58 protein-coding genes, 6 tRNA genes and 1 pseudogene (2 of these 65 cut by a window edge) are annotated in these 54,880 nt (G+C 59.6%); 39 read left to right on the forward strand and 26 right to left on the reverse strand.

Annotation, left to right across the window (positions count from 1 at the left end; translation table 11 throughout):
- The 5 genes from GQF02_RS02065 to fdnG form a co-directional block, all read right to left on the reverse strand.
- On the reverse strand, positions 1–323 hold the 5' portion of the coding sequence (locus tag GQF02_RS02065) for a tetratricopeptide repeat protein (protein WP_160794465.1). 1,114 nt of this gene lie to the left of the window's left edge; only the first 323 of its 1,437 coding nucleotides appear in the window; the start codon lies at positions 321–323; its stop codon lies beyond the left edge, outside the window.
- A gap of 140 nt (positions 324–463) precedes the next feature.
- Positions 464–1,378 carry a formate dehydrogenase accessory protein FdhE gene (gene fdhE / locus GQF02_RS02070; RefSeq protein WP_160794467.1) on the reverse strand — a complete coding sequence of 305 codons (915 nt, stop codon included), beginning with the start codon at positions 1,376–1,378 and terminating at the stop codon, positions 464–466.
- Between the two features lie 2 nt (positions 1,379–1,380).
- Positions 1,381–2,016 carry a formate dehydrogenase subunit gamma gene (locus tag GQF02_RS02075; RefSeq protein ID WP_124734234.1) on the reverse strand — a complete coding sequence of 212 codons (636 nt, stop codon included), beginning with the start codon at positions 2,014–2,016 and terminating at the stop codon, positions 1,381–1,383.
- The gene (gene fdxH, locus GQF02_RS02080) at positions 2,013–2,927 is read right to left on the reverse strand and encodes a formate dehydrogenase subunit beta (RefSeq protein WP_160794469.1); all 915 of its coding nucleotides are present in this window, start codon (positions 2,925–2,927) and stop codon (positions 2,013–2,015) included. The genes GQF02_RS02075 and fdxH overlap by 4 nt, the downstream gene beginning before the upstream one ends.
- Positions 2,928–2,939: 12 nt before the next feature.
- Positions 2,940–5,996, reverse strand: coding sequence for a formate dehydrogenase-N subunit alpha (fdnG, locus tag GQF02_RS02085; protein ID WP_160794471.1), 3,057 nt, complete (start codon positions 5,994–5,996; stop codon positions 2,940–2,942).
- Positions 5,997–6,086: 90 nt separating this feature from the next.
- Here fdnG and fdhD point away from each other — a divergent pair, with 90 nt between their 5' ends.
- From fdhD to GQF02_RS02115, 6 genes are all read left to right on the forward strand, one after another.
- Entirely contained in the window at positions 6,087–6,923 is an 837-nt protein-coding gene (fdhD, locus tag GQF02_RS02090; protein ID WP_160794473.1) for a formate dehydrogenase accessory sulfurtransferase FdhD, read from the forward strand.
- A gap of 121 nt (positions 6,924–7,044) precedes the next feature.
- On the forward strand, positions 7,045–8,277 hold the full coding sequence (locus GQF02_RS02095; protein ID WP_124734238.1) for an aspartate kinase: 1,233 nt from the start codon (positions 7,045–7,047) through the stop codon (positions 8,275–8,277).
- Between the two features lie 50 nt (positions 8,278–8,327).
- Positions 8,328–8,420, forward strand: a tRNA-Ser gene (locus GQF02_RS02100).
- A 6-nt stretch (positions 8,421–8,426) separates the two neighbouring features.
- A tRNA-Arg gene (locus GQF02_RS02105) sits at positions 8,427–8,503 on the forward strand.
- Between the two features lie 2 nt (positions 8,504–8,505).
- Positions 8,506–8,580, forward strand: a tRNA-Glu gene (locus GQF02_RS02110).
- A 283-nt stretch (positions 8,581–8,863) separates the two neighbouring features.
- Positions 8,864–9,799: a patatin-like phospholipase family protein gene (locus tag GQF02_RS02115; RefSeq protein WP_160794475.1), complete on the forward strand. Its 936-nt coding sequence runs from the start codon at positions 8,864–8,866 to the stop codon at positions 9,797–9,799.
- Here the strand turns inward: GQF02_RS02115 and GQF02_RS02120 are convergent.
- From GQF02_RS02120 to gpmI, 8 genes and pseudogenes are all read right to left on the reverse strand, one after another.
- Positions 9,796–10,284, reverse strand: a complete 489-nt coding sequence (locus GQF02_RS02120) for a DUF456 domain-containing protein (RefSeq protein WP_235930015.1) — start codon at positions 10,282–10,284, stop codon at positions 9,796–9,798. The two genes, GQF02_RS02115 and GQF02_RS02120, sit on opposite strands and share 4 nt — an antisense overlap.
- A gap of 17 nt (positions 10,285–10,301) precedes the next feature.
- Positions 10,302–12,368: pseudogene (gene ppk1, locus GQF02_RS02125) on the reverse strand (polyphosphate kinase 1); the annotation flags it as partial.
- A gap of 101 nt (positions 12,369–12,469) precedes the next feature.
- A complete protein-coding gene (locus GQF02_RS02130) occupies positions 12,470–12,739 on the reverse strand; it encodes an oxidative damage protection protein (protein ID WP_124734242.1) in 270 nt (89 codons plus the stop codon).
- A gap of 87 nt (positions 12,740–12,826) precedes the next feature.
- Positions 12,827–14,134 carry an amino-acid N-acetyltransferase gene (gene argA / locus GQF02_RS02135; protein WP_160794479.1) on the reverse strand — a complete coding sequence of 436 codons (1,308 nt, stop codon included), beginning with the start codon at positions 14,132–14,134 and terminating at the stop codon, positions 12,827–12,829.
- Between the two features lie 68 nt (positions 14,135–14,202).
- Positions 14,203–14,589, reverse strand: a complete 387-nt coding sequence (locus GQF02_RS02140) for a hypothetical protein (protein ID WP_124734244.1) — start codon at positions 14,587–14,589, stop codon at positions 14,203–14,205.
- A 31-nt stretch (positions 14,590–14,620) separates the two neighbouring features.
- On the reverse strand, positions 14,621–16,036 hold the full coding sequence (locus tag GQF02_RS02145; protein ID WP_124734245.1) for a S41 family peptidase: 1,416 nt from the start codon (positions 16,034–16,036) through the stop codon (positions 14,621–14,623).
- Positions 16,037–16,052: 16 nt separating this feature from the next.
- Entirely contained in the window at positions 16,053–17,354 is a 1,302-nt protein-coding gene (locus GQF02_RS02150; protein WP_160794481.1) for a peptidoglycan DD-metalloendopeptidase family protein, read from the reverse strand.
- Positions 17,351–18,871, reverse strand: coding sequence for a 2,3-bisphosphoglycerate-independent phosphoglycerate mutase (gene gpmI, locus GQF02_RS02155; protein WP_160794483.1), 1,521 nt, complete (start codon positions 18,869–18,871; stop codon positions 17,351–17,353). Before gpmI ends, GQF02_RS02150 begins: the two co-directional genes overlap by 4 nt.
- 113 nt (positions 18,872–18,984) lie before the next feature.
- Between gpmI and GQF02_RS02160 the strand changes: the two genes are divergently transcribed.
- The gene (locus GQF02_RS02160) at positions 18,985–19,281 is read left to right on the forward strand and encodes an ArsR/SmtB family transcription factor (protein ID WP_124734248.1); all 297 of its coding nucleotides are present in this window, start codon (positions 18,985–18,987) and stop codon (positions 19,279–19,281) included.
- A 112-nt stretch (positions 19,282–19,393) separates the two neighbouring features.
- On the opposite strand, the gene xseA is transcribed toward GQF02_RS02160, so the two are convergent.
- Positions 19,394–20,749, reverse strand: a complete 1,356-nt coding sequence (gene xseA / locus GQF02_RS02165; protein ID WP_160794485.1) for an exodeoxyribonuclease VII large subunit — start codon at positions 20,747–20,749, stop codon at positions 19,394–19,396.
- A gap of 353 nt (positions 20,750–21,102) precedes the next feature.
- Between xseA and GQF02_RS02170 the strand changes: the two genes are divergently transcribed.
- From GQF02_RS02170 to GQF02_RS02205, 8 genes are all read left to right on the forward strand, one after another.
- Entirely contained in the window at positions 21,103–21,726 is a 624-nt protein-coding gene (locus GQF02_RS02170) for a MotA/TolQ/ExbB proton channel family protein (protein ID WP_220789277.1), read from the forward strand.
- Positions 21,727–21,729: 3 nt separating this feature from the next.
- Entirely contained in the window at positions 21,730–22,149 is a 420-nt protein-coding gene (locus GQF02_RS02175; protein WP_160794489.1) for an ExbD/TolR family protein, read from the forward strand.
- Between the two features lie 9 nt (positions 22,150–22,158).
- Positions 22,159–23,160 carry a tetraacyldisaccharide 4'-kinase gene (gene lpxK / locus GQF02_RS02180; RefSeq protein WP_160794491.1) on the forward strand — a complete coding sequence of 334 codons (1,002 nt, stop codon included), beginning with the start codon at positions 22,159–22,161 and terminating at the stop codon, positions 23,158–23,160.
- Positions 23,160–23,342 (forward strand): Trm112 family protein, encoded by a 183-nt coding sequence (locus tag GQF02_RS02185; protein WP_160794493.1) that lies wholly within the window; start codon positions 23,160–23,162, stop codon positions 23,340–23,342. The genes lpxK and GQF02_RS02185 overlap by 1 nt, the downstream gene beginning before the upstream one ends.
- Entirely contained in the window at positions 23,339–24,115 is a 777-nt protein-coding gene (gene kdsB / locus GQF02_RS02190) for a 3-deoxy-manno-octulosonate cytidylyltransferase (RefSeq protein WP_160794495.1), read from the forward strand. Before GQF02_RS02185 ends, kdsB begins: the two co-directional genes overlap by 4 nt.
- Before the next feature lie 17 nt (positions 24,116–24,132).
- Positions 24,133–24,786: an adenylate kinase gene (gene adk / locus GQF02_RS02195; RefSeq protein WP_124734255.1), complete on the forward strand. Its 654-nt coding sequence runs from the start codon at positions 24,133–24,135 to the stop codon at positions 24,784–24,786.
- Between the two features lie 103 nt (positions 24,787–24,889).
- The gene (trhA, locus tag GQF02_RS02200; protein ID WP_124734256.1) at positions 24,890–25,507 is read left to right on the forward strand and encodes a PAQR family membrane homeostasis protein TrhA; all 618 of its coding nucleotides are present in this window, start codon (positions 24,890–24,892) and stop codon (positions 25,505–25,507) included.
- A 98-nt stretch (positions 25,508–25,605) separates the two neighbouring features.
- Positions 25,606–26,079 (forward strand): NUDIX domain-containing protein, encoded by a 474-nt coding sequence (locus tag GQF02_RS02205; protein ID WP_124734257.1) that lies wholly within the window; start codon positions 25,606–25,608, stop codon positions 26,077–26,079.
- Between the two features lie 121 nt (positions 26,080–26,200).
- Here GQF02_RS02205 and GQF02_RS02210 read toward each other — a convergent pair whose 3' ends face one another.
- The 3 genes from GQF02_RS02210 to folD all read right to left on the reverse strand — a co-directional run bounded on the left by GQF02_RS02210 (position 26,201) and on the right by folD (position 28,585).
- On the reverse strand, positions 26,201–26,794 hold the full coding sequence (locus GQF02_RS02210) for a hypothetical protein (RefSeq protein ID WP_160794497.1): 594 nt from the start codon (positions 26,792–26,794) through the stop codon (positions 26,201–26,203).
- Between the two features lies 1 nt (position 26,795).
- Positions 26,796–27,659, reverse strand: coding sequence for a formyltetrahydrofolate deformylase (purU, locus tag GQF02_RS02215; protein WP_124736304.1), 864 nt, complete (start codon positions 27,657–27,659; stop codon positions 26,796–26,798).
- A gap of 74 nt (positions 27,660–27,733) precedes the next feature.
- On the reverse strand, positions 27,734–28,585 hold the full coding sequence (folD, locus tag GQF02_RS02220; RefSeq protein ID WP_160794499.1) for a bifunctional methylenetetrahydrofolate dehydrogenase/methenyltetrahydrofolate cyclohydrolase FolD: 852 nt from the start codon (positions 28,583–28,585) through the stop codon (positions 27,734–27,736).
- A 119-nt stretch (positions 28,586–28,704) separates the two neighbouring features.
- Here folD and GQF02_RS02225 point away from each other — a divergent pair.
- From GQF02_RS02225 to GQF02_RS02240, 4 genes are all read left to right on the forward strand, one after another.
- Positions 28,705–28,781, forward strand: a tRNA-Pro gene (locus tag GQF02_RS02225).
- 31 nt (positions 28,782–28,812) lie between these two features.
- Positions 28,813–28,889 (forward strand) — tRNA-Arg (locus tag GQF02_RS02230).
- 13 nt (positions 28,890–28,902) lie between these two features.
- Positions 28,903–28,978: transfer RNA gene (locus GQF02_RS02235), tRNA-His, on the forward strand.
- A gap of 388 nt (positions 28,979–29,366) precedes the next feature.
- Positions 29,367–29,528, forward strand: a complete 162-nt coding sequence (locus GQF02_RS02240) for a hypothetical protein (protein WP_160794501.1) — start codon at positions 29,367–29,369, stop codon at positions 29,526–29,528.
- Between the two features lie 76 nt (positions 29,529–29,604).
- On the opposite strand, the gene GQF02_RS02245 is transcribed toward GQF02_RS02240, so the two are convergent.
- Both GQF02_RS02245 and GQF02_RS02250 read right to left on the reverse strand, forming a co-directional pair.
- Positions 29,605–30,738, reverse strand: coding sequence for an alpha-hydroxy acid oxidase (locus GQF02_RS02245; protein ID WP_160794503.1), 1,134 nt, complete (start codon positions 30,736–30,738; stop codon positions 29,605–29,607).
- Positions 30,739–30,776: 38 nt separating this feature from the next.
- Complete coding sequence (locus GQF02_RS02250) at positions 30,777–32,246, reverse strand: ferritin family protein (RefSeq protein WP_160794505.1); 1,470 nt, start codon at positions 32,244–32,246, stop codon at positions 30,777–30,779.
- A gap of 240 nt (positions 32,247–32,486) precedes the next feature.
- On the opposite strand from GQF02_RS02250, the gene GQF02_RS02255 reads away from it, so the two are divergent.
- Positions 32,487–33,320: a flagellin N-terminal helical domain-containing protein gene (locus GQF02_RS02255; RefSeq protein ID WP_160794507.1), complete on the forward strand. Its 834-nt coding sequence runs from the start codon at positions 32,487–32,489 to the stop codon at positions 33,318–33,320.
- 75 nt (positions 33,321–33,395) lie between these two features.
- Complete coding sequence (locus GQF02_RS02260) at positions 33,396–34,358, forward strand: hypothetical protein (protein WP_160794509.1); 963 nt, start codon at positions 33,396–33,398, stop codon at positions 34,356–34,358.
- Here the strand turns inward: GQF02_RS02260 and GQF02_RS02265 are convergent.
- The 7 genes from GQF02_RS02265 to GQF02_RS02295 are packed head-to-tail and all read right to left on the reverse strand — an operon-like array spanning position 34,333 to position 40,580.
- Positions 34,333–36,423 carry a flagellar biosynthesis protein FlhA gene (locus GQF02_RS02265; RefSeq protein WP_160794511.1) on the reverse strand — a complete coding sequence of 697 codons (2,091 nt, stop codon included), beginning with the start codon at positions 36,421–36,423 and terminating at the stop codon, positions 34,333–34,335. The genes GQF02_RS02260 and GQF02_RS02265 overlap by 26 nt on opposite strands.
- Positions 36,420–37,562, reverse strand: a complete 1,143-nt coding sequence (gene flhB, locus GQF02_RS02270) for a flagellar type III secretion system protein FlhB (protein ID WP_124736312.1) — start codon at positions 37,560–37,562, stop codon at positions 36,420–36,422. Before flhB ends, GQF02_RS02265 begins: the two co-directional genes overlap by 4 nt.
- The gene (fliR, locus tag GQF02_RS02275; protein ID WP_160794513.1) at positions 37,555–38,337 is read right to left on the reverse strand and encodes a flagellar biosynthetic protein FliR; all 783 of its coding nucleotides are present in this window, start codon (positions 38,335–38,337) and stop codon (positions 37,555–37,557) included. The genes flhB and fliR overlap by 8 nt, the downstream gene beginning before the upstream one ends.
- Positions 38,338–38,610, reverse strand: a complete 273-nt coding sequence (gene fliQ, locus GQF02_RS02280; protein WP_124736314.1) for a flagellar biosynthesis protein FliQ — start codon at positions 38,608–38,610, stop codon at positions 38,338–38,340.
- Positions 38,610–39,359 (reverse strand): flagellar type III secretion system pore protein FliP, encoded by a 750-nt coding sequence (fliP, locus tag GQF02_RS02285; RefSeq protein ID WP_160794515.1) that lies wholly within the window; start codon positions 39,357–39,359, stop codon positions 38,610–38,612. The genes fliQ and fliP overlap by 1 nt, the downstream gene beginning before the upstream one ends.
- A complete protein-coding gene (gene fliN, locus GQF02_RS02290; protein WP_160794517.1) occupies positions 39,356–39,703 on the reverse strand; it encodes a flagellar motor switch protein FliN in 348 nt (115 codons plus the stop codon). Before fliN ends, fliP begins: the two co-directional genes overlap by 4 nt.
- A gap of 10 nt (positions 39,704–39,713) precedes the next feature.
- On the reverse strand, positions 39,714–40,580 hold the full coding sequence (locus tag GQF02_RS02295) for a FliM/FliN family flagellar motor C-terminal domain-containing protein (RefSeq protein WP_160794519.1): 867 nt from the start codon (positions 40,578–40,580) through the stop codon (positions 39,714–39,716).
- 230 nt (positions 40,581–40,810) lie between these two features.
- Between GQF02_RS02295 and GQF02_RS02300 the strand changes: the two genes are divergently transcribed.
- The 18 genes from GQF02_RS02300 to flgJ form a co-directional block, all read left to right on the forward strand.
- A complete protein-coding gene (locus tag GQF02_RS02300; RefSeq protein ID WP_160794521.1) occupies positions 40,811–41,146 on the forward strand; it encodes a flagellar hook-basal body complex protein FliE in 336 nt (111 codons plus the stop codon).
- Positions 41,147–41,164: 18 nt separating this feature from the next.
- The gene (gene fliF, locus GQF02_RS02305) at positions 41,165–42,823 is read left to right on the forward strand and encodes a flagellar basal-body MS-ring/collar protein FliF (protein WP_160794523.1); all 1,659 of its coding nucleotides are present in this window, start codon (positions 41,165–41,167) and stop codon (positions 42,821–42,823) included.
- Complete coding sequence (locus GQF02_RS02310) at positions 42,804–43,865, forward strand: flagellar motor switch protein FliG (protein WP_328698585.1); 1,062 nt, start codon at positions 42,804–42,806, stop codon at positions 43,863–43,865. Before fliF ends, GQF02_RS02310 begins: the two co-directional genes overlap by 20 nt.
- Positions 43,862–44,731 (forward strand): flagellar assembly protein FliH, encoded by an 870-nt coding sequence (gene fliH / locus GQF02_RS02315; protein ID WP_160794525.1) that lies wholly within the window; start codon positions 43,862–43,864, stop codon positions 44,729–44,731. Before GQF02_RS02310 ends, fliH begins: the two co-directional genes overlap by 4 nt.
- Complete coding sequence (gene fliI, locus GQF02_RS02320; RefSeq protein ID WP_160794527.1) at positions 44,721–46,031, forward strand: flagellar protein export ATPase FliI; 1,311 nt, start codon at positions 44,721–44,723, stop codon at positions 46,029–46,031. Before fliH ends, fliI begins: the two co-directional genes overlap by 11 nt.
- Positions 46,028–46,471 (forward strand): flagellar export protein FliJ, encoded by a 444-nt coding sequence (locus tag GQF02_RS02325; protein ID WP_160794529.1) that lies wholly within the window; start codon positions 46,028–46,030, stop codon positions 46,469–46,471. Before fliI ends, GQF02_RS02325 begins: the two co-directional genes overlap by 4 nt.
- A gap of 128 nt (positions 46,472–46,599) precedes the next feature.
- Complete coding sequence (gene fliD, locus GQF02_RS02330) at positions 46,600–47,946, forward strand: flagellar filament capping protein FliD (protein WP_160794531.1); 1,347 nt, start codon at positions 46,600–46,602, stop codon at positions 47,944–47,946.
- A gap of 25 nt (positions 47,947–47,971) precedes the next feature.
- The gene (gene fliS, locus GQF02_RS02335) at positions 47,972–48,370 is read left to right on the forward strand and encodes a flagellar export chaperone FliS (RefSeq protein ID WP_124736322.1); all 399 of its coding nucleotides are present in this window, start codon (positions 47,972–47,974) and stop codon (positions 48,368–48,370) included.
- On the forward strand, positions 48,351–48,632 hold the full coding sequence (locus tag GQF02_RS02340; RefSeq protein WP_124736323.1) for a hypothetical protein: 282 nt from the start codon (positions 48,351–48,353) through the stop codon (positions 48,630–48,632). The genes fliS and GQF02_RS02340 overlap by 20 nt, the downstream gene beginning before the upstream one ends.
- Positions 48,629–49,723 (forward strand): flagellar hook-length control protein FliK, encoded by a 1,095-nt coding sequence (locus GQF02_RS02345; protein WP_160794533.1) that lies wholly within the window; start codon positions 48,629–48,631, stop codon positions 49,721–49,723. Before GQF02_RS02340 ends, GQF02_RS02345 begins: the two co-directional genes overlap by 4 nt.
- Before the next feature lie 8 nt (positions 49,724–49,731).
- On the forward strand, positions 49,732–50,178 hold the full coding sequence (locus tag GQF02_RS02350; RefSeq protein WP_124736324.1) for a flagellar basal body-associated FliL family protein: 447 nt from the start codon (positions 49,732–49,734) through the stop codon (positions 50,176–50,178).
- Between the two features lie 5 nt (positions 50,179–50,183).
- Positions 50,184–50,867, forward strand: coding sequence for an RNA polymerase sigma factor FliA (gene fliA, locus GQF02_RS02355; protein WP_160794535.1), 684 nt, complete (start codon positions 50,184–50,186; stop codon positions 50,865–50,867).
- A gap of 17 nt (positions 50,868–50,884) precedes the next feature.
- On the forward strand, positions 50,885–51,751 hold the full coding sequence (motA, locus tag GQF02_RS02360) for a flagellar motor stator protein MotA (RefSeq protein WP_124736326.1): 867 nt from the start codon (positions 50,885–50,887) through the stop codon (positions 51,749–51,751).
- Positions 51,752–51,761: 10 nt separating this feature from the next.
- Positions 51,762–52,742 carry a flagellar motor protein MotB gene (locus GQF02_RS02365; RefSeq protein WP_160794537.1) on the forward strand — a complete coding sequence of 327 codons (981 nt, stop codon included), beginning with the start codon at positions 51,762–51,764 and terminating at the stop codon, positions 52,740–52,742.
- A 217-nt stretch (positions 52,743–52,959) separates the two neighbouring features.
- A complete protein-coding gene (locus tag GQF02_RS02370; RefSeq protein ID WP_328698586.1) occupies positions 52,960–53,649 on the forward strand; it encodes a Crp/Fnr family transcriptional regulator in 690 nt (229 codons plus the stop codon).
- 62 nt (positions 53,650–53,711) lie between these two features.
- Positions 53,712–53,981 carry a flagellar biosynthesis anti-sigma factor FlgM gene (gene flgM, locus GQF02_RS02375; RefSeq protein WP_160794539.1) on the forward strand — a complete coding sequence of 90 codons (270 nt, stop codon included), beginning with the start codon at positions 53,712–53,714 and terminating at the stop codon, positions 53,979–53,981.
- Positions 53,978–54,403: a flagellar protein FlgN gene (locus GQF02_RS02380; protein ID WP_160794541.1), complete on the forward strand. Its 426-nt coding sequence runs from the start codon at positions 53,978–53,980 to the stop codon at positions 54,401–54,403. The genes flgM and GQF02_RS02380 overlap by 4 nt, the downstream gene beginning before the upstream one ends.
- A protein-coding gene (gene flgJ, locus GQF02_RS02385; protein ID WP_235930016.1) for a flagellar assembly peptidoglycan hydrolase FlgJ crosses the window boundary here: on the forward strand, positions 54,390–54,880 show its 5' portion. It continues 253 nt past the right edge of the window; the window shows 491 of its 744 coding nt (coding positions 1–491); it begins with the start codon at positions 54,390–54,392; its stop codon lies off the right edge, out of view. The genes GQF02_RS02380 and flgJ overlap by 14 nt, the downstream gene beginning before the upstream one ends.

Raw genomic sequence — 54,880 nt, forward strand, 5'->3', positions numbered from 1 at the left:
GAAAAACCACCGATAAAGCCACCTGCAGTGAGGAGTAAGGTCACCAAAATACTCGCAATACCAATGATCACTGAAAAGCGGTCAATTCCCTGCCCAATATCGGTGACCCGATTGTTCTGCTCGTCGATCCTTTTTTCCAGTGCATCGATTCTTGCCTTGACCGCTTCAGCATCTTTCTGCGCAAGTTCGCGCTGACTGTCGAGCTTAAGCTGCAGCAGTTCCTTGTTCGCAGCGAAGTCGTCCCGGCTGACGGCTTCGGCTGTGGCGGGGAGAGCGATGCTCAGCAGCAGGCTGAGCCAAAGTAGACGTAGCAGGCGGGTCATGGAGGAGCAGACGTAAAAGCGACAAGGTCGGATTATGCCATTGGCGCAGTGGGAGGTGGCGGTGCTATAGCAAATTGCTGTTGGTTTGTATGTTGGGGAGGGGAGTAACACCGGCCACCCTCGGGCAGCCGGCGTCTTGTTTAGCTGCCGGGAAACAAAAACGGGTTGATGCCGCTGCGGACAAAGCCTTCTTCTTCGATGGCGGCGTCCAGCGTCAGTGTCGCCAGATCGTCGGCCACGGCTTCCAGTGCCATGTCCTTGCCCAGTGCCATGACCTTGAGGTAGCTGCCGCAGTCGCCACAGCTTTCGGCACGCACGGCGACGGCCTTGTCGTCCGGCGACCAGTAGCCGATATCGCGCGTCGATTCGCAGTTGCTGCACTTGACGCGCACCATATGCCACTCGCTCTCGCACAGCGTGCAGTGCAGATAGCGCAGGCCGTCCTTGTCACCGATCTTCACCACGCTCGCGACCGGCCCCTGGCTGCATACAGGGCACAGGTGGCGGCTTTCGTCCGGTTCGGCGATGGCGTGTATCTTCAGCTGGCTGGCGAGCTGGCTGAAGTAGACCGACAGTGCGGCCCAGACAAACAGCGCGTCGGCGCTGGAAACCGCGTCGTAGCGTCCGGCCAGCAGCGCGCTGGCCAGCGTTTCGCGATCTTCGCGCGCTTGCGTTTGCAGCGCCATGATGGTGTCGGCGATGACGCCGGTGGTGCCGGGCAGCAATTTGCCCAGTAGCGCATCCAGCAGGTCCTGCCACACTTGGTCGCGTGGCCAGGCACTGCTGCCCAGCGGCGGCAGGCCATGGCGTGCGCATTCGGCAAAGTAGGCATCGCGCGCCGGCAGCGCCAGCGGGTGTTCGGCGACCAGTGCGTGCTGCGCGCGCGCGATGCGGGCACAGAAGCGCAGATAGTCAGCCATGTCGTGGCCGTCAGCGAGTGTTTCCAGCCGCTGGGCACGGGTGAGGTACAGCGTTTTCGGGTCGGGCAACAAAAGCGGCGGGATATCTCCCGCCGCTTGCGTCAGCTCGCCCTCGGGGACGATGCGGATGCTCATGGTTAGCTCTTTTTCTCCTCGGCGCGTTTGGCCATCACTTCACGATACCAGCGCGGGTGGTGCTTCTTGGCCCAGGCTTCGGTGACGACACCTTCGACCATGGCGCGCACTGTGCCGCGTACCCAGATTGCCGCGTAGACGTGGATGATGATGCCGGCGATCAGTGCCAGAGCTGCCCAGGCGTGCACGAACAGCGCGATGCGGATCAGCTCGATCGGGAAGTACTGGGCGAAGTAGGGCCGCCAGATGACGATGCCGGTGGAAATCAGCCCCAGCATGCACAGGGTCATCATCCAGAACATGCCTTTCTGGCCGCCGTTGTACTTGCCGGTGTCGCCGACTTCATGGCCGGACAGCACTTCCTTTACCGACTTCATCCACTTCACGTCCTCGCGGTCGATGAAGTTGTGATGCCAGTAGCGCAAAAACTGCACGAAGAAACCGACGAACATGATCACCCCGACAAAGGGGTGAACAATGCGTGCCAGTTGCGGCGTACCGAATACGCCGGTCAGCCAGAAGAACGCCGGGTAGAAGAAGGCCAGCCCCGAGATCGCCAGTACGATAAAGCATACGGCGACGATCCAGTGGTTGACGCGCTCGGCCGCGTTATAGCGGCGGATCAGCTTTTCCTTCATGCCTTGTCCTCCTTGCTGTCCGGCTTATCCTTGCCTGCGCTCTGTGGCTTGGCTTCGTCTTCTTCTTCGTCGGCCTTGTTCGGGCCCACGCCGATGTAGTGGAAGAAGCCGAACAGCACTGATACCGCCAAGCCTATGGTCGACAGCGGCTTGAGGATGCCTTTCCACAGGCCGACCGTGGTGCTGATCGCCGGGTCTTTCTTCAGGCCAGCGTACAGTTCGGGACGATCGGCGTGATGCAGGACATACATCACATGCGTGCCGCCCACGCCTTGCGGGTCATACAGACCCGCCTGCTCGAAGCCGCGCGTTTTCAGCTCGGCTACGCGCTCTTCGGCGTGGTGCTTCATGTCTTCCTTGCTGCCGAAGCTGATCGCGCCGGTCGGGCAGGTCTTGACACAGGCCGGCTCCTGGCCGACCGCAACGCGGTCGGAACACAGGGTGCACTTGTACGCCTTGTTGTCCTTGGCGTTGATGCGCGGCACGTTGAACGGGCAGCCGGCGATGCAGTAGCCACAGCCGATGCAGTGCTCGGACTGGAAGTCGACGATACCGTTGGCGTACTGGATGATGGCGCCGGGCGACGGGCAGGCCTTGAGGCAGCCCGGCTCGGCACAATGCATGCAGCCATCCTTGCGGATCAGCCATTCGAGCTTGTTGTTTTCCTCATGCTCGGTAAAGCGCATCACCGTCCAGCTTTGCGCCGACAGATCGGCCGGGTTGTCGTATACCCCGACACAGTCTCCGACCTCGTCGCGCAGGTCGTTCCACTCGGAACATGCCACCTGACAGGCCTTGCAGCCGATACAGGTGGTGACGTCGATCAGCTTGGCGACCTCGGTCTGGTGGGCGCGGGCGATCGGCGGCTGGGTCGGGCTCGCGGAGCGGCGCAGAATGTCTTGCGATTGCATAGGCGTCTCTCCTTAGGCTTTTTCGACGTTGACGAGGAAGGACTTGAATTCCGGCGTCTGCGTATTGGCGTCACCGACAAACGGTGTCAGCGTATTGGCAAGGAAGCCTTTCTTCGCCACCCCCTCGTAACCCCAGTGAATCGGGATGCCGACGTGGTGCACGTCCTGACCGTTGACCTTGAGCGTACGGATACGCTTGGTCACCACCGCCTTGGCCTTGATATAGCCGCGCTTGCTCGACACCTTGACCGTATCGCCGTGGGCGATGCCCTTCTCTTTGGCCAGACCTTCGCCGATTTCGACGAATTGTTCCGGCTGCGCAATGGCGTTGAGCAGCACGTTCTTGGTCCAGTAGTGGAAGTGCTCGGTCAGGCGGTAGGTCGTCGCCGCATACGGGAAGTCGGCCTTGGTTCCCAGTTGCTCCGCGTCGCCCTTGAAGATGCGCGCGGCCGGGTTGTTGACCACTTTCGGGTGCAGCGGGTTGGTGCCGATCGGGCTCTCGAATGGCTCGTAGTGCTCGGGGAACGGGCCTTCGGCCATCTTGTCCAGCGCGAACAGGCGGCCCAGACCCTCAGCCTGCATGATGAACGGACTCATCTTGCTGCCTGGCGGCTCGTCGGCCTTGAAGTCGGGGATGTCGATGCCGGCCCACTTCTCGCCATTCCACTTGATCAGCGTACGCTTGGCATCCCATGGCGTGCCGTCCGGCTTGTTGGACGCACGGTTGTACAGGATGCGGCGGTTTGCCGGCCATGCCCAGGCCCAGCCCAGGGTGTTGCCCAAGCCGGACGGGTCGGAATTGTCGCGCCGTCCCATCTGGTTGCCCGCCTGCGTCCAGCTGCCGGCGAAGATCCAGCAGGCGCTGGCAGTGCTGCCATCGGCTTGCAAGGCGGCAAAGCCCGGCAACTGCTCGCCCTTCTTGGCGAGGAATTCGCCCGGCTTTTTCGGGTCGGGAATGTCGGCCAGTGCCTTGCCGTTCAGCTCCTTGGCCAGTTCTTCGGCTTTCGGGTCGTGCGCGTCACGGTAGGCCCACGACAGCTTCTGGATAGGTTCGGCGTAGGCACCGCCTTCCTTGGCGTACAGCACGCGTACATGGGTGAAGATACCGGCGATGATCTCGACATCGGTCAGCGCTTCGCCTGGCGCATCGGCGCCTTTCCAGTGCCACTGCAGCCAGCGGCCGGAGTTGACGATAGCGCCTTCCTCTTCGGCAAAGCAGGTGGTCGGCAGGCGGAACACCTCGGTCTTGATGCTGGCGCTGTCCACGTCGTTTTGCTCGCCGTGGTTTTTCCAGAAGGTCGAGGTGTCGGTTACCAGCGGGTCCATGATCACCAGGAACTTGAGCTTGGAGAGCGACGCGACCACCTTGTTCTTGTTCGGGAACGAGGCGACCGGGTTGAAGCCCTGGCAGAAGTAACCGTTGACCTTGCCCTGGTTCATCATGTCGAAGTAGCGCAGGACGTCGTAGCCCTGATCCCACTTCGGCAGCCAGTCAAAGCCCCAGCTGTTTTCCGCGGTGGCGTTATCGCCCCAGAACGACTTCATCAGCGACACATGGAACTTCGGCGTGTTCTGCCAGTAGTTCATCTGGCCATCGGCCAGCGCCTTGGGGGTGGTGGCTTCGAGGAAGGTCTCGAGCGTGGTTTCCTTCTCCGACGGCAGGCGCAAATAGCCCGGCAGGCTCTGCGACAACAGGCCTACATCGGTCAGACCCTGGATGTTGGAGTGGCCGCGCAGCGCGTTCACCCCGCCGCCGGCCATGCCCATATTGCCCAGCAACAGCTGGATCATGGCCATGGTGCGGATGTTCTGCGAGCCGATCGAGTGCTGGGTCCAGCCCAGTGCATACAGGAAGGAAGTCGTCTTGTCGTGCGCACCGGTGCTGGCGATGTATTCGCACACCTTGAGGAAGGCGTCCTTGGGCGTGCCGCAGATGTTTTCCACCACGTCTGGCGTGTAGCGTGCCACATGCTCGCGCATCAGGTTGAGCACGCAGCGCGGATCCGCCAGCGTGTCGTCGCGCTTGGCAAAACCCTGCTCGTCCAGCTGGTAGCTCCAGCTGGCCTTGTCGTATTTCTTGGTCTCCGCGTCCCAGCCGGAGAACAGGCCTTCGTCAAAGGCGAAGTCCGGATTCACCAATAGTGCCGCGTTGGTGTAGGCGAGGGTGTATTCCTTGTTGTACGCGCCTTTTTCCAGCAGGTAACGGATCACGCCGGACAAAAAGGCGATATCGGTACCGGTACGGATAGGGGCGTAGTAATCCGCCACCGACGCCGTGCGCGTAAAGCGCGGGTCAATGACAAGGATTTTTGCCTTGTTGCGGGTTTTGGCTTCCAGCGCCCAGCGGAAACCCACCGGGTGTGCTTCGGCAGCATTGCCGCCCATCACCACGATAAGATCAGCGTTCTTGATGTCGACCCAATGATTGGTCATCGCACCACGGCCAAATGAAGGGGCAAGACTTGCCACCGTCGGACCGTGTCAAACGCGCGCCTGGTTGTCGACTGCCAGCATGCCCAGCGAGCGCACGAACTTCTGTGTCAGCCAGCCGGTTTCATTGCTCGAGGCCGAGGCGGCCAGAAAGCCCGTGCTCAGCCAGCGGTTGACCGTAACGCCATCGGCGTTTTTCTCGACGAAGTTGGCATCGCGATCGGTCTTGATATGGCGCGCGATGCGGCTGTAAGCCTCGTCCCACGAGATGCGCTTGAATTCGGTGCTGCCCGCTTCGCGTACTTCCGGGTACTTGAGGCGGTTCGGGCTGTGTACGAAATCGAGCAGGCCGGCGCCCTTGGGGCACAGTGCGCCGCGGTTGACCGGATGGTCGGCATCCCCTTCGATATGGATGATGTCGGATTTTGCATTCTTGGCGCCGTCGCCAAGGCTATACATCAGGATGCCGCATCCTACTGAGCAGTAAGGGCAGGTGTTCCGCGTTTCGCTGGCGCGCAGAAGCTTGTAGCTTCTGACGTCGGCCATGGCTACACCCGGCGTAAAGCCGAGAGCCGCGATCGTGGTGCCTGCCATGCTGCCGCCGCACAGTTTGAAAAACTGTCGTCTGCTGACTTGCATGGGTTGACTCCAGGGTAGAGGATTTGAAACTTGTTGGTTTTTTTATTGGATAATTGTGATCTTTATAGACACTATACGTGTGCGGTTATTATGACAGTCATTGGACTTCCGCTCAAACCCCTTGAAGATGGGATTTTTCCGCTGGCCCAGACGTCGAGTACCGTCTGTTTGCAGGCTTTGCCCGGTCTGGATGTGCGCGAAGACCAGCTAGCGTGTGAAGTGCCGGTGGCGCTGGTGTACAACGGCATCTCGCATGCGGTGATGATGGCGACCCCTGAGTATCTGGAAGATTTTGCGCTGGGCTTCAGTCTGGCCGAAGGCATCGCGACGACGCCGGCCGAGCTTTACGATATCGAGGTGAAGGCGGGGTGTCGCGGCTATGAAGTCCATATCGAGCTGGCCGGTGCCCGTTTTGCCGCACTCAAAGCCCGGCGCCGCCAGATGGCGGGGCGTACCGGTTGCGGCTTGTGCGGGGTGGACGAGCTGGATGCCGTCTTTATCAAGCAAGCCGTATTGCCGTTCAGCCAGACGCTGACAGTGTCGGCGCTGGATGCTGCTGTCTGCGCCTTGCGCGCCGAGCAAAAACTGGGGCAGCTGACCGGTGCCACCCACGCCGCTGCCTGGCTGGATACGGACGGCGCTTTGCAGGCGGTGCGCGAGGATGTCGGCCGGCATGTGGCGCTGGATAAGCTGCTGGGCTGGCGGGCGCGTAGTGCGGTGACGGCGGGGGCTGCGCTGGTTACCAGTCGTGCTAGTTATGAAATGGTCGAGAAGGCGGTCAGTAGCCGGGTGGAGATTTTGCTGGCCATGTCGGCGCCCACCGAACTGGCGGTCAATATGGCGCAGGCCTATGGTTTGACCCTGATCGGCTTTGCCCGTCCCGGGCGCGCTAATATTTACAGTCACAGCTGCCGAATACAGTCTTAGTTGCCCGCTGTAGTATTGCACTGCGCAATTTTTCTGTATTTACCATGCATTTGGTATTGCATTTGCGTGTGATCTATGGACAGAATCAAGGCTCGATATTCAACCCCAAGATCAATTCAGCATGGCTCTCATCGTACAAAAGTATGGCGGCACTTCGGTGGGCTCGACCGAGCGTATCAAGAATGTTGCCAGGCGTATCGCCAAGTGGAAGGCCCAGGGGCATAGTCTGGTTGTAGTTTTGTCTGCCATGAGTGGCGAAACCAACCGGCTGATAGCCTTGGCCAAGGAAATTCAGGAAACGCCCAACCCGCGTGAACTCGATGTGATCGTGTCCACCGGTGAACAGGTTACCATCGGCTTGCTGGCCATGGCCTTGCAGGAAATCGGGCTGGAAGCCAAGAGCTATTGCGGCTGGCAGGTGAAACTGACGACCGACAGCGCACATGGCAAAGCACGTATTTCGTCTATCGACGACGAAGCCATGCGCGCCGATCTGGATGCCGGCCGTGTGGTGATCGTGGCCGGTTTTCAGGGGGTGGACGAAAACGGCGCGATTACGACGTTGGGACGCGGCGGCTCGGACACCTCGGCCGTGGCGCTGGCAGCGGCACTCAAGGCTGATGAGTGCCAGATCTATACCGACGTGGATGGTGTGTACACCACCGACCCGCGGGTAGAGCCGGAAGCGCGTCGTCTGAAAACCATTACCTTCGAAGAAATGATCGAGCTGGCCAGTCTGGGCTCCAAGGTATTGCAGATCCGTTCGGTGGAGTTTGCCGGCAAGTACAAGGTAAGGCTGCGCGTGCTCTCCAGCTTCGAGGAAGAGGGCGAGGGTACGCTGATTACGTTTGAGGAAGATGAAAGCATGGAACAGGCCGTTGTAGCGGGTATCGCATTTGATCGCAATGAAGCGCGTATCAACGTCAAGGGGGTGCCGGATCGTCCCGGTATCGCCTACCAGATTCTGGGGCCGGTGGCCGACGCCAATATCGAAGTGGACATGATCATCCAGAATGTGGGCGACCATGGCGCGACTGACTTCTCGTTTACCGTACCGCGTGGCGAGTACAACAAGGCGCTGTCCATCCTGCGCGATGTGCAGACCCATATTGGCGCAGCCAAGGTGGAGGGTGACGACAAGGTCGCCAAGATCTCCATCGTCGGTGTCGGCATGCGCTCGCATTGCGGCATTGCCTCTACCATGTTCCGCACACTGGCGGAAGAGGGTATCAATATCCAGCTGATCTCGACCTCCGAAATCAAGGTGTCGGTTCTGGTTGATGAAAAGTACCTAGAACTGGCTGTTCGTGTATTACATAAGGCTTTTGGCCTCAATCAGAAAATTTCTGCTTGATAACGCTTGACAGCAAAGCGGTCGTTCATTAATATGGCGACTCGCTTGACGGAGAAATGGCCGAGTGGTCGAAGGCACACCCCTGCTAAGGGTGCATACGGGCAAAACCTGTATCGAGGGTTCGAATCCCTCTTTCTCCGCCAGCTACTGCACCCGTAGCTCAGTTGGATAGAGTATTTGGCTACGAACCAAAGGGTCGGGCGTTCGAATCGCTCCGGGTGCACCAAAGTCCCTATAGTTTAGCGGTTAGAACACTGCCCTTTCACGGCGGCGGCCGGGGTTCGATTCCCCGTGGGGACGCCAGAATAAACAAAAAAGCTGCTTTCCATCCGGAAGCAGCTTTTTTGTCGTCTATCGCTTCGCTTTCCTGATCAGGTCGCATGCTGCTGGCCTAGTGTCCAAGTACTGCACCCTGTTGCTCCCCGTTGCCGCAGTCCACCCTTTTCCAATTTAATTTTCAATTCCTGCGGCTTACAACAAAATATCTAGTGATTACCGGGTTTTTCCTATTTTGTTTTCAGTCATGGCATTTGAGCACTGCGCGTCTAAGCTTGTCTGATAAGACACCGGATGCAGGGGCAGGGGTATGACGTATAGCATTCATCTTTCCGGCGTACAGGAGGTGGCACCATGGCTGGAGTTTCGCCAGATGGCGCTGGTTTGCGAAGGGGGAGGGCAGCGCGGTATTTTTACGGCCGGTGTGCTGGATGCTTTTCTGGCCGAGGGTTTTTTTCCCTTTCAACTGATGATAGGCACCTCGGCTGGCGCACAGAATCTTTCGGCTTATGCCAGCGGCCAGTTGGGTTACTCCCGGCATGTAATCAGCCGTTACAGCACGCGCAAAGAGTTTTACAACCCGCTGCGTTTTATGCGTGGTGGCCATCTGATCGATCTGGATTGGTTTATGGATGTGACGATGCGCGAGTGTCCGCTGGATCTGGCGCGGGCGGCGTTGCGTCTGGCCGGGCGCGAATTCTATATGTGCGCCAGCCGCAGTGACACGCTGGACACGGCATACCTGCAGTTTGAGCATCATGGCTGGCTGGCTTCGCTTAAGGCGTCCAGTGCCATTCCTGTGCTGTATCGTGGCGGGGTGAATCTTGGGGGGGTGTGTTATTGGGATGGCGGGGTGAGCGATGCGCTGCCGGTCAAGGCCGCGCATGATCTGGGCTGTGATTTGATTGTGGTGGTGCGTACCTTGCCGGCGGGGCATGTCGAGTCTCCTCCGCGGCCGGTGGTGAATTTGCCGCAAGGCAGCCGCTTGCGGGCCGCCGCCGAGGTGGTTAACCGGCACAAGGTGGCATATCGCGAGGCGCAGGCCTTTATCGATTCACCGCCCAAAGGGGTGAAAGTGCTGGAGCTTGCGCCTTCGCAGGCGCTGAAGAGTCGTGCGCTGGGTAGCTCGGCGGCTGCCCTGGAGCAGGATTACGCCAACGGGCGTGCTTGTGGCCGCCAGTTTATGGCGCGTTTCGCCTGGCGCTTGCGCCCGCGTGCCGGAAGCAGCCTGATGATTAGTGCTTAGCCGAGCAGTAAGGCGCTGGCAAAAACCAGCAGCATGGCCAGTGCGCAGCCTACTTTAGCCACGGTACCCAGCAGCAGGCCAATAAAGGTTGCCACGCTCGCCTTGCCAGCTTGCAGCATGTCGCGTCTGGCTAGGTATTCTCCGATGGCTGCGCCCAGCAAGGGGCCGATAATCAGCCCGACAATCCCCAGAAACAGTCCGAACACGCTGCCCCAGAATGCCCCCCAGAGTGCCTGGCGGCTGGCGCCACCGGCTTTGGCACCAAGTACGCCGGCGATAAAGTCGGCAAACATGCCAAGCAGTGTCAGCATGCCCAGCAGGCCCAGGCTTAAAGCACCGATATGCTGAAAGTCGCCAAGCCAAGCCGCGAGCAGCATGCCGGCAAACATCAGTGGCAGGCCGGGCAGTGCCGGCAGAATGACGCCGGCCAGGCCAATCAGGATCAGCAGGCCGGCAGCCAGGTGGCCGAGAAGGGAAGAGTCCAAGTTTGGCATCCTGGTGGTCAGATTTGTCGGGTGTAATCGGCAAGCAATGTCTGCTGCACGCTATGGACCTTGCCGCGCGCCGTTTTCTTGCGGTAGCTGCCATCGGCCTGCATTTCCCAGGCGTTGAAATTGTCGACAAGGTTCATGCGCAAGGCCTCCTTGATCACACGACGCTTAAGCACAGGGTCAAGAATGGGTACGCAGGATTCAATACGGCGGAAGAAGTTGCGCCCCATCCAGTCGGCGCTGGCGATATAGAGGTTTTCTGCCTTGTCGTTGTAAAAGTAGAACACGCGCGGATGTTCGAGGAAGCGCCCGACAATGGAGCGCACGCTGATATTGTCCGACAGGCCGGGCACGCCGGGGCGCAGGGCACATACACCGCGTATGATGAGCTGAATCTTGACGCCGGCCTGGCTCGCGCGATACAGCGCATGAATGACCTGAGGCTCCAGCAGTGCATTCATCTTGGCGATGATGCGGGCCGGCCGGCCGGCTTTGGCATGCTCGGTTTCGGTGGCAATGGCCTGCATCACCATGCTGTGCAGGGTAAACGGGCTTTGCAGCAAGAGCTTGAGCTTGCTGGCGCGCCCCAGTCCGGTGAGCTGGACGAAAATATCATTGACGTCGCTGGCCACATCTTCGTTGCAGGTCATCAGGCCGAAGTCGGTGTACATGCGTGCGGTACGCGGGTGGTAGTTGCCGGTGCCCAGATGGACATAGCGCTTGAGCGCGCCGTCCTCGCGTCTGACCACCATCAACATCTTGGCGTGCACCTTGTAGCCGAATACGCCATACACCACGTGGGCGCCGGCATCTTCCAGCCGGCTTGCCCAGCCGATATTGGCTTCTTCATCAAAGCGTGCCATCAGTTCGACCACGACCGTGACCTGCTTGCCGCTACGTGCTGCGGCAATCAGCGAGTCCATCAGTACCGAGTCGGTGCCGGTGCGGTAGACCGTCATCTTGATGGCCACCACCTGCGGGTCGAAGGCCGCCAGATTGAGCATGTCGATGACAGGCTGGAAGCTCTGGTAAGGATGGTGCAGCAGGATGTCTTGCTTGCTGATCGCCTCGAACAGATTGGCTTTTTGTTGCAGCACAGGCGGCAGGCTAGGCAGGAAAGGGGTGAACTTCAGGTCGGGCCGGTCCACGAGGTCGGGCACCTGCATCAGGCGTACCAGATTGACCGGGCCATTGACGCGGTAGACGTCTTCACGCTGCAAATTGAACTGGGTCAGCAGGAAGTCTTCCATATGCCGCGGGCAGGTATCGGCAATTTCCAGTCTGACCGCCTGGCCGAACTGGCGATGGCGCAGTTCGCCTTGCAAGGCAGTGCGCAGGTTTTTCAGATCTTCTTCTTCCACCGTCAATTCGCTGTTGCGGGTGACTCGGAACTGGTAGCAGCCCTTGACGGTCATGCCCAGAAACAGCTCGTGCACATGTGCGTGCAAGATGGACGACAGGAAAACGAAGCTGTGCCGGTTGCCATCACAGACCTCGGCGGGTAGCTGGATGACGCGCGGCAGGATGCGCGGCGCCTGTACGATGGCGATGCCGGAGGCACGGCCAAAGGCGTCGCGCCCCTCCAGTTCGACGGCAAAATTCAGGCTCTTATTGAGCACTTTGGGGAAGGGGTGGGCCGGATCCAGACCGATAGGTGTCAGAATCGGCATCAGTTCGCGGAAAAAGAAGGCCTTGACCCATTCCTGTTGCGCCTGGCTCCATTCGCGCCGGCGCAGGAAAACAATGCCTTCTTCCCTGAGCGCAGGCAGCATGGTGTCGGTCAGTAGCGCGTATTGCTGGGCGACCAGATCATGGGCGGCGGCGGCGACGTTGCCTAGTGTGCTGCCGGGCGTGTTGCCGTCGGCCAAAATGCGCCCCGGATTATGTTGTGCATTATCCTTGAGCCAGGCAACGCGTACTTCAAAAAACTCGTCCAGATTGGATGACACAATGCACAGGAATTTCAGTCGTTCCAGCAAGGGCAGGCTGCTGTCTTCGCCTTGGGCCATCACCCTGCGGTTGAATTCGATCAGGCCCATCTCGCGGTTGAGTAGCAATTCTTGTGCTTGAGTCATTTGATTTTCTTTTTGGTGCGGTCACGCCCTTGAAGGTAAGGGCCGGATTGCCCGCCATGGCCCGAGGCTGTGGCGGGCTATCTGTTGCCGGACTGGCAGCAGACTCAGACTTGCGGTGTGTAGCCCGCTGGTGCTTCGGCGCCCTGGCCGAAGAAGTAGGCATCCAGCTGCTGCATCAGGTACTGGCGCGCGCGCGCATCAGCCAGGCTCAAGCGGTTTTCATTGATAAGCATGGTTTGGTGGCGTATCCAGCCCTGCCAGGCTTCTTTGGATACGTTTTCATACAGGCGCTTGCCTATTTCACCCGGTAGCGGTGCGAAGTCCATGCCTTCCGCTTCGCGGCCGAGTTTGATGCAATTGACCATTCTAGCCATTGAATTTCCTTGAGTGTTGCAGTGAAGTCGACGCCGCTATTGTGTCACAGCCATGTGCCGGCTTCCAAGCCTGATGCAAGCAGGGTTTTACAATGTCTTGATGAAGACCTTGGAGCGGCGCTCACCGTTGTAGTGCTGGCGCTTTTCTACCGGCAGCGCCTGCGGATCGGATTCGATAAAGCCGCGTTCGACAAACCAGTGGGCCGTCCGTGTGGTCAGTACGAACAATGACTTGATGCCGTCTTTTTTTGCCTGGGTTTCGAGGGCTTGCAGCAGCATTTCACCATAGCCTGCGGTGCGTTGCTCGGGTGCAACAACCAGACAGGCCAGTTCGGCCATGCCGGTTCCGGCAAACGGATACAGTGCCACGCAACCGAATACTTTGCTGTCGTGTTCGAGCAGGGTGAAACGCTGGATATCCATTTCCAGATGCTCGCGACTGCGCCTGACCAGCACGCCTTGTTCTTCCAGCGGCTGGATCAGTGCCAGCAGGCTGCCGATGTCGTCAATGCTGGCCTGGCGCAGTTGTACCAGGCTCTGGCGCACGATCATGGTGCCGCTGCCGAAGTGGGTGAACAATTCGACCAGCAAGGCACCGTCTTCGCTGCCGCTGACAAGGTGGCTACGGCTGATACCTTGCTCGGTAGCGCGGATGGCCCACGGCAGGCAAACACTGACTTCCGCGCTGCCTTGCCCTGCATCCAGCAGGGCTTTGGCTTCTGCAATGGTGATCGAGGGATGAAGCTGGCCTGTCTTGTCCACCAGTCCGCCATCTTCAACCAGAAAGATCAGCTTTTCCGCCTTGAGTGCGAGTGCGCTCTGATAGGCGATTTCTTCCATGGTGAGATTGAATGCTTCCCCGGTAGGGGAGTAACCGATGGGGGAGAGCAGGACCAGTTCGCCAGCGGCAAGACGCGCGCTAAGCGAGGCGCTATCTACACGCCGGACTTGTCCGGCATATTGCATGTCCACGCCATCCAGTACCCCTAAGGGCTGGGCGGTGACATAGTTGCCACCGGCAACACGCAGGTGGGCGCCATGCATGGGCGAGTTGGGCATGCCCATGGTGAGCTGGGCTTCTATGTTGTGGCGGGCCTCGCCTATTGCCGCCTTGACCGCTGTCATGGTGTGGCTGTCGGTCACGCGCCGTGCGCCGTGAAAGCGGCGCGTAATGCCGCGCAAAGCCAGTTGGGCATCGATTTGCGGACGCGCACCGTGTACCAGCACGATGCGTACCCCGAGGCTGACCAGCAGATTGAGGTCCTGTGCCAGGCGGGAAAAATGGTTGGCAGCCAGACATTCTCCGCTGACGGCGATGACAAAGACTTTGCCGCGATAGGCGTGGATATAGGGTGCGGCTTCGCGAAAGGCGAGCACGAACTCGGGCTTCAGCATGCGGGGGATTCCGTCACAGAAGGCGTAAACCCCTTAGGGTAGCAGGAATGCTGTTGTAATGGCAGGTGTCAGCGCTCGTGACGCAATTCTTCCGGCGTGTCGTCGTAGTCGCCGTGCGGGTGATGCTGGTACAGCCGGCTGAAGGCCTGGACGCCCTTGGTGTCTGGCGCCGGTGTCGAGAGGTTGGACAGCTGCACTTCCTCGCTGAAAACGAGCAGCTTCAGATGCCAGTGCTGCAGTGCGTTGTCGTGAAGCGGGATCTGGCAGGCCTGCAGTTGCAGCAGGATATGCTGCAAGGTGTGCGTAAGCAGGCTGTAACTGACGACCAGACGGCGCATGGGTGGCAGCGGCAGGCTGCGAATGCCGATCGCCGCCAGGCATGCGGCCGCCTGTCTGGCGGCCACCGCATCCTGTAGCTGCAGAGTCCTGCATTTGTAAAGTTCACGTTCACGCATCGCCCCACCTCCGGGGCGATGGCTCGCCCCCTTATTTTTGCGCCTGCTTCTGCATCAATATCTGCTGAACCTTGAGAATGTTCAAGGCTTGCGATAGCTGGAAGTCCGCTGCGGCCTTGCCGTCCTTCCCGTCTTTGCCCTGCGGCTTGCCTTCTGTCGGGGTGTCTGGCTTGGTTTTGTCGGCCGGCTTTTCCTGCGGCTTGTCCTTGCCGTTTTTCTGATCCGGGTTTTCCAGATGGCGCTCAAGATCCGCTTCACGGATGCGGAAGGATGCGGCGGCACCATTGACTGTCGACTCTTCCACTTCTACGTCCGGCGTGATGCCTTTAGCCTGAATCGAGCGGCCACTCGGTGTGAAATAGCGGGCAGTGGTGAGTTTGATGCCGCCCTCGCTGCCGAGTGGCAGAACGGACTGCACCGAGCCTTTGCCGAAGGTCTGGGTGCCGACGATGATGGCGCGTTTGTGATCCTGCAGGGCGCCAGCTACGATTTCGGACGCTGAGGCACTACCGCCATTGACCAGTACCACTAACGGCACTTTCTTGACCTCGGCCGGCAGGCTGGCCAGATAGTCGCGGTCGCCGCGCGCCAGATAGTTTTCCGGCGTAGCGGACAGACGCATTTTCGCGTCTTCGCTACGGCCTTCGGTATACACCACCAGCGTATTTTTGGGCAGGAAGGCGGCCGACACGCCGACCGCGCCATTGAGCAGGCCGCCCGGGTCATCGCGCAGATCCAGTACCACACCCTTGAGCGGGGTCTTGTTTTCCTTATACAGCTGGGTCAGGGCTTGTGCCAGGTTTTCCGCCGAGTGCTCCTGGAACTGGGCCACGCGGACATAGCCGTAGTCTGGCTCCAGCAGGCGCGACTTGACGCTCTTGGTCTTGATGATGGCGCGGGTCAGCGTCAGTACGACAGGTTTGCCTTCATTTTTGCGTGCAATGGTCAGCGTGACCTTACTGCCGGGTTTGCCGCGCATTTTCTTGACGGCATCGGTGAGTGACAGGCCCCGCACCGGAGTGTCGTCGATTTTGACGATCAGATCGCCACTTTTGACGCCAGCTTGCTGTGCCGGGGTGTCTTCGATTGGCGCAATGACCTTAACCAGCCCGTCTTCTGCACCGATTTCTATGCCCAGACCGCCGAATTCACCTTGCGTGCCTTCGCGCAGTTCCTTGAATTCATCGGCATTCATATAGTCCGAGTGCGGGTCAAGGCCTGTGAGCATGCCGCGGATGGCGTCGTTGATCAGCTTTTTGTCTTCGACCGGCTCGACATAATCCTGTTTGATGCGGCCGAATACTTCAGCGAAGGTCCTGAGCTCGTTCAGCGGCAGCGGTGAGCCGATGTCCTTGTCGGCGCTGGCCGTCAGGCTGACAGTCAAGAGAGCACCTGCCAGTGCACTGGCACCGATCAGGGCAATTTTGCGGAAAGGTGGGGTCATCATAATATAGGTATCTTTGCTAGCGCATCCAGGATTGGGGATTGATGGGTCGCCCCATATAACGCAGTTCAAAATAAAGGCCGCTCTCGCCACTGTCTAGCGCGCCGGTGTTACCAAGTGTGTCGCCACCCCTGACCGCTTGCCCGCTGCCACGGCTAATAGTACCCAGTCCGGTGTAGACCGTCATGTAATTGCCGCCATGGTCGACGATGACCGCATTGCCAAAGCCGCGCAGCGCATCGGCGTAGACTACCGTGCCATCGGCAACCGCGCGTACTGACTGGCCGGGGTTGGTGCGGATAAACAGGCCCTTCCAGCTGCTGCCCTCGGGGCGGCTGCTGCCGTAACGCCCGGCGATATTGCCGGAAACAGGCATTTGCATCCGACCTTGCAGGCTGCGGAAGGCTTTGCCGCTGCTGCTGGCATCCGCCACCGCTTCGACGGCTTCTTCTTTTAGCGGGCGTGTCGCTTCGGCCGGCAGGGTTTTGCCCTGCGATCTGGCATCCGCTGCCAGTTTGCGGCGGCGCTCGTTTTCCTGCTTGCGGGCGAGTGCCCGTGCTTTTCTTTCTTCGGCCTTTTTGCGGGCAGTTGCCTGGCGCTGTGCTGCGATCTGGCGGTTGATCTGGGCGATCAGGCTGGACAGGCGTTTTTCGTCCTGCTGCAATTTGCTCAGCGTACCTTGCTTGTTGCGGATTTCGCTGGCCAGTGCGCTGGCTTGTTGTTCCTGTGTGGCTTTTTCCCGCGCCAATCTTTCCTGCTGGCTTTCCTGGCGGTGGCTTTGTAGTCCCAGCTTTTCCAGCTCCTGTGCCACTTGCGCGGCGAGTGCCTGCAGTTCGCTTTCCTGTACGCTCAGGCGCTGTATCAAGCCTTGTTGCGCTTGTGCGATATAGCGGTAGTACGCCAGATCGCGGCTGCTCTGGTTGGGGTCGGCCTGATTCAGCATCAGCCGCATCGCATCATGCGAACCGCCACGGTGCTGACGCTGCAAAATGGAGGCAATGCGGCTTTTCAGGTCCAGTGCATTATCGTGAGTGTCTTGCAGCTGACTTTGTAAAGCGGCCAGTTTTCTACTGGATATTTGCTGCTTGCTGTCCAGTTGGTTGAGCGCCTGTCGTGTGGCTTGCAGCGCCTGTTCGGACTCGCGTATCGCGCTTTGCGCCTCCTTGCGGATGGCTTCCTTTTGCGCAATATCCTTTTTCAAGGTGCTGATTTCCTTGCGCACAGACGACAGATCCTGCTGGTGCGGCGCAACAGCAGGAGGTTGGTCCGGCGCAGCCTGTGCAGCGCCGGAAAGTAACAACAGTAATACCCAGAATTTCACTTGAATTCGATCAATGATTGGCCGGTCATTTCGGCAGGTTGGGGCAGCCCCATCATTGCCAGCAGCGAGGGTGCAATATCGCGCAGCGAGCCGCCTGTGCGAATTTCTGCCTTACGCCCGATGTAGATGAAGGGGACGCGGTTTAGCGTGTGCTGGGTGTGCGGCTGGTCATGCGAGACATCATGCATCTGCTCGCAATTGCCGTGGTCAGCGGTGATCAGCACCTCGCCACCTGCCGCCAGCATGGCATCCACGCATAGGCCTACGCAACTGTCCAGTGCTTCGACGGCCTTGATTGCTGCATCGAAATTGCCGCTATGTCCGACCATGTCGCCATTGGCAAAGTTGCAAATGATGGCATTGAAGCGCCCCGAGGCAATGGCCTCGACAATATGGCGGGTCACTTCGGGGGCGTTCATTTCGGGCTGCAAGTCGTAAGTTGCGACCTTGGGCGAGGGCACCAGAATACGCTCTTCCCCGGGGTAAACCGCCTCTTCGCCACCATTGAAGAAGTAGGTTACATGCGGATATTTTTCGGTTTCGGCAATACGCAGCTGTGTCAGTCCCAGGCCTGACAGATATTCACCAAAGCCGTTGCGCAAGGTTTGTGGTGCATACAGTACCGGGTTGGGGTAGGCCTCGCCATAACTGGTCAGCGTGGCGAAATACGCGAGTTTGGGCTGGCGGGCGGTAAAGCCGTCAAACGCCGGGTCGGTCAGCGCGCTGCTGAATTGGCGGGCGCGGTCGGCGCGGAAATTCATAAACAGGACAACGTCGCCATCTGCAATGCTTTGCGGTTCGCCAATTACAGTGGCAGCGACAAACTCGTCGTTTTCGCCGCGTGCATAGGCGTTGGCAAGCGCAGTGAAACCATCCGCAGCCTGATGTTCAGCCTGGCCGTCCACGATCAGCCGGTAAGCCGGTTCGACCCGCTCCCAGCGTTTGTCCCGGTCCATGCCCCAGTAACGACCGCAAACGGTGGCTAGTTTTGTGTGCGGGCATTCGGCCAGAACATGGTGTAAGCGTCGCAGATAGGTTTCGGCGCTGCGTGGTGGTGTATCCCGGCCATCAAGAAATGCATGTAATAAAATTTTCTTGATGCCGGCAGCTTCTGCTGCCCGGATTACGGCATGAATTTGCGCCTCATGGCTGTGGACGCCGCCATCCGATAACAAACCCAGAATATGCAGAGTGTGGTCTTGGCTTTTGTCTAAGGCCGTTTTAAGCGTTGTATTGCTGGCAAAAACCCCGTTTTCTATATCGCTGTCTATGCGGCTGATATCCTGCTGTACGATGCGTCCCGCACCAATATTCAGGTGTCCGACTTCCGAATTGCCGAACTGTCCGCCGGGCAGGCCGACATAACCTTCGGATGCTTCAATGGCGCCGCTGGCGTAAAGGGTACGCAGGCGATCAAGGTTTGGAGTGCGTGCATTCAGGATGGCATTGTTGTCACTTTCGGCGCGTTCACCGAAGCCATCAAGGATAAGCAGGAGTACGGGAGTCAGTGCGTGCATTTGTTATATACGTTCAGAATATTAGGGCTTCTTGATGCTGAAGGCAGTTGTAGGTATTATTGTAATCATAAAACCACGCTAATTATAAAAAATACCTACTCAGGAGTAGTGCCTTGTTGTTTAATGACGATCAGATTGAGCAGACGTCCCGCGCGATGAAGGCTATGTCGCATCCTTTGCGATTGAAAATTATCTCTGTCCTCGAGGATCAGGAGGTAAGTGTTCAGGATATCGTGGAAAAAGTCGGGACCTCGCAGAGCAATATTTCCCAGCATTTGGCCATCATGCGCGACAAGGGCGTTTTGCGCACGCGCAAGGATGCCAACCGTGTGTATTACCGGGTTGGGGATATCCGTACGCTGGAGGTGCTTAAAATGATGCGCGAAGTTTTCTGTGGTTTTGGCGATTAAGCCAGTCTGACGCGCTAAAAATAGTCAAAGCACAGCTTGATCATGCCGTTTGCTGTTTGTCGCATGATTGCAAGCGGCATGATTCGTGGGTTCGAATCATGCCTTCCTTTCGTTAAAACGGCAGCTGCGTTTGCGTGCCGTGCGGCAGGCTGATTTTTGCATCGACCTCACCTTCTGCCAGTTGCAAGTGCACACGTTCACCGTCGCCCAGTTCGCTTGGCGACTTGATCGCTTTGCCTTGCGCGTTTTGCACGATGGCATAGCCACGGGCAAGTACCGCTTCCGGATTCATGGCCGAGAGTGCCGTTTCCAGTCGCAATAAGGTCATGCTGCGCGAGGTGTGCATGTGTTCACTGGCGCGAGCAAGCCTGAGCGCCAGTTGTTGCAGTGTGCGTGCGGCCTGCTCGGGAGCCGGGCGCAGCCGTCCCAGTCGTGCGCTGGCGTTTGCCAGTTGCCGGTTGTCTTGTCTGAGCTGGTTTTTGATTAGCGCTTCCAGGCGGATGCGGGCGCGTGATAGCTCCTGTTGTTGCCGTGCCAGTCGTTCACCGGGGTGTGACAGCCGGTTGGCAAGGTAATCTAGGCGCTGTCCTTTATCTATGATCAGGCGGGCTAATGCCCGCTCCAGTCCGCGTTTTCCCCGTTCCAGTTGCTGCAGCATGGCGTCACGGCTAGGAGATACGAGCTCGGCTGCTGCCGTCGGGGTCGGGGCACGGCGATCTGCAACAAAGTCACAGATGGTGAAGTCGGTTTCATGGCCGACCCCGCTGACCACGGGGACTGGGCAAGCAGCAATTGCACGTGCGACCAGCTCTTCATTAAATGACCACAAGTCTTCTATGCTGCCGCCTCCGCGGCTGACGATCAATACATCGACTTCATGCCGCTTGCTGGCGCTACGGATGGCATGGGCAATCTGCTGTGCTGCATCATTACCCTGTACCGGAGATGGGTAGAGAATGATGGGGATGTTCGGCATGCGTCGCGCCAGCGTCGTCACTACATCACGCAGGGCTGCCGCAGCAGGAGAGGTCACGATGCCGATGGCGCGCGGATGAGGGGGGAGAGGGCGTTTGCGCGCTTCGGCAAACAGCCCTTCTGCTGCTAGGCGTTTTTTCAGTTTTTCATAAGCTTCATATAGGCGCCCGAGTCCCGCCTCGCGCATGTTTTCTACCGCGATTTGATAGTCGCCGCGGGCTTCGTATAAAGTGACCGAGCCGAGTAGTTCGACCTGCATGCCCTCTCGCGGAATAAAGTCGAGCTGTCTGACCCGTTGGCGAAACATGACGCAGCGAACTTGGGCGCCAGCATCTTTAAGCGAGAAATAAGCATGCCCTGATGCGGCCAGGGTGAGGTTGGATATCTCGCCGCTTACCCATAGTGAAGGAATGCCGTTTTCCAGCAGATTACGCGCCATGCGGTTGAGGGCGGTTACACTAATGACATCTTGGGTTTGAGTTGTAAAAAGCATGCTTGGTCAAATCGTCCACGGGTAGGTGTATATAGCTATCTATGCTCTGATGGTGCTAGTTTTGCGTTTTTTGCTTTAATAAGTGATTTTTACAAAAATTAAGCGAAGTTGTTTATTTTGTGAGCAAAGCGGGTAAGGTCTTATTGTTTAGTCTTTAATGCGTATTTTCCCATTCTTTTCCACAGAACTACCCACAGTTGCTGTGGATTATCTGTCGTAACAAGGCTTGCACCCATTTTTTCAGGCGTGGAGCAGGTCTCCACTGTCTTTGCTTATGCTTGTGAGATTGCGGCTTGCAGCTTGCGGTCGGCCTGTTTCACCGATACAGTTTAGCGTCTACAAACCGAGGGAGAATGCTGGTGTGGTCGATCATTCAAGCGGCAGGCTGGCCGATCTGGACCATTATTTTGGCGTCCGTCGTATCGGTGGCAATTATTCTTGAGCGCTTGTACTCCCTGAGGGGGCGACTCGTTGCGCCTTCCAATCTGGTTGATGATGCTATTCAGGCTTATCACCTTGCCGGTGCAGGCGGCAAACTGGTCGAGCAACTGGCCGCGCATTCGCCTTTGGGGCGCGTATTGTCGGCCGGTTTGCGCAATGCTGCCAGTTCGCGCGAGGTCATGAAAGAAGCGATAGAAGATGAGGGGCGCCTCGTCGGTCATAAACTGGAGCGTTATCTCACCACGCTGGGAACGATTGCCGCGATGGCACCGCTGCTCGGGCTATTGGGTACCGTTATCGGGATGATTGAAATTTTTGGTTCTCAATCGCCAAGCGGCACTAACCCTCAGGCGTTGGCACATGGTATTTCGGTCGCACTTTACAATACCGCATTTGGCTTGGTTGTCGCTATTCCCAGTATGATGTTTTACCGTCATTTTCGGGCAAAAATCGACAGCTTGCTGGTCGAGATGGAGGCGCAGGCCATTCGTCTGGTTGAAGCCGTTCAGGGCGTGCGTAACGGGCACCAAGGGTAAAACATGAACTTTCGTCGTGGGCGGCATAGGGAAGAGCCCGAAATCAATTTTATTCCGCTGATCGACCTGTTGCTGGTTATCCTGATTTTTTTGATGGTGACGACGACTTATTCCCGCTATTCGGAAATAGAAATTAATTTGCCTTCGGCTGAGGCGGGCATGGCAGAAACCAAGCCGTCCGAACTGGATGTACTGGTCAGTGCCGAAGGTGAGGCGGTGGTGGGCAAGATGCGCCTGGCAAAACCATCGGTCGAACAACTGGCCGAAGCGCTCAAGCTGGAGGCTAGCGGGCGCAAGGATCCGGTGGTGGTGATCAGTGCCGACGCCCGTGCCCAGCATCAGGCGGTGGTGAAAGTGATGGAGGCTGCGCGTGTAGCCGGATTGACGCAGTTGACATTCGCCACGCGTAGCGAGACACCATGAGCGGGCGTCGTGAATAGCATAGAAAAACACTGGTATGCGCCGCGCCTCTGCTTGAGTCTGTTGCTGGCTCCGTTGGCGTGCTTGTTTGCTTTACTGAGCGGTGTGCGGCGTTGGGCATTCAAGTCCGGACTTTGTAAAACGCATTATTTATCCGTGCCGGTGGTGGTGATCGGCAATATCAATGTGGGGGGGGTCGGCAAGACGCCATTGGCCTTGTCTCTGATCGCTTCCTTGCAGGCGCGCGGCTTGCGCGTAGGCGTGATCAGTCGCGGCTATGGTGGTAGCCATGCCGTACCAACGCTGCTGGACGAAGCAAGTCGTGCCGATGAAGTGGGTGATGAGCCGCTGTTGTTTGCCGCGTCCGGCGTACCTGTGGTGGTTGGGCGGGATCGTGTGGCAGCCGGGCGCTGCTTGCTGCAGGCGAGGCCGGATCTGGATCTGATTCTGTCTGATGATGGTCTGCAGCATTACCGCTTGGGGCGTGCACTGGAAATTGTGGTGATGGATGGCGCGCGTGGTGTCGGCAATGGGCGCTTATTGCCTGCGGGCCCCTTGCGAGAACCCCTGTCGCGCCTGGCTTGTGTCGATGCGCTGGTGGTCAACGGCGAGCGCGCTGCTGCTTTTCCTGATCTGCCACCTGGCTTGCCTGTTTTTGCCATGACACTCGAGCCGGGGCGTTTTGTTTCTCTGGCTGATCCGGCTCAAACGCGCGCCGCAGCCGATTTTGCCGGTCAGCGTTTGGTTGCCCTGGCTGGTATCGGCCACCCGCAACGCTTCTTTGCAACCTTGGCCGGGCAGGGTATTGTCACGCAGCGCAATATTGCTTTCCCCGATCACCACATCTTCAGTGCTGAAGATGTGCCGGATGATGCTGATGCGGTACTGGTGACGACCAAGGATGCAGTAAAGTTGCAGTGCGTCAATCATGCTAGACTATGGGCGCTGCCAGTCGCCGCTCGGCTTGCGCCTGATTTGGCCGACTGGATCATCGTTCAATTAAAGAGACGGTAATGGACGCAAAATTTCTGGAAATTCTGGTGTGCCCCTTGTGCAAAGGGCCTTTAGTGTACGACAAGGTGGCGCAGGAGTTGATCTGTAAGCCTGACCGACTGGCCTTCCCGATTACGGATGGCATTCCCATGATGCTGGAGTCCGAGGCGCGTGAGTTGCCGCCCGAGGAAGATGTGAAATGAGCGGTTTTGTCGTGGTGATTCCGGCGCGAATGGCTTCAAGCCGGCTGCCGGGAAAGCCTCTGGCGGATATAGCCGGCAAACCCATGGTGGTGCGGGTGGCCGAGCGCGCGGCGCTCAGTGCGGCCAGTCGTGTTATTGTGGCAACGGATCACGCTGATATTGTGGCTGCTTGTACGCTGCATGGTATCGAGTCGGTGATGACGCGTGCCGATCACGCCAGTGGCACCGATCGTCTGGCCGAGGTGGTCGCCAATCTCGCTCTGGCCGACGATGAAATCGTGGTCAATGTGCAAGGGGACGAACCGCTGATTGATCCGCTGCTGATCGACCGTCTGGCCGGCCTGATGGCCAGTTCCGGCGTGCCCATGGCGACGGTAGCGCATCCTATTCACGATGCGGCCGAAATGTTTAATCCTAACGTGGTCAAGGTGGTGCTTGATCACGCTGGGCGCGCACTTTATTTCAGCCGTGCGCCCATTCCTTATGCCCGCGATGCGTTTGCACACGATGCAAGCATTTTGCCGCAAGGCTTACCGGTTTTGCGGCATATCGGTATGTACGCCTATCAGGCCGGCTTTCTTTCTACCTATTCATCGCTGGCACCGGCCGCACCAGAGGTTTTCGAAGCGCTGGAGCAGTTGCGCGTACTCTGGCACGGCTACCCCATTATGGTGGAGACCGTAGCGGAGGCACCGGCTGCCGGTGTGGATACCCCGGAAGATCTGGAACGGGTACGCCATATATTTAACGCAACAATTTGCATCGATTCATAATTTCACGGGAGTTTTGCATGAAACTGATTCTGTTGGGCGCGCCAGGCGCTGGCAAGGGAACCCAGGCGGGTTATATCAAGGAAAAGTTTGGTATTCCGCAGATTTCGACCGGCGATATGTTGCGTGCGGCGGTCAAGGCCGGCACACCGCTGGGCCTGGAAGCCAAGGCCATTATGGACGCGGGCGGTCTGGTGCGTGATGACATCATTATCGGTCTGGTCAAGGAGCGCATTGCCGAGCCGGATTGTGCCAAGGGCTTTATGTTTGACGGCTTCCCGCGTACGACCCCGCAGGCTGAAGCGATGCGTGATGCCGGCGTGACCATCGATTATGTGCTCGAGATCGATGTGCCTGACCAGAACATCATCGACCGTATGTCTGGGCGTCGCGTACACCTGTCTTCCGGTCGCACTTATCATGTGACCTACAATCCGCCCAAGGTGGAAGGTAAGGATGACGAGACCGGTGAAGCGCTGATCCAGCGTGAGGACGACAAGGCCGAAACCGTGATGAAGCGTCTGGCTGTATATCACGAGCAGACTGAAGTGCTGGTCGACTTTTACTCGAAGATGGCCGCTAGCGGTGATGCCAGCGCGCCACGCTATGTACGCATTGATGGCACGCAGCAGGTAGAAGCCGTGCGCGATGCGGTACTGGCGGCGCTTGTTTGAGTCTGGCCGGTATGTGAAGGGCGGGGATGTTTCCCCGCCCTTTGTCTATGGCACATGGCTTGATTGAAGGCCTGTCGGCTAAGCCTGACGCTGGAGTATCGATATGTATCATGGTGAGCGTTTTAACGGCATTACCCATCTGTTTGGTACTTTGTTTGCCATTACCGCGTTGGCGGCCTTGTTGCTTGAGGCCAGCTTGCAAGGCGATGCATGGAAGCTGTTCAGCTTTTCGCTGTACGGTGGGTCCCTGGTCTTGCTGTATCTGGTCTCTACGCTGTATCACAGTGCGCGAGGCCGGGCCAAAGCCATTTTGCAGAAGTGTGACCACTCCGCCATTTACCTGTTGATCGCCGGTAGTTATACCCCGTTTTCGCTGATTACTTTGCGTGGCCCCTGGGGGTGGACCTTGTTTTTCCTGAGTTGGGGGCTGGCTATTTTCGGTATTGTGCAGGAATTGACGCTGGGAAAGCGTACGCGTCTATTGTCCATGATTCTGTATGTGGTGATGGGCTGGCTGATCCTGATTGCCATCAAGCCATTGATGGCGGCACTGCCTGCGGCAGGCTTGTTCTGGCTGGCCTTGGGTGGCGTGTTTTACAGCGTGGGGATTTACTGGTTTTTGAATGATGAAAAAATCCGCCACGGTCACGGCATCTGGCATCTGTTTGTTCTGGCTGGCAGCGCGTGCCAGTTTGTTTCGGTCATGTTTTACGTTGCCTGAGTACTGGCGAGTATGGTCAGTCGTGTATACAATCGACGTTTGGGAAAAAGGCTGTAGTACGCTACGGCTTTGATATTAGTAGATTAATAAAGAGATACATGCAAATACCCAGAGAAGTGAGATTGGAGCGGCCTTTGTCGCCGGATTTGGTACGGCGGGCCACTGCAATCGTTGAATTGCCTGATGGTGTATTGGTGACGGCTGTGCTGGGTGGGCGTTATTGTTTGCCCGGAGGGCGGGCAGAGCGGGGCGAATTGCGTTCCCAGGCGCTGCTCAGACAGTTGCGTGAAGAGACGGGTTTGCGTGTCAATTCCATGCTGTATCTGTTTGACCATATCACCGCGCAGAATGCACATAAGGTTTATCTGTGCATAGGTCAGGGGACGGCGCGCCCACAGGGCGAGATTGCCCGTATCTCTGTCGTCTCCTCGCCGGAGTCTGAACTGGACCTGCATACTGAAACGCGGGGTATTTTGCGGCGCTATGCCAAATTGCGTGCGGAAGAGGGTGTCAAGAGCGAGGCGGTGCGCGCTTTTCTTGCTTTGGCGCGCTATATCGCCAAGGTTGATTGATGCCGTAGCTTGTCTGTCGTCTGTCGTCTGTTTCTTTAGGCGACATACAAGCGAAGCTGCAATAAAGGCGCACGCCAGTATGTCGGGTGCGCCTTTGTTATTGGACCCTGGCTAGGGGGGCTTAGTACAGACTGTCGTGCTCGCCGCCAGGTGCGGCTTGAGCCGGCTGGCTATTGCTTACCTGTGTTTCGCTAGGCAGTTCTATCAGCCCCAGATTGCTGCCGGTTGAAAACGCAAACACCATCAGCATGGCTGCCAGCGGTGAAAACAGCAGGATCCCGCCCAGTACCCGCATGCGGCTGGCACCCGAGACGGCGACTAGTGCATGCAGCATCACCGTTACACCATAAAATGCGATGGCTATCGTCGCGACCTCGGCCACATCCGTCGGTAACCAGCTGGTCAGCGGTGTCAAAACCTGAACCAGTCCTGCCACCAGTAGCAGGCTGAACAAGGGCGTCTCGACCGGAGCTTTGGCCAGGCGCAGCCACCACTGCATGAACTGCGCCATCAGCAGGGTTTCCATAGCACCGAACACGGTGAAAAACAGCAGTTTGCCGGCGATGTCGCCACCGACGCTGTCCGCGCCAGCGGCTGCGATCATGCCCAGCAACAGCAATGTTACGACGAGCTGCCACGTCGGGTACTGATAGTGCGCCGCTTCGCGCACGCGCCAGCGCATCAGGTCGAGGGCATCGTGAATCAGTTTATCCATCTCAGTCGAACACCACGGTCTTGTTGCTGTAGGACAGTACGCGGTTGTCGATATGCCAGCGCACCGCACGCGACAGCACTACCTTCTCCAGATCGCGGCCCTTTTGCACCAGATCCTCGACATTGTCGCGATGCGAGATGCGGGTGACCTCCTGCTCGATGATCGGACCCTCGTCCAGCTCTTGCGTCACATAGTGGCTGGTGGCGCCGATCAGCTTCACGCCACGGGCAAAGGCGCGGTGGTAGGGTTTGGCGCCATCGAAAGCCGGCAGGAAGCTGTGGTGGATGTTGATTACGCGATCCGGATAGCGTTCGACGAATTTCTCTGACAGCACCTGCATATAGCGCGCCAGTACGATAAAGTCAGTGCCGGCCTCCTGCAGCAGACGCCATTGCTCGGCTTCTGCCTCGGCCTTGTTCTCTTTGGTCACCGGTACGACATGGAAAGGAATACCGTTGAATTCGACGATGCGGCGGCAGTCTTCATGGTTGGAAATCACCAGCGGAATATCGCAGCCCAGCTCGCCGATGCGCCAGCGGTGCAGCAGATCCACTAGGCAGTGTTCGTATTTGGAGACAAAGATCGCCATCTTCGGTTTTTGTGTCGACAGCGACGTGTGCCACTTCATATTGTGCAGAGTTGCAATCGGTGCGAATGCCGCCTCGAAGCTTTCCATCGGCAGGGTAAAGCCTTCCAGTTCCCACTGGATGCGCATCAGGAACAGGTTTTCGCTTTCATCCTGATGCTGGTCTGCATGCATGATATTGGCGTTGTAGGTCATCAGGAAATTGGCAATGGCGGCAACCAGACCTTTATTGTCCGGGCAGCTGACCAGCAAGGTGGCCGAGGGTTTGTTTTGACTCATGCTTCTCTTTCATATGCATAAAACCCATGCAAAACGCCACAGCCTGGGCTGTGGCGTGCTTGGGGCGAACGAGCTCAGGCGTGCAGATTGGCCGAATCCAGCGTGTTCTGCAACAGGGTTGCGATAGTCATCGGGCCGACGCCACCGGGAACCGGGGTAATAAAGGCTGCGCGTTCACGGGCGCTGTCAAATTCGACATCGCCGCATAGTGAGCCATTCTCCAGTCGGTTGATGCCGACATCGATAACGACCGCGCCCGGCTTGATCCACTCGCCCTTGACGAAATTGGGTTTGCCTACCGCCGCGACCACGATATCGGCTGCAGCGACCTCGGCTGCCAGATCGGCCGTTGCGCTATGGCAGACGGTGACGGTGGCGCGTGCCAGCAGCATTTCCAGTGCTTGCGGACGGCCAACGATATTGGAGGCGCCAACGATCACTGCTTTTTTACCCTTAGGATCGATGCCGTAAGACTCAAGCAGCGTCATCACGCCGCGAGGCGTGCAGGGGCGCAGCAACGGCATCTTGATCGCCAGGCGACCCATATTGTACGGATGAAAGCCGTCTACATCCTTTTTCGGGTCGATGCGCTCGATCACGGCTTGCGGCTCGATATGCTTGGGTAGAGGCAGCTGTACCAGAATGCCGTCTACGCTGTCGTCGGCGTTGAGCTGGTCGATGATAGCCAGCAGTTCATCCTGTGTGGTGCTGGCCGGCAGATCCCATGCCAGCGAACGGATGCCGGCTTTTTCGCAGTTACGCTTTTTATTGCGTACATAAACGCCGGAGGCCGGATCGTCGCCGATCAGGATGACGGCGAGCGCGGGTGCGCGCTTGCCTGCGGCCAGGCGTGCGTCTACACCCTCGCGTACTTGAGTGATCAGCGTTTCTGCGACTGCCTTGCCATCAATGAGTTGTGCCGACATGCGTGGTATTCCTAGAGGAGGGAGCAGGATCAAAATAGCATTTTCGCATTATTACGCCCTCTTTCTCAATGGGTATTGACAGCGCAAAGGCTAGCCAGTATAGTTTGCTCCTCAGTTGGCGGAGTGTGGCGCAGCCCGGTAGCGCACCTGGTTTGGGACCAGGGGGTCCAAGGTTCGAATCCTTGTACTCCGACCACAAGAACACGCAGTACCTGACAGATTGACTTGCGCCCGTAGCTCAACCGGATAGAGCACCGACCTTCTAAGTCGGGGGTTACAGGTTCGATTCCTGTCGGGCGCACCACAGTTTTACGGTGGTGGATATAGCTCAGTTGGTAGAGTCCCGGATTGTGATTCCGGTTGTCGTGGGTTCGAGCCCCATTATCCACCCCAAAAATATTAAAACCCTGATTTCTTTGTGAAATCAGGGTTTTTTTGCGTGGGTAAAACGATTTGCTACACGAACTGTTAAGCAAGACGTGGCGTCAGTCACATGAAAGCCATTGCAGAAAATCTTTGCCGGCGCGGAAAAAAGGGGTCTATTATTGCCGCCGCCGGGTTCCCCATGACTTCGAGCCGGTATTTTTTGCGTTTCTGCATCTTTGCGGCGTCAATGCGAAGTCTTCTGACACCGCGTGCTTTCTCGGAAAGCAGAGTTTCTGACCAATCTGCCATACAACAAATCTTAACATTTGATATTGCGCGCTTAAGCCCGGGTTAATTCCGGTTGGCGAAGATGGCGCTGTCGCCGGCCCTATCGCGCCGGCACCAGGAGCCTAAAATGCAAATCTTCAGCGAACTCTTTCTTTCCCAAGCGGGTTTAATGAGCATCACCGCTATCGTGGCCGCACTGGCCAAATTCGGTTGGCTCATCGCCTACTTCATTCGTCAGGCCCGAGCCGATGAAAAGAGCGCCGCATCCAGACTGGTGAAGCCGATCTGATGTCAATCAGCATCCAATTTTGCCCCCCGCTGTCTTGCTGCCGATGCGCAAACGGTTGTGGCGGGGGGCTTGCCGCTTAGCGCACCAGAATATCCGGGCCGATATCGCGGATGGTCTGTTTGCCGGTGAGTGCCATGCTGACATCCAGTTCCTTATGCAAAATTTCCAGCATGCGGGTGACGCCTTCTTCACCCATTGCCCCCAGCCCATACAGGAATGCCCGCCCAATCATGCTGGCTTTGGCACCCAGAGCCGTGGCTTTGAGAATGTCTTGTCCACTGCGGATGCCGCCATCGAACCAGACTTCAATCTCCGAGCCTACCGCATCGACAATAGCGGGCAGGGCGGCGATCGATGACATGGCGCCATCCAGCTGGCGCCCGCCATGGTTGCTGACCACGATGGCGTCGGCGCCGGTGGCGACCGCCAGCCTGGCATCTTCGACATCCAGTATGCCTTTCAAGATCAGTTTGCCGCCCCATTCCTGCTTGATCCACGCCACATCGTCCCAGCTGAGCGTCGGGTCGAACTGTTGGGCCGTCCACTGGCTGAGCGACACGATATCGCCGCCACCGGCAACATGACCGGCCAGGTTGCCGAAGGTTTTGCGCCCGCGCAGCGCGCGCAGCGCCCAGGCGGGTTTGGAGCCGATGTCCAGAATATTGGCCAGCGTCAGCTTGGGCGGCACCGACATGCCGTTTTTCAGATCCTTGTGGCGCTGGCCGAGAATTTGCAGATCCAGCGTCAGCACCAGCGCCGAGCAGCGGGCGGCCTTGGCGCGCTGGATCAGGGCGCGGATAAAGCCACGGTCGCGCATTACATATAGCTGGAACCAGAACGGCTGGCGGGTGGCGGCGGCTACGTCTTCAATCGAGCAGATGCTCATGGTCGACAGGGTAAACGGGATGCCGAATTTTTCGGCCGCGCGGGCACCGAGGATTTCGCCATCGGCCCATTGCATGCCGGCCAGCCCGGTCGGCGCGATGACTACTGGCATCCGCACCGGCTGGCCTAGCAAGGTGGTGGCAGTGCTGCGTGTTTCCACATTGATGGCGACGCGCTGGCGCAGCTTGATAGCCGCCAGATCGCTACTGTTGCTGCGGTAGGTGCTTTCGGTGTAGGCACCACTGTCGGCGTAGTCGTAAAAGGCTTTGGGTACGCGTTTTTGCGCCAGTTGGCGCAGGTCTTCCACACAGGTAATCACGGGCATGGTTTAGGTCCGCTGAGGGTTTGGGCAGTTGTCACCGCCTACTGGTTTTTGTATTCGAATAGCTGGTAGTGGGTGTTTTGCATCAGCAAACGGGTGGCCTGAATGGCGATTTCCTGTGCGCCATGGCGGACAATGAACGGGCGCAGGGTGTTGAACGCGCGTCCTGCCATCAGCAGCAAGCCGCAGCCGCTATGGCGCAGGCTGGCTTTTAGCATGATGGCCTGTTGCCAGCTCGTGCCGAGCGAGTTATCGGGGCGTATTTCCACGGCTTGCGGCTGTTTGCCCATGTATTCGATGCCGTACCAGGTTTGCGCATCATGGCTGTTGATGCGGCGCACGATGCCGCAGCGCCAGTGGCGCGGTTTGCTGCTGATCAGTATCACCTCGCCCGGTTGTATATGGTACAGCCGGCCTTCGCCTTGCAACTGGACACCGGACAGGCTCAGATCGACTACAAGCAGTTCCGGCGCGCCAGTGTCTTCACCTGCTGCCGCTGTGGCTTCTGCGGCCAGTGCCGCCCAGCAGTCGGGCAGCGAACTTAACAGGCGCAGCTTATTGCTTTCCAGGCGCCTACGCCGGCGGTGACGCCGCCGTGCCGGGTGGCGCCAGTTTTGCTGCAGTTGCAGCAGCAACTGTAGCTGGATTTGCGATACCGGTTCGGGCAGGGCTTGCAGCCGCGCCTGCAAGCTATCCAGTAGTGTGGCCAAATCCAGCTGCCACCATGGGCCGGGCGCTTTGCGCGCGGGCCAGTCGGTGATAAAGCGGGGCGGGGTGTCGCCGGCACTGCTGAAGACAAAGCCTCCCTCTTCCGGCAACTCGCCCGTCGCGGCCAGCAGTTGCAGATGGCGGGCTTCTTCCTGCATTAACGGAATAAAGGCGTTCAGTGACGCCTGGTCCATGCCGTTGCTGGCGATCAAACCGGTCAGCAAGATGGCCGCATAGCGGGCGGCCAGCGTGATGGCGGGCTCTCCGGCCGTTTTTTGTGCCCAGTTCTTGGCCGCGATATGGGCATAGATTTGATGGCAATCCAGCCAGAAGCCGGCAGGCAGTTGGGCATGATGGCGGGTGAAATAAAGCTGTAGCTGCCAGGCGCTATCCAGAGCCTGCGCCAGCGCTTCCACGCGCGGCTTGCTGCTGGCGAGCCAGCCGCCACCGCTGCGGTCGCGCAGCATGGCCAGCCGTTTGTAACCCTGATGCAGGGCGATTTCAAGCTGCAGGGCGAGCGCCTGCAAGTGGCTGCCGGCCTCTGCGTCGTCACGGCTGCGCTCGCGTGCCAGCGCATCAAGCCGGGTTTGCAGACGGCTGCTGGTGGTGCGCGCCGCTTGCAGCGACAACTGCAAAGTGTCGGCCGACAGCGGGCAATTGCCGACCTTGTCCAGCCAGAGCAGCAGAACCCGCGCCGCTTCATCCGCGTCCAGTGCGGTCGTGGACGGAAAGCGGGGCAGCAGCGGTTCGGGGCTGGCCGGTGACAGTAAAAAAGGCAGCGAGGGCAGGGTCAGATCGGTCACGGCAGGCTTGCGGGGCTGGAAATGATGAAATCATATCATTATGCAGGCTATAGCGTCGTGTTGGTAAAGTCCGCGATTATTTTGTAGTGGGCACTTGAAAACCGTATTTGTCCGGCTGTGGAAGATGCGAGTAAAAAATTTAGCGGCCGGATTTAAGTGTTGCTGCAAGCCGGTCGTCTTGTATCAGTGAAGGCGCTGGAATGAGTGCCTCAATTGATAACAAAACCGGAGAAATCTATCATGCTGAGCCTGCACACCAACGCCGCATCGCTGTTTACCAAGAGCAACCTCAACGCCAACCAGAGTGGACTGTCCACTTCTATGACCCGTCTGGGTACCGGCTTGCGCATCAACAGTGCAATGGACGACGCAGCCGGCCTGCAGATCGCTACCCGTCTGGATGCCCAGAGCCGCGGCATGTCGGTTGCCATGCGCAACACCCAGAACGCCACTTCGATGATGCAGACTGCCGAAGGCGCGCTGAACGAAGTATCCAATATCACCCTGCGGATGAAGGATCTGGCGACCCAGGCTGCGGATGGTGCCAGCTCGGCCGCAGATCGTACCGCAATGGAAACCGAGTTTAATGCTCTGGCTTTGGAAGTTGACAATATTGTCGGTAATACCAAGTTTGGTGGCGAGAAGCTATTGGATGCGGCTGCTGGGTTTGGCAAGGGTGCAGTCACCTTCCAGATTGGTGCCGATGGCGCCGAGAAATATGCTTTTGACGTGTCCACCAAGTTGGGCACGATGAAAACGGCAACGGATGCCCTGAAAGGTGGTGACTTGGATGCTGCTGCTAACGCCGCAATCGGCCTTGCTGACACCGCGTTGAAAGCCATCAGTGATGTGCGCTCGGACCTTGGTGCAGGTGCCAACCGCTTGCAGCACGTATACAACAACCTGGCTAACGTCAATAACAATACCCTGATGGCCAAGGGCCGCATCATGGATACCGACTACGCGTCCGAATCGGCCAGCATGACTTCCAAGCAGATGCTGATGCAGGCCGGCACCTCGATGCTGAAGCAGTCCGGCTCGATGAGCCAGCTGGCAATGTCGCTGCTGCAGTAAGCCATAGACGCTTGGCGTCTTGATTGATCAAGCCGGTTGCCTGTTTGGCGCCGGCTTTTTTCATGCGGGGAATGTATGGGTGAACGCATTATGGCGGTCAGTGCCGCCTTGCCGCCGATTGCGGTGCGTAGCCGCGACGGCGATGTGCTGTTGCGTCCGGGCGAGCTGCTCAAGCTGATGCTGATGGCGCATCAGGCCGACGGTACGGTATTGCTGCAAGGCGAAGGGGTGAGTGTCAGCTTGCGCTGGCCGGCCTATCTGCCTTCCCCTGCGCCTGGTTCGCTCTGGCCGTTCGTGGTGCGTGCGGTGTCGCCGCGGCTGGAGCTGGCCTGGCCGCAGCGCGCGAGCGATCAGGCTGCGCTGGCACCGCCCGAAGCCGGCGGGCGTGCCTGGGTTCAGGATGCCGCCAGCGCGCCGTTATTGCAGCGCAAGACGCCGGCACCGGCGCAATTGGCGCAAGACTGGCAAACAGCCTTGTCCGGTGCGCTGCTGGCCGAAAGCCAGCGTCAGGTTTTGCGCGAGCAGCGGCATTTTTCTGCCGCCTGGCTGCAGGCGGGCGGCGGCTTGCCCGAGACGCCTGCGGCGCCGGCCTTGCCGCTGAGCCTGCCGTTCTGGCTATGGGGCGGGCCACGCGTGCGCCTTGATCTGGCCGAGCGCGAGGCGGAGGCCGGTGGTGCGTTGCCGCTTGCACTGGCCGATCTGGTGCTGGAAATCGAGCTGGAGGAGGCCGGGCTGGTACGGCTGGTGTTGCGTGCCCATGGTGGCGGGGTGGCGCTGCTGCTGGCTGCGTCGGTGCCAGGTTGCGTCTGGCTGACATCGCGCTTGCCTGCCATCCGCAGTGCCTTGCGTCAGGCCGGCCTTGCGCTGCTGGCCTGCCATATCGTGCAAAGCGGGCCGCCGCGCCTGTTGCCTGGCTGCCGTTTGCCGGCAATGGCATCCCGGCCTTTGCCGCTGCCCTTGTTTGAGGTGGCGGTGCTGACGGTGCTGGCTTGCAGCCCGGCGCTGGCGGCGTTTAGCCCAGCGTCCCGATCAGGCTGACTTCGCGGTTTTCCGGCACTTCGTTGTAGGACAGCACATTCAGCCCAGGGGCAAACAGGCGGCCGTAGCGCGCCAGGATGGGGCGAATCTGCGGCATCACCAGCAAGATGGGGGCGGTGGCGTGCTGCTTCATCTGGTCGCGTATCACCGGCATATTGACCTGCAGCTGCTGCAGCACATTCGGGTCGACCGGGAAACTGTCGAGCGCAGCCTTGCCGCTTTGTTGCGACTGGGTCAGCGAGGAGAGCAGCATGTTTTCCAGCTCGGGGGTCAGGTTGAAGGCCTTCATTTCGGCATGGGGGCCGAGAATGGCCTGCACGATCTGGCGCCTGAGGGTGCAGCGCACCTCGGCCGCCAGCAAGATGGGATCCTTGCCGTTTTCCGCGACCTCGGTCAGGGTGGTGGCGACCGGTATGATGTCCTTGAGCGACACGCCTTCGGTCAGCAACTGGCGGAAGACGCGCAATTGCTGGCCCTGGGTCAAGGCTTGCGCCAGTGCCGCCGCCAGCTTGGGGGCCAGCGTCGACAGGCGCTCGTTCAGCGCCGCCACATCATCCAGCGTAAACAGCTCGCTCATCTGCTCGCGCATCACCTTGTTCAGGTGGGTGGCGATCACGCTCGGGCAGTCGACGACCTGATAACCCAGACCCAGCGCATGCGCCTTGTCGCCGTTTTCTATCCAGGTGACCGGCATCAGATAGGCCGGGTCGATGCCGGGGATGCCGTCGAGCTGGCCATAGACCTGGGGCGAGGGGATGGCCATCAGGCGCTCGGGGTGAACCTCGGCCTCGGCTACAGTATTGCCACCGATAAGGATGGCGTACTGGGTCGGTTTCAGGCGCAGGTTGTCGCGCAGGGTAATGGCCGGCAGCAGCACGCCCATCGCTTCGCTCAGGGTCTGGCGCACGCCGCGCACCCGCTTGCTTAGCGGTGCGCCTTGTGCCTGGTCGATCAGCCCGACCAGACGGTAGCCCAGCATGACCGACAGCATGTCGGTATAGGGCAGGGCGTGCCAGTCCAGCGGCGGCTCGGCATCGCCGGCGAGCGCCTGACGGATTTCGGCGATATCGGCCCTGGCTGGCGGTTCGTGGCGGTTTTTCTGCATGCGCCAGCCGACAAAGGCGAGCAGGGCGGCAAAGGCGATAAAGGTGGGCCACGGCATGCCGGGGATGATGGCCAGCACGAACATCATGCCGGCGGCGCTAAGCAGTACGGTTGGCGAGGCCAGCAACTGGCCGCCGATCTGCTGTTGCATGTCGCCGTCGTCGCTGACACGGGTGACGATAATGGCGGCCGCCGACGACAGCAACAGCGCCGGGATCTGCGCCACCAGGCCGTCACCGATGGTCATCAGCGCATACTGGCGGAAGGCGTCGGCAAAGCCCATATCGTGCATCAGCGCGCCGATGGCGACCCCGCCCACCATATTGATGATCAGGATCAGGATGCCGGCAATGGCATCGCCGCGCACGAACTTGGATGCGCCATCCATGGCGCCGTAGAAGTCGGCCTCGGCCGCCACATCCTTGCGCCGCTGCTGCGCGCCTTCCTGATTGATCAGGCCGGCATTGAGATCGGCATCGATCGCCATCTGCTTGCCCGGTAACGCATCCAGCGTAAAGCGGGCCGAGACTTCCGAGATGCGTTCCGCGCCCTTGGTGATCACGATGAAGTTGATAATCATCAGGATCACGAATACCACCAGACCGACCACGAAGTTGCCGCCTATCACCACATGGCCGAAGGCCTCGATCACGCGCCCGGCGGCATCGGTGCCTTCATGGCCGTTGAGCAAGACCACCCGGGTCGAGGCGACGTTCAGCGTCAGCCGCATCAGCGTCGTCGCCAGAATAATGGTGGGGAACACCGAGAAGTCCAGCGGCCGTCTGGCCGAGACGCTGACCAGAATCACCAGAATGGCCAGCACGATATTGAAGGTGAACAGGATGTCCAGCGCCAGCGGCGGCAAGGGCAGGATCACCATGGCGAGGATGGCCAGCAGGAAAATCGGCGCGGCTACCTTCAGGCGGCTTAACTCGTTGATGATGCGGGTAGGCAGGTTCATTTCGGTTCTCGCGGTTCGCTCATTTCGCGTGGTACGGGCAGGCTGTCCGGCAGGACGGGCGCGTTGCGGCGCTTGCCGCTACGAAAGGCTTTCAGTTGCAGTACATGGTTCAGCACCAGGGCGACGGCACGGTAAAGCGGTGTCGGGATTTGCTGGTTGACCTGGGTGGTGTGATAACAGGCCCGCGCCAGCGGCGGAATTTCGATCACTTCGATGCCCAGTTCGAGTGCCTGGGCGCGGATATACAGCGCCATTTCATCCATGCCCTTGGCGATCAGGAACGGGGCCTCGGCACGCGTCTCTTCATACTTGAGCGCGACCGCATAGTGGCTGGGGTTGACGATCACCACATCGGCACCGGGCAGGCTTTTACGCACGCCACGCTGCGCCATTTGCTGCTGGATCTGGCGGATGCGCTGCTTGATTTCCGGGCGGCCTTCGGTGCTCTTGTATTCGTCCTTGATCTCCTGCTTGCTCATCTTTTGCTGGCGGGCAAACAGCCAGCTTTGCAGCGGGACATCAATCAGCGCAAAGGCGACAAACAGCAGAATCAGCGACATCAGCGCATCGGTAAACACGGCCAGGCTATGGATCAGGGTCGCGTCCAGCGTGGCACCCTTAAGGGCGAAAAAATCATTCATGGCACGATGGGCCACGCTCCACAATACTGCGCCCAGCACCAGCGCCTTGACGATGGATTTGCCGGTTTCGCTGGCGTGCTGGGCCGAGGCGATACGGCCGAAATGGGCCAGCGGGTTCATGCGCTCCAGCTTGGGGAAGAAATGGGTGGCAGCAAACACCCAGCCGCCGGGCAGCATGGAAAACAGGATAATGGTCAGCGGAATGGCCGCCAGCGGCAGCAACATGCCGGCCAGCAGGATAAGCGAGCCGGAAAACAGCAGCGAGAAACTATTGTCCAGTGTGCCGCTGCCGCCCAAAGGGGCAAAAGCCAGCGCAAACAGGCTGTGAAAATCCGTCAGCCAGCTGGGCATCAGCAAGGCATACAGCTTGAGCGCAGCCAGCAAGCCGATGGCGCTGGCCAGATCGCGCGAGCGCGGTACCTGGCCTTTTTTGCGTGCCTCGCGCAGTTTATGCGGGGTGGCCTTTTCGCTCTTGTCGCCGCTGGTGCTCTCAGCCAAGCGCGCCTCCTGTCAGCATGCGTTCCCACAGTCCGAAGATCTGCTGGCACAGACGCACATAGTGGCCGGGCAACAAGGTGGCCACCAGGGTTAGCGTCATCAGTCCGAACAGGGTCACCAGCGGAAAGCCCAGGGAAAACAGGTTGAGTGCCGGTGCCACGCGGTTGATCAGGCCGAACCCCATTTGCACGACGAAGGTGGCGAAGATGGCCGGCAGCGCCAGCAACAGGGCAGCCGACATGGCCCAGCCCACCCCCAGTACCACCTGCAGCATGGCTTGCGGCGGGATGCCGCCGCCAGCGGGCCACAAGGCAAAACTGCGGTAGATGACTTCCACCAGCACCAGATGCGCATCCATGGTAAAAAACAGCAGTGCCCCAAACAGATAGAGCAAGGTGGAAAGCACATCGCTGGAGCTGCCATTGCCCGGATCGTTCAGGGTGGCCATGGACAAGGCCATCTGCGAGGACAGCAAAAAACCCAGCAGCGACAGCACGACCATCACCAGTTGCAGGGACAATCCGAACAGCAGGCCGATAATGACCTCGCCCAGCGCGGCGGCGATGCCGGCCAGCGAAAACGGATCGATCGGCGCCATATCGCGCATGGCCGGTGCACTAATCATTGCCAGCACCAATGCGATGGCGACGCGGGCGCGCATGGGGGTAGCGGTCTCCCCGACAAAGGGGGCGACCGACAAGGTGGCGATGAAGCGGCAGAACGGCCACCACAGCATGGGCAGCCATTGCAGCAGTTTGGGAAACAGACCTTCCATCTAGCCCACCAGGGTGGCGGCACGATTGAACATATCCACGCAAAAATCCATCAGGTAGGTCGTGATCCAGTGCCCGGCCAGCGCAATGGTCAGCAAGGTGGCCAAGAGGCGCGGCAGAAAAGACAGGGTTTGCTCGTTGATCTGGGTGGCCGCCTGAAACAGGCTGACCAGCACGCCGACCAGCAGCGAGGGCAGCACCAGCAGCACCACCAGCGTCACGATGACGGCCAGGCTGTCGTGGACCAGGTCGACGGCGATTTCCGGGGTCAGCATCAGTAGGCCTGTATGCTGGAAACCAGCGTATTGACCGTCAGCGACCAGCCATCAACCAGCACGAACAGCAAGAGCTTGAGCGGCAGGGAGATCACCAGCGGCGACAGCATCATCATGCCCATGGCCATCAGCACGCTGGCCACCACCAGATCGATCACCAGAAACGGAATAAACAGCATGCAGCCGATCTGGAAGGCGGTTTTCAGTTCGGACAGTAAAAAAGCGGCCAGCTTGACGACAAAAGCGTGTTGCTTGGGCTCGGTGATATGCGCCTCGCCCGACAGGCGGGCAATTTGCGCCAGCGCCGTCTTGCTGGTTTGCGCCAGCATAAAGCGCGACATCGGCTCTTGCGCGACAGTGAGAGCCTGCTGCATGGTGATCTTGTCCTGATCGAACGGCACCATGGCCTTGTCCCAGACTTCAAGGCCGATCGGGCGCATCACCAGCAAAGTCAGGATCAGCGCGACCCCGGTCACGATGCGGTTGGGCAGGCCCTGCTGCAGACCCAGTGCCAGACGCAGCAGCGACAGCACGATGACGAAGCGGGTAAAGCTGGTCATCATCAGCACCAGCACCGGCAACAGGCCAAGCAGGGTCAGCAGAATCAGGATCTGCGTTTTGACCGTAAAGTCGATCTGGGTGCCGGCTGCATTGGCGCTAAGCAAATCCAGCGTGCCGGCGGCACCTGCGGCCAGCGGCATCAGGGCAAGCGCACCGGCCAGATAGTGCGTACGGGAAAGCGACTTCATGAAGAGAGTGCGTCCAGGCCCAGATTGTTCAGCTCGGTAATGCGCAAACCGTAATTTTCGCCGCAGATCACCACTTCGGCCCGGCCGATCAGGGTGCCGTTGACGCGGATGTCCAGCGCCTCGCCGGCCTGCTTGTCCAGCTCGATCACCGAGCCGGTATTCACTGCAGCCAGGTCCGCCAGCGAAATCTCTGCTTCACCGACTTCCAGCGTCAGCGTAACCGGAATCCGCCGCAGCAAGCCGCTCATATCGCGCGGTGCTGCGGAAGCGACGGGGGCTTCGGCGGGTGGCGTATCCAGCCGGTCCAGCAGATTGTCGAGTTCTTCCAGATCGTTTTTTTCCATTATGTGGGCTTCATTCTTCATCGGTAAAGGAGGTCAGGCACAGCCTGCCTTCGTGTTCGACCACGCTGGCGCGGAACAAACGGCTGCGTCCGATATGGACATGGGCTGAACCCGGGTGCAGGGCAGGGATAATCTGGCCGACCCGCAAATCAAGGACTTCACCCAGACTCAGACTCTGGGGTTGTAGCCGGGCTTGCAGGCGCAGCCTGAGGGTCTCGCCGAAATGAGGGCCTTGCGCGCCGGACGCGCTTGCCGGGCGTGGTGCAAGGTGCGTGCTGCTGGCCCGGAGCAGGCGGTCCAGGCTGTCGCGGTCAAGGCTGAGACGGATTGCCCCGCAAGGGCTGCCATCGTTTTCGCTCAGTTGCAGGATCAGCGCAAAGACCGGCGTGCTGCCGGGGGCGACAGGCAGGTGCTGGGCGGGGGGCAGCGGAAGCGGGGTATCGCCACAGGACTGGGCAATGAATTCGGGCAGCAAGGGTGCCAGCGTCGCGCCCAGCATCCGGGCCAGACGAAATTCGGTTTCGGTCTCGGGCTGCTCGGTCTGGGGCGCATCCGTTTGCGCCGTGCGTCCGCCATAGCGGCAGTCGAGTATGCGCAGCAGCAACGGGCGTTCGATATGCACGCCTATGCTGCTGCTGCCGACCCGGTGCCAGCTCCAGCGCGGGCAGGTGCTGACTTCGCGCGTATAGTGCATGCTGTCCAGCACTAAGGCGGCGCGATAGCGCTGGCTCAGTTCGCTTCTGACAAATTCGTGGACCCGGGCTTCAATCAGCGGCATCAGCAGGGGGAGCTGATGAAAAGGCCGGCCTAATGTGGTGGCGTCCAGTGGCTGGACGCGTGCCGCTTGTTCCGGGCTCAGGATCTTGGCTTTGGGCATGGCTTCTTCAAGTTGGCAGGAGAGGGCAGTCAGGCTCGCGGGCGCGGACGTGTTGCATGGATGAGCATCTTACTGAATGCAGAGCGGGTAGATGAGGTGAAAATTCACGTAAGGGTCTGTGAAAATTCACGCGTATAGAAGATAGAAGTAAGTTTAAACTGCGGCGCAGTAAACCATGCCGTCATAAAGGTGGCATGGCAAACCTTTCTCTTATGTCTGTAAGGATGCGCATGCTCACCAATCCGGGCTTGATGTTACTCAGCGGGCAGTCCGCTATCTTGCGCGATATGGCGACGCTGGCGCAGCCGGCCAATATCGCCAGCCAGCCTGAAAGCGCGGCGGATTCGCACAGCTTTTCCGATGCCATGATGGCTGCGCTGCAGAGCGTGGACGCGCAGGGGCGCGAGGCCTCGGACAAGATGACCGAGGTGGACAGCGGCCGCAGCAATGATCTGGTGGGCGCGATGATACTGAGTCAGGAGGCCGGCCTGTCGTTCTCCATGCTGACCCAGGTGCGCAACAAAGTCGTCAGTGCGGTGGATGACCTGATCAAGATGCCGGTCTGATTCTTTGTGGAGCCTGCCTTGATTTCCCGATTGCGTAACGGTTTTGAAGCCTGGCGCGCGCGCGCGCCGGCATGGTCCGTATCTGCTTCCTCCTTGCGCTATGCCTTGCCCATGCTGGCGCTGTGCGCGCTGGTGACGCTGGCGGTGGTGTTCTGGTTGTGGCGCGACGACGCCAGTTATAAGCCGGTGTTTGGCGCCGATGAAAAAATCGCCGCCGCCGACATGATGGCGGTGCTGGACGGCGAGCAGATTCCCTATCGCCTGCATCCGCAAAGCGGGCAGGTGCTGGTGCCGGATGCGGTGCTGGGGCGCGCGCGTATGGCGCTGGCGTCCAAAGGGGTGGTGGCACGTCTGCCATCCGGTCTGGAAATCATGGATCAGCAAGACCCGCTCGGGGTCAGCCAGTTTGTGCAGGATGTGCGCTTTCGCCGCGGCCTGGAGGGCGAACTGGTGCAAAGCATGCTGGCGCTGGATCCGGTCAAGGCTGCGCGTGTCCACCTGTCGCTACCCAAGAGCACCTCTTTTGTCGGAGCCGCCGATAGCAAGGCTTCGGCCTCTGTGGTGCTGACTCTGAAAAACGGCCAGACCCTGAGCGACGAGCAGGTGGCCGCCGTGATCAAGCTGGTGTCGGGCAGTGTATCGACGCTGCCCGAGGGCAGCGTGACCCTGGTCGATCAGGCCGGCAACTTGCTGTCGGCGCGGGTGGATCTGTCCGAAGGCCTGGTGCAGGGCAAGGACAGCGAGGCGGCGCGCCGCATCAAGGGCGAGGTTGCCGATAATGTGCGCGCCTTGCTGGGTGCCAGTCTGGGCGAAGGCAATTACCGCTTGAGCGTGACCGCCGATGTCGACAACGACAGGGTGGAGGAGACGCGCGAGCAGTATGGCGAGGCGCCAAAGGTCACCAACGAGGCTTCGCGCGCGGAAACCTCGGCCAATGCGCCCATGGTCGGGATTCCCGGTTCACTGAGCAACCAGCCCATCGATACCAGCGCTTCTGCACCGGCCGGTGAAAAGCTGGGCGCCAGCCGCCAGGCCACCACGCGCCAGTATGCTTACGACCGCAATATCACCCAGATCAAACGTGCCCGTGGCCAGTTGCGCCGCCTGAATGTGGCGGTGGTGCTGAACCAGCGCGCGGCCCCGGACGGCAAACGCTGGACGCCGGCACAAATCGCCAATATCGAAGCGGTACTGAAAAACGGCCTGGGTTTTGATACCCGGCGCGGCGATACCTTGCTGGTCAGCAGTCTGGATTTCCGTCCCGAAGTGCCGGCCGAACCGTTCTGGATGGACCCGGCAGTGTGGTATGAGGGCCTGCGTATGCTGGGCTGGGCCGTGGCAGCCTTGCTGGCCTATCTGTTGCTGCTGAAACCCGTGCTCGCGCTGTTGCGTCGTCAGGCGTCCCCGCTTGCCGGCAGCGCGCCCGAGCGCGAATTGCCGGCCGAGATGCCGGCCGCGCTGGGAGTGACGCCGGATGGGCAGGGTGCGGCACTGGCACCGGCGTCTGGGCGGGTAGGGGCGGTCGTGCCCCTGCTGGAAAACTATGATCTGCCACCGGCGGGCTCGTCAGTCGATGTACTGGTCGACCATCTGAAGGATCTGGCGGCCAAGGAGCCGGAGCGGGTGGCCGAGGTGGTGAAACAATGGGTGCAGAAAAGTGGACAACAGCAGTCTTAATGGCGGCATGAATGCCGCAACGGCGGCACTGGCCGCAGCCGAGACGCAGGAGCATGCCTTGTCTCCGGTCGAGCAGGCCGCCATTCTTTTGTTGTGCATGGGGGAAGAGCCTGCGGCAGCCGTGTTGCGCTGTCTGAACCGCGAGGAATTGCTGCAGGTGACGCAGGTGATGAGCGGCTTAAGCGGGATCAAGGTCGATACCGTCAAAACCTCGATCCAGAAATTCTTCGACGAGTACCGCGAGCAAAGCGGCGTACATGGTGCCAGCCGCGCCTTCCTCAAGCGTTCGCTGGATCTGGCATTGGGCAGCGATATTGCCAACTCGGTACTCGACCAGATCTACGGCGATGCCATACGTCCCAAGATGGCGCGCCTGCAGTGGGTGTCGCCGCAATGGCTGGCCGACCGTATCGCGCATGAGCATGTGCGCATGCAGGCGCTGTTTCTGGCTTTTTTGCCGCCGGCGCTGGCAGGCCAGGTGCTGGATGCCCTGCCCGAAGCCTGCCATGACCGGGTGCTGGTCAATATTGCCCGTTTAAAAGATGTGGACAGAGACCTGCTGCTGGAGCTGGAGGAATTGGTCAACCGCTGCCTGGCCAGCTTGCATACGCAAAGCACCGGTGTCGAGGGCATGCAGCAGACGGCCGACATTATCAACCGCATGTCGGGGGATCGTGGCCGCATGATCGAGCTACTGCGCGCGCATGACCCGAAGATCGTGTCCGAAATCGAGTCGCGGATGTACGACTTCTTCGTTTTGTCGCGCCAGACCGAAACGGTGATTGCGCGCATCTGCGAAGACGTTTCGCTCGAAATGTGGGCCATCGCGCTCAAGGGCGCCGAGCCTGCGGTGCGCGACGCCATTATCCAGACCATGCCGCGACGCCAGGCACAGAACTTCGAGGGCCAGATGCGCCGTCTGGGGCCGGTGCCCAAGAGCCGCATCGAAGATGTGCGCGGCGAGATTATGGAGCTGGTCAAGGAAATGGCGGCCAATGGTGAAATCGACCTGCAGCTGTTTCCCGAGGAAGTCGTCGAGTGAAGAGCTGGCGTTCTTTCCGCTTTCCGCCGCTGGTGCAGGGCGAGTTGCCTCCCGCTTTTGCCAGTGGCGATGTCGCGCAGGTGCAGGCCTCGGTGGCCGACGGTTTCCGTCAGGGCATGGATGCCGGCTACCACGAGGGTCTGGCCGCGGGCGAGGCTGCCGGGCGCGAGGCCGGCCAGCGCGCCGGCTATCAGGAAGGGCTGGAACAGGGGCGCCAGCAGGCGCTGGCCAGCTTGCTGGCACTGGCCGCGCCGCTGGATGCGGCGGCGGCCTCATTGCGCCACACCTGTGACGACTATCAGGCTTTTTTGCGCGAAGGCGTGGTGGATCTGGTTGACCGGGTGGCACGTCAGGTTATTCGCTGCGAGCTGACTTTGCGTCCGGCACAGATTCTGGTGCTGGTCGAGGAAACCCTGGCTGCCTTGCCTCTGGTCAAGGGCGAGGTGGAGATCGCCTTAAACAGCGAGGAATACGAGCGTATTCGCGAGCTGGCGCCGGAGCGGGCCAGTCAGTGGCATTTGCTGGCCGATGCCAAATTGCCGCCCGGTGAATGCCGTATCCGCACTCCTGAAATAGAAGCCGATGCCGGCTGTCGTCAGCGACTGGATGCTTGCCTGGACAAGGTACGTACGCAATTGGCCACCTTGCCGCCAGACGGCAGCGAGATGCCTCCGGTTGCGCTGGCGCCAGAGGCGCTTGCTCCGGCTGCGACAACCGATACCGCCAGCGCGCGCAAGCGTGCGCCGGCCAAGGCTGCGCCGGCTGTGAAAACCAAGCTGCAGACCGAGGCCGAGGCGACGGCTGCCCCGGCCAAGCGCAGCAAGGCTCGCAGCAAGGCGCAAGCGGGGGCTGACGATGCTGCGTGATGCGCTGGGGCAACTTGACCTTGCCAGTGTACCGATGGCCAGTGTGACCGGTCGCCTGATCGGCGTGTCCGGCTTGCTGCTGGAAAGTGTGGGCTGTCCGCTGGAAACCGGGCAGCGTTGCCTGATTGAAACGGCGCGCGGCGAGTGGCTGGACGCGCAGGCAGTGGGTTTCAGGCGCGAAGTCTCGTATCTGATGCCATTCAAAAAACCGGTCGGTTTGATGACGGGCGCCCGGGTCAAGCCGGCACCGGATGCCGGCGGCCTGATGATAGGGCCGTCCTGGCTCGGGCGCATTGTCAACGGACTGGGCGAGCCGCTGGACGAAATGGGTCGCCTAGGCGGGGACATGCCGCTGGCGGCACATCCGCCACGCATCAATCCGCTTAAAAAACGTGCGGTGGATACGCCGCTGGATGTCGGCGTGCGTGCCATCAACGCGATGCTGACACTGGGGCGCGGTCAGCGTGTCGGCCTGTTTGCCGGTTCAGGGGTCGGCAAGAGCGTGCTGCTGGGCATGATGACGCGCCACACCGAAGCCGAGGTGGTCGTGGTGGGCCTGATCGGCGAGCGCGGGCGCGAGGTGCGCGAGTTTGTCGAGCATGCGCTGGGTGCACAAGGCCTGGCCAAGGCAGTACTGGTGGTGGCGCCGGCAGACGAGTCGCCCTTGATGCGCCTGAAGGCGACCGAGTTGTGCCACACCATTGCCGCCCATTTTCGCGATCAGGGGCAGAACGTGCTGCTACTGGTGGATTCGCTGACGCGCTATGCGATGGCGCAGCGCGAAGTGGCGCTGGCACTGGGCGAACCGCCCGCCACGCGCGGTTATCCGCCTTCGGTATTCGGCATGTTGCCGGCGCTGGCCGAAAGTGCCGGCAATGGCGAAGGGAGTACGGGCAGCATGAGCGCGATCTACACCGTATTGGCCGAGGGTGATGACCAGCAGGACCCGGTGGTCGATACCGCGCGTGCCATTCTTGATGGCCATATCGTACTGACGCGCGAACTGGCCGAGCGCGGCCATTATCCGGCCATCGATATTGCCGCTTCGGTCAGTCGCTGCATGGGGCAGGTGGTGCCGCGCGAGGTGAAATTGTCGGCGCAAGCGCTGAAGGCGATGTGGGCGCGTTATCAGGAAGTCAGGGCATTGCTGCCGCTGGGTGCCTATGTCGCCGGTGCTGATCGCGATACCGACCGCGCTTTATCCCTGCTGCCGGCGATAGAGGGTTTATTGCGTCAGGATGCCGACACGGGCGCATCGCTGGCCGATAGCTGGCAACAGTTGCAGGAGATTGTCGCATGAGCAAAGCGCGCAGTTTGCAAGCCTTGAACGTGATGGTGGGGGTGCGGCAGCGGGAGGTAGAGCGCGCGGCCGACGAGCTTAAAACCAAGCATGCCTTGCTGCAGCGTTACCGCAACAATATCAGTCTGCTGGAGCAACTGGGTGCGCCGCCATCGGCAGGCCAGGCAGTGTTCAGCAGTTCGCAGGCGATGAATATGTCGGCCTACAAGGGGCAGCTTAGCCAGATCAAACTCAGCCAGCAGCAGGATCTGGCCTTGTCGGAAGCCGATGCCGAGCTGAGTCGTCAGAGTCTGCTGGCTGCGCGGTTAAAACGCGAGGCGATGGCGCAGGTGCATGATGCTGCGGCACGCCACCTGCTGCGCGAGATGGAGCGGCGCGAGCAAAAGCATGCGGACGAAGCGGCCGGCCTGAGCTGGCAGCGCCAGACACCTCGCTTTTAGCCGGCAAGTGCGCAGGATAAACAGGATGGTTTTATTAAGTGGCTTAATTGTTTTAGTAAAAATTCAAGAAAACAGCGTGTTTGGTCGCTAGTTAACACTATGGTGGACTGCCCGAACAGGATATTGCTATGACCGACTTCAATCCCGCCCAGATGGCCAGCCAGATGGCCACCTACTATGTGCAAGGCGCGAAAGCGCAGCTTGATATGCAGAGCAAGGCCAGCAAGGGACGCAGCGATGCCCTCGCCAGCTTGCAAAAATCGCTGCAGGATTTCCGTAGTGCACTGGATGGGCTGGGTGCCAAGAAAAATATGCTGGCGATGAGCGCAACCGTCTCGCCCGATGGCGCCGCCACGGCAACTGCGACCGGCAAGGCTCAGGGCGGCCGCTATTCGCTGTTTGTCGAGCAGGTGGCCAGCGCGCACCAGATCAGCTTTGTGCCGCCCAACGGGCTGGCGGTGGCGAGCGGCGAAACCCTGACGGTGAATGTGGGGGCAAAGAGCTTTTCGATTTCCTTGAAGGATGCGGATACCGATGGTGTCTCCGGCTTGTCGTCCACCGAGATTGCACGCGCCATCAACCAGCATAAGGACAATGCCGGCAAGGTCAGTGCCGGCGTGGTGACCGGGCAGGACGGCAGCAGTACGCTGATCTTGTCGGCAGGCCAGACCGGGGCGGCCAATACGATCACGCTAAGCTCAGGCAATGCCGCGCTGGCGGGTGCGCTCACGGCACCCAAGCAGCTGACCGAGGCCAGGGATGCGGTGGTGTGGATGGGGGCGAAGGGTACCGGGGTCAAGCTGACTCAGGCGAGCAATGCCTTTGCCGTCGTGGATGGCGTCACCCTGAACCTGAGCAAGGCACAGGGTGCGGGTGATGCACCGCTGGTGCTGAATGTTGCGCGCAGCGACACCGATACTGCAGCCAATGTGCAGGGCTTTGTCGACGGCTATAACGCGCTGCTCAAAAACATCAATAGCCTGACGGTGGCCGGCAATGCCGAAAAGGGGCAGGCGGCCGGCGCCTTTGCCTCGGACGCCAGTGTGCGTGCGCTGCGTGAGCGGCTGAACAGCCTGATCCGCCAGGATTTCGGCGGGGTCAAATTGTCGGACATGGGTATCAGCGCCGCGCGTGACGGCACACTGACGCTGGACAAAAGCAAGTTGGGCAAGCTTCTGGACAGCAAGCCGGATGCGCTGGACAGTTTTTTTAACGGCACGACGGCATCTGGCGGCCTGCTTAAAGCCGGTAGCAGCTATCTGGATACCTGGCTGAGCTCGACCAAGGGTGTGCTCAAACAGCGCAGGGATTCCGAAACCGGGCTCAAGGCCGATCTGGACAAGCGCCAGAGCCGTATCGACCAGGATTACGACCAGGCTTACCAGCGCTATCTCAAGCAGTACAGTCAGCTGCAGCAGTTGCAGACGCAGATGGCTAAAACCGTGGAAATGTTGAACAGCAATCTGGGCGTTTGATGCGCCAGAGGCAAGGGGCGGGAAAATGGATTACGAGGCGTATCGCAATTATCACGCAGTAAATCTGGAGTCGCAGACCAGTCAGGCATCGCCGGTCGAGCTGGTGCTGGTGTTGTTTGACGGACTGATGGAAGAGCTGGCGCGGGCGCGGGCCCATATCGAGCACGGCCGCTACGAGGAAAAGGGCGACAGCATTACCAAGTGCATCAATATCCTGAACGGCCTGTCCGGTGCACTGGATTTTGATAGCGGTGGCGAGGTCGTGACCAATCTGGCCCGCCTTTACGATTACTGTGCCTACCGGCTGTATGACGCAAGCGTCAAGCTGGAGGTGGGGCAGATTGATGAGGTTCTGGCTTTGCTGGCCCAGCTTAAGGGCGGCTGGATCGGGGTAAGGGATCAGCATGAAGCCGCTCACCCCTGACCCGGGCGCACTGATCCATGCGGCCGAAGCGTGTGACTGGACGCGGCTGGCACAGCTGGATTTGCAGTTGCAGCATTATCTTGCCCAGCCCGACGTCACGCGCGAGCGGGCCTTATTGCTGGCTTTGCGTGAGGCATATCGCGAAGCCGCCGCCATTTGCAGCGCCCATAGCGCACAGCTGGCGCGGGAAATGGCACTGCTGGCCTCCTCACGCGAGGGGCAGCAAGCTTATGCACTTTTCAGTGAGCCGGAGCTTTTATGATGTCGCCTGCCTTGTCTGTGGTGCCGGCGCGCCCGGAAGCCGTGCCCGCCACACCGCCTGTCGCATCCTGCGACGCAGCGAGTCCGGACGATCTGCTCTTTTCCGGTTTGCTGGCAAATTTGCCGCAGGAAGAGCAGCGCCCTGGCGAAGAAACCGAGCCCAAGCCGGAGTCCCCTCTGCTTGAAGGCGCTAACGGTATGGCCGTGCCTGCACCTGCATTGCCCGCCATGACCATGGTGGCCATCGCCATGATGCCCCCCAGGGAGGTACAGGCAGAGCCGGGCGTGTTGCCGGCAGATCAGGGTGTTGAGGGTGTGGCTATCGAGAGCCGGCATGCAGCCGCGCAGGCCGCTGTCCCGGTTCGTGCGGGCGAGACGGCTCTTGGCGCTGCTTTGTCATACGGGTTGCCGGCGACGGATTTTGCTTCCCATTTATTGCGCCAGGCGGCAGCGCCTGCTCAGCCGAGTCCGCAGTCTGTGCCGGCACAGGGGGCGGATTCGTCCTCCGTATTGTCTGGCGAAATTGCGCCTAGGTTTTCGCCTTCCTTGCCGCTAGCGCTCGCCGATGGCGAGATGAACAGGCAGGCCGGTGCCAGCGATGCGGGGATGCCCTGGCTGACGGGCTCCAAGGCGGTGGCTGCACCATTGCCGGAGTGGGCACCGCTCACGCTTGATGCCGGCAAGAGCGCCAGTTGGGGCGAGTCCTTGCGTAGCGCATTGGGCGAGCGGCTGCAGCTTCAAAGCGCTCATGGCATGGATAAGGCGCTGATCAGGCTGGATCCGCCGAGGCTGGGTGCGCTGGAAATCAGCATACGGCATGAGAGTGGCGGGCTGTCGGTACAGCTCACGGCCTCCAACCCTGATGTAGTCCGGCAGTTGCAGTCCATCGGTGAGGGCTTGCGCCAGGATCTGGCGCAGCGCCAGTTCTCCCAGGTCAGCGTTGATGTGCGTGAAGGTCAGGCCGGCACAAGTCAAGGGCATGGACGACAAGGTGGGCAGCAGCAGAGCGGGCAGACGCCAGGCAAGGCGCTGGCCGAGGCAGATATCCCCGGTGAGGTGTTCGAGCTGGGGCAGGGTTTCAGCAGGGTCTGAGGTTTTTCATGAATAAATCGGTAGTAATCGGCGTAGTGGCGGCCCTGGTGGCGGTGCTGGCAGGTGGCGGCGGCATGTACTTCTGGATGGGGGCCTCCGCACATGCCAAGGCGGCAGAGCCGGCGGCACCCGTGGTCAAGGATGGCCGTTTTGTCAGTCTGGACAAGGTTATCGTCATGCTCAAGGGTAGCGAAGGGGCAAGCCAGCAGTTTATGGCGATAGATCTGGTGTTTCGCACATCGGACAAGCAAGAGGCCGAGGTCAAGGCACAATTGCCGTTTTTCCGCAGTATTGCCGTGCGTTCCCTGTCGCAGCTGGGCGCGGCGCAAGCCAGCTCCATGAGCGTCGATGCTTTCCAGCAGCGCCTGGCTCAGGCCTACAAGGCGACGTTTGCCGGTGAAGGGCGGCCGATGCCGTTCTCCGAGGTCATGGTTGCCAAGCTGATCATCGAGTAGCGCGCATGTACGCCGATTACGCCGAAACGGTGTTGCAGGACGAAGGCAGCCAGCTGGATGCCTATTTGCCGCTGGTCAAACGCATCGTGCGCCAACTGTCTTCGCAGTGTGCGGCCGTGATCGAGCGCGAGGATATGGAACAAATAGGCCTGATGGCCTTGCTGGAGTCGCTGCGGCGTTATGGCGTGCCGGATGAGCGTTTTGCCGGCTTTGCCGTCTTGCGCGTACGCGGTGCGATTCTGGACGAGTTGCGCCGCCTGGACTGGCGGCCGCGTGCAGTGCGTCAGGATGCGCACAAGGTACGCGATGGTTTGCGCGAGCTGACGCGCAAGCTCGGACACGAGCCTGGCGAGGCCGAGGCTTGTGCCTTGCTGGGGCTGAGCGCGCAGGCATATGGGCACGCCATGCAGGCCGAGAGTGCCGAGGCTATGGCCAGCCTGGACGAGCTGTTGGCGGCCGGGCATGAGCCGGGGGGGATGTCGCGTCCGGATGAGGCCTTGCTGGACCGCTTGAGTCTGGCACAAGCCTTGCGCTTGCTGGATGAGCGCGAACAACGTGTGATCCAGCTGTATTACGAATTCGACCTGAGCCTCAAGGAGATCGCGCTGGTGCTCGATCTGACCGAGGCACGTGTATGCCAGATCAACAAGGCCGCGCTGAAAAAAATGAAAATGCGGCTTGCCGCCTGACCCCCTGAAAGCAAAACATGCAGCAACTACTCGGTATTTTCATTGTCCTCGCCTGCGTATTCGGCGGCTTCATGATCCATGGCGGCTCCTTGGCGGTATTGTGGCAGCCGATCGAATTGCTGATCATTTGCGGCGCAGCCTTGGGGGCCATCGTGCTGGGCAACCCCGGTCATGTACTCAAGGAAATGGTCGGCCAGCTCAAGCGTGTCATCCTGCACAAAAAACAAGGTGCCGAATTTCAGCGCCAGCTGTTGCTATTGATGTATGAGCTGCTGATTACCGCCAGCCAGGGCCTGAAGGCGCTGGACGAACATGTGGAAAATCCGGCGCAAAGCCCGTTGTTTACCCGCTATCCGCTGGTGTTGGACGAGCCGAAATTAATGGCCTTTATCGTTGATAACTTCCGCCTGATGGCCATGGGCAAGATCAATGCCCACGAGCTTGAAGGGGTGCTGGACCACGAAATCGAATCCATCGAGGAGGAGCTGGAGCAGCCATCCAAATCGTTGCACAAGATTTCCGAGGGCATGCCCGGCTTCGGGATTCTGGCTGCGGTGCTGGGTATCGTGATGGCGATGAACAGTGTAGGCGCCGGCGCAACGGCTGGCGAAATCGCTGCCAAGGTGGGCGCGGCGATGGTGGGGACCTTTATCGGTATTTTCTTCTGTTATGGGGTGCTTGATCCCTTGTGCAATATGATGCACCAGCAGGTGAAGGAAGAAATGTCCAATTTCGAATCGGTCAAGGTGGTGCTGGTCACCCATGTGGCGGGCAAACCGCCGCTGTTGGCCATCGATGCCGGCCGTCGTCTGGTGCAGCTCAATACCAAGCCCAGCTTCTCGCAACTGGAATTGTGGATTAATGCGCTCGAAGGCGTGAGCTAAGGAGCGGGCAATGGCCAGAAAAGACGAGCACCACGAAAGCACCATTATCAGGAGAGTCTCCAAACGCGGAAGCGATGCCGGCCATGGCGGGGCTTGGAAGGTCGCTTTTGCCGATTTCGTACTGGCGCTGATGTGTCTCTTTATGGTGCTGTGGGTACTGGCGGCACGCGATCAGGAAAATCTGGAAAAGGTATTGAACGCGGGCGGTGCGACCATGACGGCGGAAGGTGGTTCGGTACGACTGGATCACGCGGGCAATCCTAAAGGCAGCCTGATTCCGCGTGACCCGATTCCGGGTCAGCCGCAAAGCGACAGCCGTGCCCAGACCCAGGTCAAGAGCAGCAGCCAGCCCTCGGCGCTGAACGATTCTGCGGGGGCGCGCCAGCGTGTTGACTCCGAGCAGGCGATGCAGAAACTGGCGCGCATGATGACGACGCTTTCGATCGAAGCCGGGCTGGCCGGCAATATGCAGGCGGTGGTCACGCCTTATGGCTTGCGCATCCTGCTGCATGACACCGATGAGCAGGGGATGTTTGAACGCAGCAGTTCAGCGATCAATGAGCGTTTTCGCCTGTTGCTGGTCAGGATGGGGACGATGTTTCGTGGCATAGAAAACCAGTTGCTGATCGTCGGGCATACCGACTCGCTGCAGTTCCGCAACCAGAGTCATGCCGCTTTTTCCAACTGGAGTTTGTCCAGCAATCGGGCGATGACCGCCCGTGCCCATTTGCTGGATGGCGGCATGCCTAAGGACAGCATCTTGCAAGTGGTCGGCATGGCGGACAGGGCACCGCTGGACCGTGCGAACCCGGCAGCGGTGGTCAACCGGCGTATCGAGATGCTGGTGTTGACGACAGAGCAGGCACATCAGGTGTCCGCCATGTTCGGCATGCCCGGGCGGACGGAAGCATTGATGCCGGGCGTCAACTCGGCCCGGCCGGATGTGGTTCCAGCCTCGGTACTGCAAGAACGCCTGGTCAAGGTGCATTGATGGCTGGCTAAGCGTGTTGTTGCAATGCAATAGGAAAATAGCAGTTTTAAATATTTTGTTACATACATGTCATTATCTGCGGTATTATCGCAAGCCTTGGTTATCAATACCCGTTATTGTTAAAAAATGCTAGTGAAAAGCCGCATGATTACCGCCAGATTTCTTAATAGTTTCTGCTGTGGTATCCGGTTGTCAGGGCAAGTGTGAAGCAGAAATCGTGACCCAAAATAATGACAATATCCGGCAACAGGTCGCGCAATGCGATTTTTTTGCCGAGCTGGACGAAGCCGCACTGGCGCGCCTACTGGAGGTGGGAATACCGTTGCGCTTGCGCAAGGGGGAAACCTTATTCCGTGAAGGGGATGTGCTTGATGCCATCTATGTGCAACTGTCCGGCCGTATTCAGTGCTGTGCCGAAGATGGGAGTGGCAAGCGTTTTGTTTTTCTGTTCAGCAAGCCCGGCGATGTACTGGGGGAAGTCTCCTATCTGGATGGTGGTGGCAGTGCATGGGGCTGCTGTGCCGATGAAGAGTGCGAACTGCTGAGATTCCGCCGTCAGGACCTGATGATGGTATTCGACGACAAGGATGGTCTGCCTTGTGCCGTCAGCCGGCAGCAAATTCTTTTGCGTCTGGCCGGCATGGTGCGAACCATGTCCCTGGTGGCCCGCAATCTGGCCTTGCTCGATGTCTATGGCCGTATCCGCATCCTGTTCGGCGAGGTGATGGTGGACATAGATGGCGCATTGCAGCTGGAAAAACCCTTTACGCAACAGGAAATAGCCGAGCGTATCGGCTCTTCGCGCGAGATGGTGGCGCGCATCCTTAAAGAGCTGGTATACGGGCATTACATCCGTCTGGATAACCGCCGCATCACCTTGCTTAAACCTTTGCCGGAACAGTTTTAAGTTTTTGCCGGCTGCTGTCGCCTTATCTAGGGTAAGGGGTTCAAGGATAAACGAGGCAAGAGATGCGTATCACACCACAAAGAACAGAACTGCGTGAACTGCCCGCCGGCAAGCGTAGCGGTGCGCCCGCTTCTCCCTCGCCTGCCGAGGTGAAGCAAGGCAGTGCGGAGTCTGCGCGTATTGCGCCTGCGATGAATGCGCTTTCCGCCATGGCGGAGGTGGACATGGATAAAGTCGCCGTGATTCGTCAGGCGCTGGCGCGCGGTGAAATCGGTTTTGATGCGGATAAACTGGCCGGGCTGATCGCCCGCTACCATGGCAATCAGGGATGATGAACGCGGCAGTGCTCAAGCAGTTGATGGCCGGTATTCAGGCTGACCGTAGTGCTTACGCAGAGCTCGAGCATCTGCTGGAAGCGCAACTCGGCGCCATTGTGCACTGTGATGCATCCCGGCTTGCATCGCTTGCTGAAAGCATTCTGCAACTGAGTGCAACGCTGGATGGCAGCCGTTGTGAGCGCGAGCGTTTGCTGCTGGAAGCATTGGGTGTTAGCAGGCTGACTTCAATCGAACAGGTGTTTATGCGTTTGCCCGCCGATATCGCGACGCGCTGCCGGGCACACTGGGAAGCCTTGTGTAGCAAGGTGCAGCATTGCCAGTCGCTGAATACGCGCAATGGCCGGCTGATGAGCGAGCAGCACGGCTTGTTGACCCGGGTGATGTTCGGTGACGAGGATGTCTATGTTTCTGCCTGAGTCCCGGCGTCTGCCGTTTTTGGTGGCAGGGGAGATGCCGGCTGCGGCCACTCTGCCTGCGCCAGCCCCTGGCGCTGCCGGCCAGTTTTCCGCACTTTACCGGCAAACCCGGCAGGAGGTCAGCGACTATATCCGTCACGGAGAATCTGAGGCGATGCCGGCGCTTTCGCCTGATGGTGCCTGGCTGCATAGCCGGCTTGCCATGGTGGGTGAGGCTGGCGCTGCGCGCGCCGTTTCGCTTGCGGGGTCGGCGGAGGATTTTGCCAGCGCCGTTTTGCCTTATGCGCGTCAGGCAGCCAGCGCATTGGGCGTGGCACCGGAGATTGTCGCGGCACATGCGGCGCTGGAGTCCGATTGGGGGCGTCGCCCCATCGTGCGCGAGGATGGCGCGAATAGCTTCAATTTGTTCGGTATCAAGGCGGGGGAGGGCTGGCAAGGTGAGCGCACCCGCAGCGTGACCCATGAATTTGTCGACGG

Origin of the sequence: Craterilacuibacter sinensis (genome assembly GCF_009831765.1) — a bacterium.
Classification (GTDB): domain Bacteria; phylum Pseudomonadota; class Gammaproteobacteria; order Burkholderiales; family Chromobacteriaceae; genus Craterilacuibacter; species Craterilacuibacter sinensis.

Excerpts from the sequence above, each read along its gene's own strand:
- xseA (WP_160794485.1), bottom strand. The coding sequence starts at position 20,749 with ATGCTTTTTACAACTCAAACCCAAGATGTCATTAGTGTAACCGCCCTC.
- GQF02_RS02210 (WP_160794497.1), bottom strand. The coding sequence starts at position 26,794 with ATGGATAAACTGATTCACGATGCCCTCGACCTGATGCGCTGGCGCGTG.
- fliR (WP_160794513.1), bottom strand. The coding sequence starts at position 38,337 with ATGGAAGGTCTGTTTCCCAAACTGCTGCAATGGCTGCCCATGCTGTGG.
- GQF02_RS02340 (WP_124736323.1), top strand. The coding sequence starts at position 48,351 with ATGAAGCCGCTCACCCCTGACCCGGGCGCACTGATCCATGCGGCCGAA.
- GQF02_RS02350 (WP_124736324.1), top strand. The coding sequence starts at position 49,732 with ATGAATAAATCGGTAGTAATCGGCGTAGTGGCGGCCCTGGTGGCGGTG.
- fdxH (WP_160794469.1), bottom strand. The coding sequence starts at position 2,927 with ATGCAATCGCAAGACATTCTGCGCCGCTCCGCGAGCCCGACCCAGCCG.
- fliS (WP_124736322.1), top strand. The coding sequence starts at position 47,972 with ATGGATTACGAGGCGTATCGCAATTATCACGCAGTAAATCTGGAGTCG.
- folD (WP_160794499.1), bottom strand. The coding sequence starts at position 28,585 with ATGTCGGCACAACTCATTGATGGCAAGGCAGTCGCAGAAACGCTGATC.
- GQF02_RS02365 (WP_160794537.1), top strand. The coding sequence starts at position 51,762 with ATGGCCAGAAAAGACGAGCACCACGAAAGCACCATTATCAGGAGAGTC.
- GQF02_RS02185 (WP_160794493.1), top strand. The coding sequence starts at position 23,160 with ATGGACGCAAAATTTCTGGAAATTCTGGTGTGCCCCTTGTGCAAAGGG.
- GQF02_RS02265 (WP_160794511.1), bottom strand. The coding sequence starts at position 36,423 with ATGAACCTGCCTACCCGCATCATCAACGAGTTAAGCCGCCTGAAGGTA.
- GQF02_RS02140 (WP_124734244.1), bottom strand. The coding sequence starts at position 14,589 with ATGCGTGAACGTGAACTTTACAAATGCAGGACTCTGCAGCTACAGGAT.
- flgM (WP_160794539.1), top strand. The coding sequence starts at position 53,712 with ATGCGTATCACACCACAAAGAACAGAACTGCGTGAACTGCCCGCCGGC.
- GQF02_RS02295 (WP_160794519.1), bottom strand. The coding sequence starts at position 40,580 with ATGCCCAAAGCCAAGATCCTGAGCCCGGAACAAGCGGCACGCGTCCAG.
- fdhE (WP_160794467.1), bottom strand. The coding sequence starts at position 1,378 with ATGAGCATCCGCATCGTCCCCGAGGGCGAGCTGACGCAAGCGGCGGGA.
- GQF02_RS02380 (WP_160794541.1), top strand. The coding sequence starts at position 53,978 with ATGATGAACGCGGCAGTGCTCAAGCAGTTGATGGCCGGTATTCAGGCT.
- adk (WP_124734255.1), top strand. The coding sequence starts at position 24,133 with ATGAAACTGATTCTGTTGGGCGCGCCAGGCGCTGGCAAGGGAACCCAG.
- GQF02_RS02260 (WP_160794509.1), top strand. The coding sequence starts at position 33,396 with ATGGGTGAACGCATTATGGCGGTCAGTGCCGCCTTGCCGCCGATTGCG.
- GQF02_RS02205 (WP_124734257.1), top strand. The coding sequence starts at position 25,606 with ATGCAAATACCCAGAGAAGTGAGATTGGAGCGGCCTTTGTCGCCGGAT.
- GQF02_RS02095 (WP_124734238.1), top strand. The coding sequence starts at position 7,045 with ATGGCTCTCATCGTACAAAAGTATGGCGGCACTTCGGTGGGCTCGACC.
- argA (WP_160794479.1), bottom strand. The coding sequence starts at position 14,134 with ATGCTGAAGCCCGAGTTCGTGCTCGCCTTTCGCGAAGCCGCACCCTAT.
- kdsB (WP_160794495.1), top strand. The coding sequence starts at position 23,339 with ATGAGCGGTTTTGTCGTGGTGATTCCGGCGCGAATGGCTTCAAGCCGG.
- GQF02_RS02240 (WP_160794501.1), top strand. The coding sequence starts at position 29,367 with ATGCAAATCTTCAGCGAACTCTTTCTTTCCCAAGCGGGTTTAATGAGC.
- fliP (WP_160794515.1), bottom strand. The coding sequence starts at position 39,359 with ATGAAGTCGCTTTCCCGTACGCACTATCTGGCCGGTGCGCTTGCCCTG.
- GQF02_RS02075 (WP_124734234.1), bottom strand. The coding sequence starts at position 2,016 with ATGAAGGAAAAGCTGATCCGCCGCTATAACGCGGCCGAGCGCGTCAAC.
- motA (WP_124736326.1), top strand. The coding sequence starts at position 50,885 with ATGCAGCAACTACTCGGTATTTTCATTGTCCTCGCCTGCGTATTCGGC.
- GQF02_RS02115 (WP_160794475.1), top strand. The coding sequence starts at position 8,864 with ATGACGTATAGCATTCATCTTTCCGGCGTACAGGAGGTGGCACCATGG.
- GQF02_RS02255 (WP_160794507.1), top strand. The coding sequence starts at position 32,487 with ATGCTGAGCCTGCACACCAACGCCGCATCGCTGTTTACCAAGAGCAAC.
- fliQ (WP_124736314.1), bottom strand. The coding sequence starts at position 38,610 with ATGCTGACCCCGGAAATCGCCGTCGACCTGGTCCACGACAGCCTGGCC.
- purU (WP_124736304.1), bottom strand. The coding sequence starts at position 27,659 with ATGAGTCAAAACAAACCCTCGGCCACCTTGCTGGTCAGCTGCCCGGAC.
- GQF02_RS02325 (WP_160794529.1), top strand. The coding sequence starts at position 46,028 with ATGAGCAAAGCGCGCAGTTTGCAAGCCTTGAACGTGATGGTGGGGGTG.
- GQF02_RS02300 (WP_160794521.1), top strand. The coding sequence starts at position 40,811 with ATGCTCACCAATCCGGGCTTGATGTTACTCAGCGGGCAGTCCGCTATC.
- GQF02_RS02130 (WP_124734242.1), bottom strand. The coding sequence starts at position 12,739 with ATGGCTAGAATGGTCAATTGCATCAAACTCGGCCGCGAAGCGGAAGGC.
- gpmI (WP_160794483.1), bottom strand. The coding sequence starts at position 18,871 with ATGCACGCACTGACTCCCGTACTCCTGCTTATCCTTGATGGCTTCGGT.
- fliA (WP_160794535.1), top strand. The coding sequence starts at position 50,184 with ATGTACGCCGATTACGCCGAAACGGTGTTGCAGGACGAAGGCAGCCAG.
- GQF02_RS02170 (WP_220789277.1), top strand. The coding sequence starts at position 21,103 with ATGCTGGTGTGGTCGATCATTCAAGCGGCAGGCTGGCCGATCTGGACC.
- fliD (WP_160794531.1), top strand. The coding sequence starts at position 46,600 with ATGACCGACTTCAATCCCGCCCAGATGGCCAGCCAGATGGCCACCTAC.
- GQF02_RS02345 (WP_160794533.1), top strand. The coding sequence starts at position 48,629 with ATGATGTCGCCTGCCTTGTCTGTGGTGCCGGCGCGCCCGGAAGCCGTG.
- GQF02_RS02175 (WP_160794489.1), top strand. The coding sequence starts at position 21,730 with ATGAACTTTCGTCGTGGGCGGCATAGGGAAGAGCCCGAAATCAATTTT.
- GQF02_RS02245 (WP_160794503.1), bottom strand. The coding sequence starts at position 30,738 with ATGCCCGTGATTACCTGTGTGGAAGACCTGCGCCAACTGGCGCAAAAA.
- trhA (WP_124734256.1), top strand. The coding sequence starts at position 24,890 with ATGTATCATGGTGAGCGTTTTAACGGCATTACCCATCTGTTTGGTACT.
- fliN (WP_160794517.1), bottom strand. The coding sequence starts at position 39,703 with ATGGAAAAAAACGATCTGGAAGAACTCGACAATCTGCTGGACCGGCTG.
- fliI (WP_160794527.1), top strand. The coding sequence starts at position 44,721 with ATGCTGCGTGATGCGCTGGGGCAACTTGACCTTGCCAGTGTACCGATG.
- GQF02_RS02145 (WP_124734245.1), bottom strand. The coding sequence starts at position 16,036 with ATGATGACCCCACCTTTCCGCAAAATTGCCCTGATCGGTGCCAGTGCA.
- fdhD (WP_160794473.1), top strand. The coding sequence starts at position 6,087 with ATGACAGTCATTGGACTTCCGCTCAAACCCCTTGAAGATGGGATTTTT.